Raw genomic sequence first — 57,671 nt, 5'->3', positions numbered from 1 at the left:
CGGACTTAATGAATTCGACCGCAAGACACATAAATTCAAAAGCTTCAAAAATAACCCTTCCAACCCGAATTCCATAAGCAGCAATCACGTCAGAGCAGTCTATACCGATAAAAATGACAACCTCTGGATCGGGACTTATAACGCTGGACTTAACTTTTTCAACCGTAAAACAGGAAAGTTTACTGTCTATAAGCATAACCCCAACGATTCTGCAAGTCTTAGTGAAAACCAGGTCATATCTATCCTGGAAGACCGCTCTGGCAGCCTGTGGGCCGGCACATTCGGCGGCGGACTGGACAGGATTATAAGAAATAAAGGGCAGCTTTCTTTTGTACATTACAAAAATAACCCCGCCGACCCGAAGAGCCTGGCAGACAACAGGGTATATAAAATCCTCGAAGATAGAGACGGCACACTCTGGATCGGCACCTTCGGCGGAGGCTTAAGTAAATTCGACCCCGCAACGGGAACCTTTATAAATTATAAGCACGACGGGAATAACCCCAACAGCCTCAGCGATAACAGGGTCATTTCTATCTATGAGGATTACCAGGGCACCCTCTGGCTCGGCACTTACGGCGGAGGCCTCAACCGCTTCGACCCCCATACGGGCAAGTTCTATAAATATATGCAGGACGGATCCTTAAGCGGCGTGGTCTACGGAATCCTCGAGGATAACGACCACAACCTCTGGATCAGCTCCGATAACGGGCTTTTAAGGTTTACTCCTTCAGCTTCGGCTTTCATAAATTACGACCTCCACGACGGGCTCCAGAGCATGGAGTTCAGCGGCGGGGCTTACTATAAATCTAGCTCGGGCGAAATGTTCTTCGGCGGCATAAACGGTTTTAATTTGTTCTACCCCGACAGCATTAAGGTTAATACACACGTCCCCCCGGTTGTAATAAGCGCTTTCAGAATTTTCAATAAGGTGGTCGACGGCGAAACCGACGAGATCATCCTGACAAATAAGGAAAACTTCTTCTCCTTTGAATTTGCCGCGCTCGATTATACTAACCCCGAGCAGAACCGCTACGCATATAAGCTCGAGGGCTTCGACGACGACTGGCATTACGTTGACGCTTCAAGAAGACTGGCAAACTACACGAACCTCGATCCCGGCGACTATGTCTTCCGCGTGAGAGGTTCTAATAACGACGGTGTGTGGAATGAAAAAGGCGCTGAAGTAAAAATTACCATCCTGCCCCCTTTCTACCGCACCTGGTGGTTCATTTTCCTTGCCGTGGTGCTCATCGGCGGCACACTTACATACTTTATCGCAAACAGAATCAGCAACCTGCTGGCCATAGAAAGACTTAAAACAAAACTTGCAGCCGACCTGCACGACAACATAGGCTCGGGTCTTACGGAAATTTCAATCCAAAGCCAGGTCCTCGCTGCCCAGCTTAATAAAAATAACAGCGATGAATTAAAACAGAAACTTCTTAATATAAGTGAGACTTCAGGCCAGCTCATAGACAACATGAGCGATATAGTATGGGTGGTAAACCCGAAACGCGATACGCTCTACGACCTGATACTGAGGCTCAAGGATTCATATTCGGAAATATTTTCCTCGCTTGGAGTTTCCTTTAAGATACATAACCTTGAGGCACTCAGCAATGTAAAACTTCCTATGGAGTACAGGCAGAACTTATTCCTTATCTTTAAAGAAGCAATTAATAACAGCCTTAAACACAGCTGCTGCCGAAAAATTGAATTAAACACTTCCATTGAGGGCCGGAGGCTTGAAATGGAGTTAGTTGATGACGGAAAAGGTTTCAACATAAAACAAAGTACTCCGGGTAACGGACTTAACAACATACGCCGCAGGGCAAAAACCATCGGCGGCAGCCTTGTTGTAAAATCTGCCCCGGATGAGGGGACGAGGATTAAGTTTTCCGGTAAAATTCCACGTTCCAAAACAATATTTTTGAAACATAAAGAACAGTAAAGCGTCTTAATACTTAAAGATCCTTTACAATTTTAACCGGGCCATGAAAGGAATTTAACAATTTAACCGATACGGGTAATTTTATGATATCAGTAATTATAGTTGAAGACAACAAAACGATACGCGAAGGACTCTCGGCTCTCATTAACGGTACCGAAGGTTTCTCATGCATCGCCAGCTACGGCGACTGCGAAAATTTCCTGAACAACCTCGAATGCTCAAGCGTCGACGTGGTACTCATGGATATCGGGCTTCCGGGCATGTCTGGAATTGAAGGCGTCATAAAGGCAAAAAAGATATGCCCCGACCTGAATATCCTCATTTTAACGGTTTACGAAGAAAGCCAGGTGATATTTGAAGCCCTCTGCGCGGGCGCCTGCGGATATCTGGTCAAAAGGACGCCTCCATTAAGGCTTCTCGAGGCTATAAAAGATGCGTACGAAGGGGGATCTCCCATGAGCTCGCACATTGCGAGAAAAGTTGTAACGGTGTTCCAGCAGCACACCAATCCCCTTTTCCCCGACTCCCAGTTCGACCTGACGCAAAGGGAAAAAGAGGTTTTAACGGGACTAGCCGAAGGGAGCAGCTATCTGGACATAGCGCAGTCGCTTTTTATCAGCCTTGATACAGTGCGTCATCACATAAGGAACATATACAGAAAGCTTCACGTGCACTCCCAGTCCGAAGCCGTAGCCAAAGCATTAAGAAAAGGATTAATATAGAGAAAACTTTTACAATTTTTCCAGTGAGACCGGAGCCCCATTTCCTGACTGGCATATAGAAGGAAGATATTCCCAATACATCGGGAGCCCATGAATTGCTTTAAGTAACATGGCCAACCCGCTTAGTACAGAATAGTTTTGTTCTCTATTGCCAATTTCTCAAAGCTTCCTTAGTCTTACTTCCAAAGTAGTTTGGCTTTGGGTTCCGGTTTGGTTTCTGAGTGTGACGCTGCCATCCTCGGAGTGCAGCAGACTGCTTAAAAGTAAAAGAACCGGGATAATTGGTAATACCCGGTTCTTTAGAAAATCAATTACATGTATTCTCATTTAAGGAGGGTCATTTTGATTGATTTCTCAAAGGAATTGTTTTCTGAAATGACGTGAATTCTGCAGACGTATATTCCGCTTGGAAGACTGGCGGCATTGATATTTGTTTTATGAATTCCCGCAGGCTTTTCACCGCTGAAAACATGCATTACCTCTTTTCCCAGCATATCGTAGACTTTAAGCTCCACATGGCCGGAATAAGGCATATTATAGCTAATTGCAGTAGAAGGGTTGAAAGGATTGGGATAGTTCTGAAGGAGGTTGAAATCCTCAGGACTTACATTTTTTTCTTCTACTGCGTCTGTGAGCTTCTTATAGGAATACAAAGTTGCTTTCCCCTTCGAATTACGATCATTATAGTCAGGCCAATTAGGCTCATGAACAAATACTTCGTCATATCCGTCTCCGTTTATATCTCCAATAATTGAACTGTATTCAGAGTAGCGGAACCATTTATCGTTTCCAATCATTCCGAAATCATCTGTAGTATCAATTGTACTGCTGCCAAAGTAACCATGAATCTTCCCGACCATTACTTCTTGGTTATTTAGGTAATTTGCGTCTCCTATTAAGAAGTCATCATACCCATCACCATTAATATCACCTCCTGTACCCAAACCTAAAGAGTGGAAATTACTACCATCTATAGTCACAATGCTGTCTTTCGCAAGATATATATATACATTTGGACCGCCAACAATAATAAATTCATTCTGACCGTCTTTATTCAGATCACCCGCATTTCTAATGTCCATTCCGAAGTACGAACCAGTCTTATAAATAGGGTCAGTGAGTATTTGGGCTGGTTTATCATTTAACGGATTTCCGCCATAATAAAGATACACTCTTTCTCTTTCGTTATCCGGCATACTTACAAGAAAGTCATCGAATCCATCATTATTATAATCCCCAATACCGGTCATCTGTCTCCCAAATGAATGAGGGGCTAATGAATCCTCTGGGCACGCAAACTTAAGAATAGGAGTACTTGATAAGGTTCTGCCTCCTGAAAAGGCATATATGAATCCTTCACCATTATTCCAGTTGTAAGGGGATGCGATCATAAAGTCTCCATAACCGTCGCCATTTATATCCCCTATGTTCTCACCCAAGGTGAAGAGCATATTAAAGTAATAAGGAAACTTGAAGAAAAATTTTGGGACTGTATCAAGATCTTTACCTCCGAAATAGATCCTAAAAATGTCTGATGTATATGGATAATTAGGATCTGCAGTATCATGCTCAGCTGTCATCAGGTCAGCATATCCGTCACCATTTACATCTCCAACATTCATACTGCTCCAGCATTTGAAAATATGTGCAGGCTTTAATTCCTTCAGATTTTCAGATCCATAATAGAGTTCAGTATGACTGCGGTAAGTAACAATAAAATCATCCAGACTATCTCCATTTATGTCTCCAAGACCTGAAGTCCTGGCTAATGCATCTGCAAATGAAGAGCCGTGGAATGATGTGACATAATAAAGACTGTCCTGAGGGAAGACATCTGAAGCAATTAACTGAAAAAGAATAGCGAAGAATAAAACGGTAGATTTTTTCATAAGATGCTCAACTAAGAAATATTTTAGTCTTAAACTAGAAAAAATTAATTAAATACACCGGCATATATAAGGCCCATGCCTCTATGGTATTTATGGTCCTATTAACTTTTTTCTTATATATTATATATGGTGACAAAGAGCGTTTTCGGAAATTTTTTTGAAAATTTTTCATTTTTTTTGCTTTGGTTGGCATATCATTTTACCAAAAGGATCTTTGACAAGATGGAATGTTCAATAAAAACCTTAAATACGCCTGAAATGAGCACTTTTGTCCGAATTAACTCACCAGATATTCTATCGTAGCCTTATAAGACTGAAATGCCTGACAACTGAATGAGATTGCCTGCGGCCCTGACAAATCTCTATCATCTAACTTCAATAACTTTTCCCACTTCCATACTCATCTCCTAAAACACCTCCGCCTTTACTTCATTTCATCCCCCTAAATCTGCGCTTCAGTCCGCTTATACGGCGCCTCGGTCCAATTGCTCTTTTTCTGTCTTTCAGCAAATCTTAAATTTTACCTGTCACTTTATTCCTGCACATTAAATTATGGGGCGCTATATGAAAAAGATGAAAGTAACCTTAAGCCTGACAGCTATCGTTGCAGTTATTATCGCTATACTCTTCATGAATAAGGCTTCAAGAGAATCACAGGTGGAAAAATCTGTAACCACCGATAAAATTACCGTGTCCGTCGAACCCGCTCAGGAAGAAACTGTTTCCGACGAGCTCTCAATTATCGGCACCATTCAGTCAAATAACGACGTAATGGTCGTCTCCGAAACCCAGGGAAGAACATTAAAGGTCTTCTTTAAGACGGACGACTACGTGCGCGAAGGGACCCCCCTGGCTCAGGTCGATGATGAACTTAAAAAAGCCGCCTATACGACAGCTAAGGTCAACTTCGAAAAGGCTAAAAAGGACCTCCAGAGAATGGAAGCTCTCTTTAAGGAAAAAAACATATCGGATTCCGACCTTGAAAACGCCCGCCTCGCAGCCTCTGCCGCCGAGGCACAGTTTATTGCTGCCCAAAGGACGCTTAACGACACAAAAATCAAGGCTCCTATCTCCGGCATCATTGCAGATAAATTCATCAACCCCGGCACCATGGTCGGCCCCGGCACACCGGTTGCCAATATTATAGATATATCAAAACTCAAAGTCAGGGTTAACGTGCCTGAACGCGACGTCTTCAGGCTTAAGACCGGAGAGACAGCCATCCTTACTACCGACGTTTACCCGGGCACGGAATTAAAGGGGAAAATTGAAACTATCAGCTCCAAATCCGATAACGCGCATACCTATCCGGTTGAAATCGTTCTTCCTAATAACTCACGAACTCCCCTCAAGGCGGGTATGTTCGCGCAGGTCCGATTTACAAGCATTACAAACAGACAGTCTCTTACAATTCAAAGAGGCGCTATCGTAACCAGCATAAAGAATCCTAAAATTTTTGTCGTCGAAAACGGCGTGGCAAGACTGAGGGATATTATTGCAGGCAAAGAAACTAACAGAAGAGTCGAGGTCCTTGGCGGACTCAGGCATGGCGAAAATGTCGTCGTAAGCGGGCAGAATAACCTGAGCGATAACGCCCGGGTAACTATAAATTAATCAGCCGGCTTTAGGCATATGCCTCTAAGCATACTAAGATAAGGAACTATAAAATGACGATTACAGAATTATCTATAAAAAGACCTCCGCTTGTAATAGTAATTTTTACTGTGCTGGCTGTACTGGGTTATTTCAGCTACAATCAGCTCCGCTACGAGCTGATCCCCGACGTTACTCCTCCCTATGTTACCGTAATGACTACGTATCCCGGAGGCTCCCCGAATGAAGTTGAAACTTCAATTACTAAAGTCGTGGAAGACGCGGTTTCAAGCGTGGATAAAATTAAAACCATTCAAAGCAGCTCTTTTGAGGGCGTGTCTTTCGTATTTATTGAATTCACCCAGTCGGCAGACGTCAACATCGCCCTGCAGAACGTGCAGCGTAAGGTCGGCGAAATTGTTAACCAGCTGCCCTACAGCGCTAAAACCCCTGTAGTCTCGAAGTTCTCACTTACAGAGCTCCCGATACTAAGAATGGGCGTTACGGCTGATATGGAACCGAATGAATTCTACCAGTTCATGAAGGACAAGGTTAAACCCCAGATATCCAAACTCGCAGGAGTGGGACAGGTAACTTTTGCCGGGGGCGAGGAAAGAGAAATCAGAGTAAACCTCGACCTCGAAAAGCTGAACTCATACAACATACCCGTCCTGCAGATCCTTCAGGCAATAAAAAGCTCTAATATGGATTTCCCTGTAGGTAAGATCAAGGATGCCGACGGGCAGTACATCGTAAGGGTATCAGGCAAATTCTCCTCTCTTGAAGAACTTAAAAACCTTATTGTCAGCCGCTCTGAGGCCGGAGGTAACATAAAGCTTCAGGACGTGGCCGAGGTCGAAGACGGTACAAAAGAAGCCGAGAGCTACGCCAGGCTCAATGGCAAAAGCGCCCTTGGCGTGCTGGTGCAGAAACAGACCGACGCCAATGCAGTTGAAGTAAGCCGCCTTGTTAATCAGGAGCTTAAAAAAATTGAAGCCGCAAACGCTGGCATGAAACTGAAGTTCGACGTGGCGCAGGACCTTTCTGGCTTTACTCTCGAAGCGGCACACGCCGTAAATAAGGACCTTATGATTGCCGTTGTGCTTGTGGCAATTGTAATGCTTATATTCCTCCACAACCTCAGGAACTCCCTTATCGTAATGGTTGCCATACCGGCGTCACTTGTTTCTACTTTTATAGGAATGTACGCCTTCGGTTTCTCCCTTAACCTTATGACGCTCCTGGCGCTTTCACTCGTAATCGGCATACTCGTTGATGACTCAATTGTGGTACTTGAAAATATCTACCGCCATATGGAGCTCGGGAAACCGCAGCGCCAGGCAGCACTCGAAGGAAGAAATGAAATAGGTTTTGCCGCCCTCTCAATTACGCTTGTGGACGTTGTGGTGTTCCTTCCCCTTGCACTTATTCAGGGACTCATTGGCGACATTGTGCGGCAGTTTGCACTTGTTGTGGTCGTATCCACACTCTTAAGCCTTTTTGTTTCCTTTACTATTACTCCTATGCTTGCCTCCCGCTTTACCCGGCTGCAGCGTCTTACAAAAGATACCGCAATGGGACGCTTCGGCATGTGGGTTGAAAAAGCTTTTGATAAGCTTACTGAAAAATATACCCAGGCCTTGAAACTCGGATTGAAGAACAGCTGGAAGGTTATTGCCCTTGCAGGCTTCCTCCTCGTATTCTCTATTGCACTTGTTCCTGCCGGATTCATCGGCTCGGAGTTCATGCCGCCGTCCGACCGCGGCGAGCTCTCAGTTATTATGGAACTCCCGGAAAGAATAAACCTTGAAGAAACCAATCAGATCACTCTTCAGGCCGAAAGGATGATCTCAAAGATGCCCGAGGTTAGTAAAGTATTTGCAAACGCGGGTGCCTCGTCAGAAGGCTTTATAGGATATACTTCAAACAGCGTGGCAGAACTTAACGTGTCGCTTGTTCCAAAGACCCAGAGGACAAAAAGCGATATACAGGTAAGCCGCGAAATAAAGGAAAAGCTCCTGCAGATACCGAGCGTTAAACCGAGGGTCAGCCCAATAGGCATGTTCGGCAGCTCCGATATGGCCCCCATTGCCCTGCTTATAAGCGGCCCCGATTTTAACGAGGTTGAAAACGTGGGCAAAATGCTCAAAGAGGCCGTCCGGAAAATCCCCGGCACGGCAGACGTCCGCATCAGCAGCGGCGAGGGAAAACCTGAAACCCGTGTTGAAATCAACCGCGAGAAAATGGCCGCACTCGGCATCGGATTAGACCAGGTTGCAGCCACACTCAGGGTTGCCTTTACGGGCGATGACGAATCTAAATACCGCCAGGGCAACGATGAATACGATATAAGAATCGTTTTCGATCAGTTCGACCGCAACAATACTTCCGACCTCGGAAAGATAACTTTTATGAACACCCGCGGCGAAAAAATCGAGCTCTCACAGTTTGCTAATATTTATCAGACTATCGGCCCCACACAGCTTTCAAGAAAAAACAGGACCGCCGCAATCTCACTTTTATCGCAGGCTGTAGGCCGCCCGAGCGGAGACATAGCTGAGGATATTAAAAAGGAACTCGCAAAGCTGAAGATCCCATCTAATATAGAAGTTACTTTTGAAGGCGACGTGCAGATGCAGGAAGAGTCCTTCGGAAGCCTCTTCATTGCCCTCATGGTGGGAATCCTTTTTGTTTACCTCATCATGGTGGCGCTCTATAACTCTTTTGTCTACCCCTTCATTGTCCTTTTCTCTATTCCTGTGGCAATAGTTGGAGCGCTCCTGGCAATGGGACTGTTTATAAAATCACTCAACATATTCTCCATACTCGGCATTATCATGCTCGTGGGACTCGTGGGCAAGAACGCCATTCTGCTCGTTGACCGTACGAACCAGATGCGCGCCGAAGGCATGCCCATGCGCGATGCACTTATTGATGCGGGACAGACAAGACTAAGGCCTATTTTAATGACTACATTTTCTATGGTCTTCGGTATGCTTCCTATTGCAATCTCCATGGGTGCAAGTTCCGAACTGAAATCGGGCCTTGCCACGGCTCTTATCGGAGGCCTTATCAGTTCACTCCTCTTAACGCTTATACTTGTTCCTGTAATTTATATTAAGGTTGAAAACCTTAAGACGAAGGTTATGAACTTTATCCAGAGGTTTAAGGAAAAAGGACAAAAGGAAGAAAAAACTCCCGAAGAAAAATACTCCCAGCCCGTGGAAGAAGAAGAGCCCGAAAATTTCAGCTTCAGAAAAATGCTGAAAGGCTTCAGTATTTTTGTCTTAATACTAATAGCACTTTCTTCCTCTTCTTACGCTCAGAGTGTAAGAAGGCTTTCTCTTAAGGATGCCGTTGCAATTGCGCTTGAACAGAACAGGGACCTTAAGGTTGCCTATTACGACAAAGAGAAAAACGAGCAGAGGGTAAAGGAAGCATACGGAAATGCAATGCCCACTATTACAGGATCGGGCCAGTACACAAGGAACCTTCAGCTTCCTGTTTTCTATATGCCGAGCTTTTCATTCGACCCACAGGTGGGGCTCACCATGGGCCCCAGCCAGCCGATGGAAATAGGCCTTAAGAATAATTTCTCGGGCACAATAAGCGCCGAATGGCCGCTTTACCAGGGAGCAATTTATGCCGGCATCAGGGCCGCCAGAATTATCGATGAGATCAGCTCTGAAAACATAACAAACACCCGCGCCTTAACAATTACAGAGGTTAAGAAGGCATACTATAATATTCTTATAGTAAAGGAACAGTTTAACCTGCTTGAGCAGAGCATTAAAAGAGGCAGGCAGGCACTTAAGGATGTTAAACTCTTATACCAGCAGGGACTTGCAGGCGAGCTCGATACATTAAGGGCTTTTGTTGCGGTTGAAAACCTGAAGCCTATGCTGATAAAGACTGAAAACGGTATCTCAATTGCAAAATCTTATCTCGGCAACCTCCTGGGATTGTCTGCGGGCGAAACAGTTGAACCTTTGGATTCACTTACTGCCGGGGAGCTGTTAAGGCAGTACGACTTTTCCGGAGCGTCCACAGAAGAAGCCTTGAATAAGCGTCCTGAACTCAGCCTTCTGGACCTTCAGATTAAGGCCAATGATGAACTAATTAATGCGGAAATTGCAGGGCACATGCCTACACTTGCCGCATTCGGACAGCTTCAGGCAGTGCTCCAGGCAGACAACTATAAATTCAACCAGCGCTGGCCCGCAAGCGCAGTAATCGGGCTTAATCTCTCAATTCCAATTTTTTCAGGCTTTAAGACTGAGGCCAAAATTGAGCAGGCAAGAATTGAAAAGAAAAAGCTTGAGACACAGTTTGACAACCTGAAAGATTTAATTGTAACGGATGTCAAGGTCAACACTTCAAGCGTCGAAGAAGCGCATAAAAGAATAGAAGCGCAGACACAGACGGTAAAGTCGGCCGAAAGGAGCTATGAGTTAACAAGAAGCCGCTGGCTTAAAGGTGTAAGCCGCCAGACGGAGCTTTTTGACGCCGAGCTTGCCTTAACACAGGCAAAAACAAATTACCTCCAGGCCGTTTACGATTACCTGGTAGCCGGAGCCGAACTCGAAAAATCCCTCGGTCGCGCCGGAAGATAATGAGTGCAGGTCCTCGGGTCTCTGCCCTTGGACCTCGAACCTTGAACCTTGAACTAAAAAAGTGTTAATTTGAAATGGAAAATCAGAGGAATTCCCGGGCTGATACCCGGAACGATATTAATATGCTTAAAAGCTACAGGAATTATATAAGGGAAAACAAATCCTACGTTTTCGACAGGAGCTTCCGCTTCATCGGGATGCCTGTAATCGGAGTGTTTGTTTACCTTATAATCCTTGTTTCAACCCCCATCCCTACCGGGGAATCCTTCTCCTTCTGGCCCCATGTGCTTGGCGATTTAATTGTTGCCGTTGCAATTTCCATTCTCGTATGGGAAGGCAACCTTAAGATCAACGACAGAATTGGAAAACACTACGACTGGTACACTCAGCCCAGGAAAAGACTTCTCTACCAGATACTCTTTAATACAGTTTATACTGTTTTTGTCATTCTGGGAGCCATCCTTCTTTATACTAAAATAATGGATTACCCGCTCCAGAAAGCAATGCCATTTATCAGGCTCACGATGCTCATCGGCGTAATTATTTTTCTTTTAATCGACGCTATTTATATAGGCTCACACTTTTTCCGCCAGTGGGAAAAATCGCGATTCGAATCCGAGGAGCTCAAACGCCAGAACCTGCAGTCGCAGTTCGACGCCCTTAAAAACCAGGTCAATCCCCATTTCCTCTTTAACAGCCTGAATACTCTTGCAACGCTTATCTCAGAGGATCAGAAACTGGCAGAGGAGTTTGTGCAGAGAATTGCAAGCGTCTACCGCTACGTCCTGCAGAATAAGGACAAGGAGCTCATTGAGCTTGAAGAAGAATTAAATTTCATAAAAGCTTTTCTTTTTCTTCAAAGCGTCCGCTTTGGCGAAAACCTTACCGTAGAACTTAAAGTCCCGGCAAATTTTACCAGGTACTATATTGCGCCTTTAACACTTCAGATGCTGGTTGAAAATGCAATAAAGCATAATATTATTTCTTCTGAAAAACCTCTTGAAATACATATCTGCGTCGACGATAATAATATGCTTGTTGTAAGTAACAATCTGCAGAAGAAAAAAAATTCCGGCACTTCCACCGGAATAGGACTCGTGAATATTCAGCAGAGATACGACCTTCTTGTAAAAAAGAATATAGAAATTCTTAATGATGATTCTCATTTTACAGTTAAAATCCCTTTAATCAAAGAGAAGCCCGCTCATGAAAATACTAATTATTGAAGATGAGGCTCCCGCTTCAAGAAGACTTAAGAAACTGCTTTCAGAGCTGGAACCCACGGCTGAAATTGAAGGCGGCCTGGAAAGCGTGGAGGCTTCGGTTAAGTGGCTTAAGAATAATCCTGCGCCCGATTTAATATTTATGGACATTCAGCTTTCAGACGGACTCAGCTTCGAAATATTTAACAGTGTGAGTGTCGACAGCCCCGTTATTTTCACTACCGCCTACGATGAATATGCAATTCAGGCATTTAAGGTTAACAGCATAGATTACCTCTTAAAGCCTATAGACACTGAAAGCCTTGCCGCAGGAATCGATAAATACAGGAAGATAAGAAACGTTTATTCCGTCCAGTACAGGGCCAATGAAATTGCGGAGCTCTTAAGATCCATTACCCCGGCGCGCCCTGTGTATAAGTCGAGGTTTCTTATAAAGTCAGGCACAAGCATGCTGGTCATACCGGCCGGCGAAATAGCATATTTTTATGTTGAAAATAAAATCACTTACCTCGTAGGACGCAACGGTAAAAGACATCTTACGGATCACTCGCTGGACGAACTTGAAGAGCTCCTGGATCCTCAGCACTTCTTCCGCGCCAACAGAAAATTTATCGTGCATATAGATACAATTGAAAGCGCGGCCCCGGCCTTCGGTGGAAAACTTAAGCTCAGGCTCCTGCAGAAAACTGATGAGGAAATAGTTGTAAGCCGCGAAAGGGCTTCGGCATTCCGTGAGTGGCTGGATAAATAAGATTACTTTGGAATTGTAAAATAGAAGGTCGAACCCTCTCCGGGCTCAGACTCCACCCAGATCCGGCCCCCGAAGTTTTCCACAATTTTCTTGCACAGCGCAAGCCCTATTCCCGTTCCCGGATATTCACTCCTGTCGTGCAGGCGCTGAAATATGCTGAAGATCCTCTGGCTGAACTGCGGGTCTATTCCAATGCCGTTATCTTTAACCATAAAGCGCCACTCGGTCTGCCCGGGGCTGCAGCCTATGTGGATTTCAGGAGCCTTATCACCTCTGAATTTTATTGCGTTTGAAATGAGGTTCTCAAAAAGCTGCACTATCTGACCTGTCTTTGCCTGAATTACCGGCAGGTTTTCACGCCTTATAAAAGCGCAGCTTTCATTTATTTCAGGCTCAAGACCCTTTAGGGCCTTATCGAGCGCGGTATTACAGTTTACAGCTTCAAGGTTACTGTCACTCGAAGTGCGCGAAAACTCAAGCAGGTCGCGTATAATACTCTGCATTCTTTTAGCGCCTTCAACTGCAAAGTTTATGTACTCGTCGGCAGTCTGATCCAGCTTATCGTGATATTTTTTTGATAACAGCTGCGTAAAGCTTGCAACCATTCTTAAAGGCTCCTGAAGGTCGTGCGAGGCAACGTAGGCATACTGCTCAAGCTCACGGTTTGAACGCTCCAGCTCAGTAAGCGTCTTTCTCAGCTTCTCCTCATCCTGCATCAGCTTTGTAATGTCCTGGTTTACAAGTATTACGCTTTCAACGGTTTTGTAGTCATTAAAAATCGGTATCGCGGAATTCATAATAGTCCTGCGCGTCCCGTCTGATGAGATGATGTCAATAACCTTATCCATTATCACCTCGCCGTCTTTCAATGCCTTAAGTATCATCCATTCTCCGGGCTTAATTTCCTCTCCTGAGTCTGTCCACCACCCCTTGAAAGAAGCCAGCTCGGTGGAATCCATCCTTTTAATATTGCCCCAGATCTTCTTGAATGCCTGGTTTGAAAGTATAATTTCGCCTTCTTTATCTATAAGCCCCAGTCCCACTGGAATAATATCCACAACGCTTCTAAGGAGCACCTCCTGCTGGTGAAGCATTGTTTCAGATTCCCGGCGCCTGCGCCTTATTTCGGATTCACGGATCTCCCTGTCGAGTGCGGGAACAAGCCTGGTAAGGTTTCCTTTCATCACATAATCATGAGCCCCGGCCTTCATCGCTTTGACGGCAGTCTCCTCGCCTATTGTGCCGGAAACAATTATAAAGGGAATATCGAGATTTCTTTTCTTCACAATCTCAAGCGCGGCAAGGGCGTTAAATGCCGGAAGCTGGAAATCCGAAATTATGGCATCCCAGGACTGCCTGTCCAGGGCTGCCGTCATTGCGTCTCCATCCATTACAGTTTCACTGTATACATTCAAGCCGCTTTTCTTCAGCTTTAATTTCAGAAGCTCTGCATCATCCTCATTGTCTTCAATAAGCAGAATGCGGATCTGGCTCTCCAAACTAATTCCCTCCTGTGCCATAAGGCAGTTCATTTATTATCAGCCAGTAAGGCCCCAGACAGCTTATAAGCTGTACAAACTCATTAAAATCAACCGGTTTAATTACATAGCTGTTTATGCCCAGGCTGTAGCTGCTCATTATATCGTTCCTGTCGTTTGACGTCGTCAGCACTACAACGGGAAGGAGCTTTGTCTCCGGGTTCCCTCTAAGCTGCCTTAGTACTTCAAGGCCGTTCAATCCGGGCAGATTCAGGTCCAGGAGTATTACTGCAGGCATCCTCTTATTGTCCCTTCCTGAATACTCTCCTCTTGCGAAAAGATAATCGAGAGCTTCAAAACCGTTACGGGCGACAACAACCTCATTATTAATGTTATTTTTTTTCAGAGCAAGGAGTGTCAGCTCCTCGTCATCCTGATTATCTTCCACAAGCAGTATGATCTTGTTTTCCAATTTCTTTTAGCCGCTGATATTTTTAATAATGTATGTGTTTAAACATTAAATTTCAGGAGAAAAAATTGGACGTTGCATTTATTTCTTAAGATTCCGGCTGCTGCAGATAAAAATAGAAAACTGCCCCTTCACCCACTTTCCCCTCGGCTTTTATGCTTCCGCCGTGCCGGTGTATGATCCTCTGAACTATCGCAAGGCCTATACCCGTGCCTTCAAATTCTTTCGGCGTATGCAGGCGCTGGAAGGGCATGAACATCCGGTCTTTAAATTGCTCATTAAAACCCGCACCGTTATCGCGTATAAAGAACTGAGGCCTTCCGTCAATTACCGTTTGGCCAACTTCAATTTCTGCATTTTCATGCTTTGCTGTAAACTTCCAGGCGTTCCCAATGAGATTCTGCAGCATTATCCTGATAAGGTTTTCATCGGCTTTTGCCTTCAGGCCGGGTTGAATAATAAAATTAACCTGGCGCCCGGGCTCATTCCTCTGAAACTCCTCTGCAATTTCATGTGAAATGGAAGAAATATCCACTTCCGTAATTTTCATTTCAGCCCTCGAAAGACGCGACAGGTTGAGCATGTCATCTATTAAAATACCCATGCGCTGGCTTGCATTGCGTATCCTCTGAAGATAGTTCTTCCCCTGCTCATCCAGCCTGGCGGAGTAGTCTTCCAGAAGCGAGAGGCTGAAGCCGTCGATCCCTCTTAAGGGGGCTTTTAAGTCGTGCGACACCGAATAGCTGAAAGCTTCCAGCTCCTTATTCATTTCATAAAGCTGATGCGTGCGTTCAAGTACCCTCTGCTCCAGGGTTTCATTTAACTCCCGGATTTCAAGTTCCGTCCTCTTCTTTTCAGTTATATCGGTATTCACCACCACTCCCCCTATTACAGTATCATCCATTCTTATAGGTGCCGCGGCTGTCCTTATAACAAGTTCTTTTCCTGTTTTAAGGTTCACAAGGTTTATTTCCGAAGCGGCAGTCTGCCCGTTAAGCGCCAGGGCAAATGGCATATTCAGCGGATTTACTTTCTCGCCCGTATCGGCATAGCTGGCCCTGATCTTATCATAAAAGTTCGGATCTTTATTTAGTTCATCAAGGCTGCTGATTCCAAGGAGCTCATAGGCTACAGAGTTAGCTTTTGTAAGACCCGTTTCATCTCCCACAAATACGGCGTCCGGAAGGCTTTCAAATATAGCGCTTAGCTCGGCAGCACGCCTGCGTTCAGATTCCAGGAGCCTCTCCTTTTCCTCCTCTGCTTTCTTTCTCTGCGCTACTTCGGCCCTCAGCTTCCTGTTTGCCTCCTCAAGCTGCGCGGTCCTCTGCAGGACTCTTTTTTCAAGATTTGCATTAAGGCGCGTAACCTCCTCCTGCGCCTTGTTTCTTTCCCGGATCTCAGCCTCCAGGTCATCGTTTGTATTCTGAAGCATTACCCTTCTTTCCTCAGAAAGCTTTGCATCCTGAATAATAGTAATAATGCGCGGCACAATAGGCGGCAGAGCCACGGCAGTTGCAACTGAAGCTACGGCGGTAACAAGCTTAATTCCGCCCGAAAGCCAGTAGTAAGCATCCCAGAGAGTTACAACATCCATCAGGTGCGTTGTACCGCAGGTAATGATAAAGATTCCAAATGCAATAAACATTTTGGCGAATGGGATATCTTTTCTCGTCTTATATATTAGCGCCCCCAGAGTAATAGTAATTGCCCAGTAGGAAAGCCCAATTAAAGAATCTGAAGAAGCATGAAGCCACACCAGATCCGGCGTCCAGAAGTAGCAGTTTCCGTGCGGCATATAATCCGCGCTGAAGAGGTTCTTCACGAGCTGCGGCCAGAAATATATGAGGGCCAGTGACGCAGCCAAAAGGCCGGTTTCATAACGCATTAAAAATATACGTATATACCTAAACATAGATCGTCTTTCTTAACCTGTTATATTCAATTTAAATCCGGGCCTTTAGACCGTTCAAGGTTAAAATGAGGGACGCCCCGCCTCCGGGAGCCATGTATTTTTCAGGCACTCGGCGCCAGGAACTGGGCGCCAGGAACCATTTCCTGGCGCCGCTCCGCTGATCTATTTACAATTGCATTATTATTTTCTAAATTGTTCTTCAACATGGGATTAAACACAATGAAAAATAAATGGATATTTATTGCCGCTATAATGGGTTTTCTCGGCGTGGCGCTTGGAGCCTTCGGCGCTCACGGGCTCAGAAATTACCTGGGGCCGCAGGATATTGAAACGTACAAAACGGGCGTTTTATACCACCTCATCCATAGCGCGGTGCTGCTTTCAATAGGATTCTACAACAATGAAAAATTAAACAAAGCCGCAGCCTTCATCCTTGCAGGAATAATACTTTTTTCATTCTCCCTTTACGCCTATGCCGTAACAGGCATAAAATTCCTGGCCTTCATCACCCCCTTTGGCGGCGTAAGCTTCCTCACAGGCTGGTCCCTTATCGCATACTACGGAATAAAAAAATAATCCTAAAAATAGCCACAATCCTCCTGTGAAAATCCGGGGCTAAAGCCCAAACGGGGAGAGGGGATTCCGCAATCCACGAGCTAAAAGCTCGCGGCAATTCATTCCCCTTCCTCCCGTCGGACGTCGGACGTTGGACGTCGGACCTTCCCTCCCGTCGGACGTCGGACGTTGGACGTCGGACCTTCCTCCCCGTCGGACCTTCCTCCCGTGGCTTAAAATTTGAATCATATTAATGTTAAATGGGATTTGTTGATGCAGGAAGTTGGAAAAACCGCGGAATAACCCTGTTTCCGCGCTTTTATTCGATTTCTTTTGAAGAGGCAATCACTTTTACAGGTAAATTTTACATGTACATGTTACATGTAGCCCAAAGAGGAACCAATAACCAGGAAATATTACAGATAAATTTTAACTAAATAAAACAATGCCGCCCGGATGCTGGAACCATCCGGACAGCTTAAGCGCAAACACCAAGGCGGGGTCAACTTTCACCACAAAGGGTGAAGTACGCCTTTTTGTTTGCTTGGCCTAAAATAATAAAATCCGCAACAAAAGGGGATAGTTCTATGAAGCTAAAAACTACAATTCTCATTCTGAGTCTCATAGCACTTCAGATCAGCCTCAGGGCACAGGAAAAATGCCTTACCGCGCTGAATCTTCAGGAGCTTACCACACAAAATCCGCTGCTGGCATCCGGCATAAATAACCTGGACAATTACGTACAGGAAAAGATGCCCGAAGCCTTAAATCAAATCAACTCAGGCCAGACCAGCCTTATCAGAATTCCCGTCGTCGTACACATCGTGTATAACCCGGCAGTGCCTGATGAAAATATCAGCGACCAGGATATCCAGTCGCAGATCAGAATACTGAATGAAAATTTCAGAAGAAGCCCCGGCGGCACTGATGCAATGATAGAATTCTATCTTGCCGATACAGATCCTTCAGGCAATCCCGCACTGGGCATCACCAGAACCGCCACAAGCCACGGCGCATTCTACTGGCAGGTTAAGGGCGGGAAGGATATGACCGCCGTAAAGTATTCCTCCATGGGCGGAATCGACGCATGGGATACGGGACTCTATCTTAATATATGGGTGTGCGACCTGATGTATAATATGGGTGTAACTTACGGCTACGCTCAGCTTCCTTTCTACTCCGGCAGTACACAGAGTGAACTTTATGAAAAAACGTCCGACGGCGTCGTAATCGACTATAAGGCCTTCGGCAGCGCAGGCTCTAAAAAATACCCCGGAGTAGACAGGGCCAGAACCGCTACTCATCAGACGGGGCACTGGCTGGGACTTAAAGACGCACAGACAAAAACACCGGACATGAAGCCTTCGGCAAACTATATGAACAGCAACCTCGACCAGAATACAAACTCATTTACAAAAGAACAGATTGCACTCATGAGAACTGTTCTGGCGGGTCCCAGAAATTCTCTTATCAACCGCTCACTTAATATTTCTGTAAACGTCGACCAGAGGCTTTCCGACAGCTCTTCAGTCGGCAGCATAGGGACGTGGGACGGCAGCTCTTTCGTCATGAAAAATAACCTCCCCGCGGCACTCAGCTTTAAGAAGGGCTCGTCTGTCGTTTTAAGGAGCGATAAGGAAGTTTATAATAACCAGAAATTCCACCACTGGACAGGCACCTCAGTAATGGATATTCAGCAGATAATAAATGTAGATAACTCCACGGGTAAATCCCTTACTTCACAGTTTGAACCTGTGTACGAAGGAGTTACTGTTAAAAACAGCCTGGAAGGAACTGAGGCCGCAGAAGGACAAATAGGCTTCAAGGATCCCTGGCTTATGGACTACAGGGATTCATCCTTTGCCGGTGAACTGAGAAACCAGGGAATGAATGCACCGGTGAAATACAAGACTTCTCCTTTTATGCCTTCATTTACTTTTCCTAATAACGGCGACCTGCATAAGGGAGTATTCTTAAACCTGACTCCTTCATCTTCCATCTATTATTCAGTAAAAGCTCCTGAAGCCCAGGATATTATGCTTAAGAGCGACGGGAAGCTTCATAAATTCTATTTCCAGAAATGGAACGGTAACGATGTAACTTTCGGAAATCAATTTTCAGCTGAAACTCCCCTTACGTTTACAAGCTCCAACTCCAAAGCAAACGCGCTCCTTAAAGGCACACACCTCTCAGACGACCCCAATGCCTTTACAGGTAACGGACAGAGAAAATTCATTATGACTCCTGATGGCTGCCTGCACCTCGTGTATTCAAGCATGGGAAAAGTATGGTACGAAGTAAGCAAGGATAAAGGACAGAGCTGGATTCTTATGAATGACGGAAAGCCTCTTGATGAAGGCCCGTCAAAACTTCCCTCCATCGATTACTTTGAAAACAATGTTGTAATTGCATGGCAGAGCATGAATACTTCAGGAACGTCTGATATAAAGCTCCGGGTATTCTCAAACCTTTCAGGCGAATATACCGCGCAGGCTCAAAGCATAATACCTATAGAAGGATCATATGACACTGATGCGTCACCTCTTGTTTCATGGGGATATGCAGGGAAAGCTGTCCTGCTCTGGGAGACAAAAGGAACCGGCGGATGCCTCACATATAAATATGGACAGATAAGCAGCGCCGGGATCTCATGGGGCACAGGCGGAATTATTCCGGGCACAGACAGCACTGCCGTAAACGCTGCAGTTTCATCTGCAAAGGATGCAGCCTCACAGAACATTTTCAACCTGGCATGGCAGCAGGGCGAAATGCCTTATGCAATGATATATTACATGAAGATGCAGTTTAACGATATGGGACTCCTTGATGAAAATGCGCTTCCCTTCTTCCTTTCCATCTATGCAAACTTCAACACCAACGTAAGCCCTTCCATTATATCCGTCTCCGGCGGAGGCGCAAGAATGGCGTGGAAAGGATATAATGAAATTGGTTCCGATTGGGGCGAGTATTATGTTGTACTTGCCAATCCCGACAATCCGTGGTATATGCAGTACTTTAACAAATATGCCGGACAGGTATATTCACCGCAGATAAGCATGGGAAGCGATACTTATATAGTAGGATGGAGCGAACCGAATGGAAGCCGTTATGAAGCCGTCTGCACAAACAGCAGCACCTCAATAGGACTTAAATCCATAACAGGCACCGACGGGCGCAATATTCAGATCAATAACGGCGGCATGAGCAATGAGATGTTTGTAACAGCATTGCATTCAGAAAATCTGAGTGCTCCATTCCCCTTCATGCAGTCGGAAGCAATCGGCACACCCGCAGCAAATAAAACGTCTGAACCATTGTCCGGCAGAACAGTAGGACTAGTAAAAGATAATGCCCAGTTCTATCTCACGCTTGCAAACATTCACTCGGGCGGAATGAATATTCATTTTAATGAAGTAGGAAATAAAAAAATTAATTCAGCATTTACAAAATATCTTGAGACAGAGCCTTTCATGCTCAGTGATAACTCCGGTCTTTCATTTACAGTCCGCTGCGGGCTTAAGGATTCCATTGCAGCAGTAAAAGTTTTGAAAGACGGAAACTATGCATCCTTCAAAGTTGAAATGGTTGATGATGCATCAGGCAATGTAATTGGAAAATATTTTGATGCGAAGCTCATGAAAGAAAACCTTTTCAGCATGAAAGAATCGCAATACAATGTAAACGCAGAAGGAATAGGAAACAGGCTTGTACAGTTAAGAATAATTTCAGATGAAAACATTGGTGCGGAATATTTTATTGCCGACCGTTCAACGGGTAAAGAGGCAGTATTAACTGAGTCAGTGACATCAATGAACGTAAATTACTCAGGCGCAATACAAGTAAAAGAATATTCATTATCACAGAATTATCCTAATCCCTTTAATCCTTCCACAGTAATAAACTATGAAGTGCCGAAGGCATCAAAGGTAACGCTCAAAGTTTACGACGTGTTAGGAAAAGAAATTTCAGCATTAGTTGACGGGTACAAAGAAGAAGGAAGATACCAGGTTCAGTTCAATGCAAAAGACCTTCCGAGCGGAATATACATTTACAGTTTAAGAGCCGGCGAATACACCTCAGTGCGTAAGATGATGCTTCTGAAATAATTAGTCACCTGGAAGGTCAGTTCAAAGGCAGAGGTTCTTACTCCGGAACCTCTGCCTTTTTTATACCAATCCCTCTTCAGAGTCCAGGCGAGAAAGAAACCAATCCTGCTGCCGTTGCCTTACCGTCGGACGTCGGACGTCGGACCTTTTATTACTTCACCACCCTAAGTCTGAAATATACTTCCTCCGGCGAGAAGATCCCCGCGAAAAATCTTTCGTACATCACGGGCTCTATATTCAATATCGGATCCATCCACTTTAAGGGGGCAAAATGCGAGGTTATAAACCTCTTCTCTATTATCTCAAACTGCGCCTTGCCTTCGTAATTCGTACGGTGCGTCAGCTTCCACTTCTCATAAAACTTCAGCTTACGGTTACCTATGAACTCGTAATTGTCAAACGTCCTGATGGAAAACGGAATCTTGTGATCCGGCTCCCCAAAATACTTCGTGTTCAGGAAAAATGGCGCGTAAACAATTATCGTCGCGTTCGGCTTTGCTATCCTGTAAAGCTCTGTTACCGTCTTGTGAAAACTGTCCAGATGCTCCAGTACATGCGAGGCAAATATCTCATCAAATGTATTATCCTCAAAAGGATACGGAAACGTATTTATGTCGTGGATCATATTGCCCCCGTAATCCACTATGTCCAGATTTATGTATCCCTCTTTTAAGTCCCTTCCGCAGCCGAGATTCAGTTTCATATTCTATGCTTCCATTTTTTGAAAATTTGCCCGATTTTTTCCGTAAAACATAAGGCGAAACTTCCGAAAAGTCAAAGGTTAATACCGCTTTTAATACCCGCTCAGGCATAAATGGCTTTAATTAAACTCTTTAGCTCCATACTTTGTCTAATATACAGATTAGATGAAAGATGAAGTAAGTTTAAGATGAATGAGAAAAGAGTATGGAAAAGAACAAAGTATCACGTAAGATAATCGTAATTTCAGCGGTTTCACTCCTCATAATTGCCGCGGTTTCCTACTATCTCTTTGCTTCCGGTAAAAACGATAAGGACACCTACAGATTCGTTAAAGTCCAGAAAGGAAGCATCGAAGAGCTGGTCTCAAGTACGGGAGTGCTTAACCCGGTCGTAACAGTCCAGGTGGGAAGCCAGGTTTCAGGCACAATTTCCAAGATTTTCACCGACTTTAACCATAAGGTCAAAAAAGGCGACCTGATAGCACTGATTGATACCACCTTCCTTTCGGCTTCTGTCCGCGACGCTCAGAGCAGCCTCGATAAGTCTCAGGCCCAGTTTAATCAGGCGCAGAAGGACCTCGACCGCGTTAAAGTAATGGTAGAGAAAAACCTGGCCGCACAGACGGACCTTGAAACGGCACAGTATAATTACGCCGTTGCCCGGGCCTCGGTTAAATCGGCTCAGGCCAGCCTCGACAGGGCGAAAATTAACCTGAAATACGCTAAAATTACCGCTCCCATCAGCGGGACCGTAATAGCAAGGAATGTGGACGTGGGACAGACCGTGGCCGCAAGCCTGCAGGCCCCTACACTCTTCCTTATTGCTAACGACCTCTCACGTATGCAGATCATAGCTAACGTGGACGAAAGCGATATAGGTCAGATCAAGGATGGACAGAATGTGACATTTACCGTCCAGGCCTACCCCGATAAAACCTTTGAAGGCCTGGTCCAGCAGATAAGACTCCAGCCTACAACTATTCAGAACGTCGTTAATTATTCCGTGGTCATTAACGTTAATAACGACGAGGGCTACTTAATGCCCGGCATGACGGCTACAATTAACTTCCAGATCGCCCATGCCGATGACGTCCTTAAGGTACCTAACGCGGCTCTCCGCCTGAGGCCGACAGCTGAAATGATCGCCCAGATCAGATCATCCTACAATCAGAACGGCAGGAACGACTCTTTAAGCCGCACAGGCAATAATGGCGGAAACTATGCCGGACAGAACAGCACAGCACAGAACGGTTCCCAGTACGGAAATGGACAAATGCCGCAGGGGCAGAATGGACAAAGACATAATGGCGCAATGCTCTGGTACGTAGACGCCCAGGGTAAGCTCGCTGCAGTGAGGGTCCGTACCGGACTTACCGACGGCCAGTTCACGGAAGTTAAGTCGGATAAGATCTATGACGGAATGGACGTAATCTCCGGAATCGTCTCCTCAGCTTCGGCAAGTAGCCAGACACCTCAGGGCAGCCCGTTCCAGCAGAACAGATCTATGGGCGGCGGAAGAAGAGGAGGATTCTAAAAATGAAATGGAGTGATTTTATTCAGGTCGCCGTAGGCTCGATATTAAAGAATAAGATGCGCAGCCTCTTAACAATCCTGGGCATTATTATAGGCGTTGCAGCCGTTATCGTAATGGTCGCAATCGGCCAGGGCGCACAGGCAAGAGTCGAAAGCCAGATCGCGGGCCTGGGCACTAACCTTATTATAGTCTTCCCCGGTTCCATCCGTACTGGAGGCGTAAGCATGGGCGGAGGTTCCAATACCCGCCTTACGCTTGATGACGTCGATAAGCTTAAAGCCAATACCACCCTCCTTGCCGGAGTCTCACCGATCATCAGGGCTCCGGGACAGGTAATTGGAGGCATCGGGAACTGGAATACCTCTACAATGGGCGTGTCTGCCGACTATCCCGAGATCAGGCAGTGGTCACTCTCCTCCGGCGACTTCTTTACAATTAACGACGTCAGAACAAACGCCAAGGTCGCCGTCATCGGTCAGACAGTTGCACAGAACCTATTCCCCGACCAGGACCCGGTCGGCCAGGAGATCAGAGTCCGCGAGGTCCCTTTTAAGATCATCGGCGTTATGGCCGCCAAGGGGCAGAATGCCATGGGGCAGGACCAGGATGACATCATACTCGCCCCGTACACAACTGTGCAGAACCGCCTTAGCGGGTTTAAGAATATACAGCAGATCCTCTGCAGTGCCCTCTCACCTGATGCTATGGATGAGGCACAACAGGAAATTACTACCGTCCTTAGGGAAGCGCACAAAATTCAGCCGGGAGAAGATGACGACTTTACCGTGCGCAACCAGACCGATATCGCCAGTACGGCACAGGAGACAACAAGAGTCCTTACAATCCTCCTTGCCTCAATTGCCAGCGTTTCAATGATCGTAGGCGGAATCGGCATTATGAATATTATGCTCGTTTCAGTTACAGAAAGAACCCGCGAGATCGGCATAAGACGCGCCATCGGAGCCAAAGGAAGCGATATACTTACACAGTTCCTTTTTGAAGCCGTGGTCCTTAGCCTTTCAGGCGGAATCCTCGGCGTCCTCTTCGGCTTTATTGCAACTCAGATCGTAAGCTTCTTCAGCGGGTGGACTACCGTTATATCGCCTTTTACCGTACTCATGTCCTTCGGCTTTGCCGGCATGGTAGGCATCTTCTTCGGATTCTATCCGGCACGCAAGGCATCGGGACTTGTTATTATTGACGCCCTGCGCTACGACTGAGGCGCACAGGCGCGTGGAATTTTATCCGCCCCGTGTGGCTTTTATAGTAAATTCTGACTATGTTTTAGTTCAAAATTTACTTAAGAATCACCGGGGCAGATGATGAAGAAACTTTCCTTTTTGCTTTTCCTTCCGCTGCTATTTTCCGGATGCAGCTCATCCGGCACTTCAGCCAGCGACTCAATTAACCTGATTACTCCTGACATTATGAATAAACACATTTCCTTCCTCGCTTCTGACGAGATGAAAGGACGGAAAACCCCGAGCCAGGAACTCGACAATGCGGCACACTATATTGCCGAAGAGTTCGAGAGCCTGGGACTTAAACCCGTAAACGGAAGCTACTTCCAGACGGTGCACCTGGGGAAAGTCGACCTGGGTAAGGATAACCGCCTCGTCATTAAAAAAGACGGCAAGGAACACTCCTTCAGCCTTAAAACAGAATTTACTCCTTTCGAAATGACAGGCAATAAGGAAGTTACTTCTTCCATAGTTTTTGCCGGATACGGCATTACGGCGCCTGAACTGAAATACGACGACTATAAGGATATAGACGTAAATGGAAAGATCGTCATTCTCCTGCGCCATGCCCCGGGTGAAAACGATACGGCTTCAGCCTTTTCTTCCAAACCGGCCATAACCTACTCCCTGGGAAGTACAAAAGTTAATAACGCCATTAAACACGGCGCCACGGGAGTAATTCTTGTAAACGATCCTTTGAACCATATGCTTCTTTCACCAAGGGGATTCCCATGGCCCGCTCTTTCGGCCTTTATACCCAAAGACGCTCTACCAATTACTCTCTTAAGCGAGGAGAAAGATAAGGTCCCGGTCGTCCAGGCCGGCAAAGAAGTAATAAATGAACTCTTCGGATCCGTCGAAAGTCTTAAGGACCTGCAGAAGGGAATTGACGCAAAGCTTACACCCAAATCCTTTGAAATTGAAGGTGCCTCGGTCCTCCTTAAAACCAGCACCGACGTGATGGAAACCCCGGCAAACAACGTCGTGGGATTTCTGGAAGGTTCCGACCCCGCATTAAAAAATGAGCTCGTAATTGTAGGAGCCCATTACGACCACGTCGGGTACCAGAAAGAGCACAAAGAGGGAGAAGATTATATCTATAACGGCGCCGACGACAACGCCTCCGGAACCAGCGGCGTTATGGCTTTGGCCCGCGCTTTCTCGGCAATGAACCCACGGCCTAAAAGAAGCATCCTTTTTATTACTTTTGCCGGCGAGGAACTGGGACTCCTGGGCTCAAAGGCCTATACCGAAAGCCCACTCTTCCCTCTCGAAAAAACAGTCGCAATGCTGAATATGGATATGATCGGACGCAATAACCCCGATTCCCTCTTTATTATTGGCTCTTCTGTCTGCCCGGAACTAAGCCGTTTAAATAAAGAAGAAAATGTTAAGGTTGGCTTTAAGCTCGGCTACAGCCTGGAGAAATTCCTGGACGCCAGCGACCAGGCCTCCTTTATCGGTAAGGGTGTGCCTTCAATATTCTATAATACCGGGGAGACCGAAGACTACCATCACTTCAGCGATGAAACCTCTACAATTAATATGGATAAAGCTGCCAGGGTTGCAAAACTTGTTTTCCTTACTGCCCTCCGGATTTCTGAGGACAGCAGCTATAACAGAACTTTTTATCAACCAATTTCTAATAAATAAACAGGAGACAGCATGAAAAGGGCTTTGCCTTTTATTCTTTTAACAATTTTTTCTCTTTCCCTTCTTGCGGGCAGCCTCAATGCCCAGGAAAGCTATAAACTCAAATACAGCTTCCAGAAGGGAAAAACTTATCATTTTATGAATACCATGGGAGGAAACATCACTCAGGAAGTCATGGGCACCGAAATGAAAATGACGCTTAACGGTGATTTCAGCGTAAGAGTAGTTGTAGATGATGTTAAGGGCAGTAAAGCCGAACTTATTACCTCGCTCGACTCGGGGAAAATTTCCACGACAAATCCCATGAAAGATACCACCATGTCCCTGGCTCCCTTTGCCGGCAAAAGAATCCGCATAACCATGCTCCAGGATGGAACGGTTGAAAATACAACGGCTATCGATTCCTTCAATATGGTAAACCTTCAGGGACTTACACAGAGCAACCTTCTCCGCCTTGCAAAGCTTCCGGATGGAGAGATTAAGGCAGGCGTTCCATGGTCAGCTACAACAACTGATACTATGGATATGATGGGTTCCGGAAAAATAATGAACACAATTAACTCTACCTATACTATCGCGGGTAAGGAAAAGGTTCAGGGGCATAACTGCCTGAAGATAAACTATACGGGCGACGTAAAAAATAACGGCCAGGCTAAGATGGGCGGCATGGACCTGGTTATTGAAGGCACGGGGAAAATCTCGGGCACCTTCTACTTCGATCCTAAAATGGGAATGGCAGTTAAAAACGAAGTAAATATGGATAACGATATGACCATGGCTGTCACTGGTCAGCAGAATATGATTATGCCGGTCTCACAGTCGATGAAGACTTCAACGCAATTGGTTGAGTAGTAAGGCCTCTTTAAAAGTGAAAAACCTGCCTTGTCGGGCAGGTTTTCTTTTTTGTTCAAGTTTTTAGTTCAAAGCCAGCAGAGGTTTATTTTCGTCGGCTAATGCTATTTCCTCAACCTTAAGCTTTAAGACTCCGGGCCTTATAATACCCAGGGCCAGTGCAGCACCTTTGGAAAGGTCGAGTTGTCTGCCGCCAATGTAAGGGCCCCTGTCGTTAATCCTTACAATAACCGACTTGCTGTTTTTGGGGTTTGTAAGTTTTAAGAGCGTCCCGAACTTAAAAGATTTATGGGCGGCGGTAAAAGCCATCTGGTTATATATTTCACCATTGGCTGTCAGTTTGCCATGAAACTTTGGTCCATACCATGAGGCGGTCATTCTTCCTTTGTCCAAGAACTGAATAAAAGAACTCTCTTGCTTTACTGCTGTTTGAGTTTGCGTATTGTTACTTAATTCTTTTATTCCAGCACTCTGACCGGTTTTGTTATCCCCGAGCTCCTTATGAATTATGGTAAATCCGACCAACAGTAACATGACCAACAATACTAATGCTTTAGATATCGATGTCAAATGTACCTCTCATCTCTAGTGATTAAAATATCATCTACTATAAATAAACGGTATTTGCATCCGTCTTACAATCTTTTAGTATATGTGAGAGGCAGGTGGAGCGTTTCCGGAATGTTCGACCTTTTTCGTGAACTTATTCGAATTTCCTGGGTTTTGGAAAATTTTTTAATTTTTTTTGTACATCTTTTAGGATTTATTTTTCATATTATATAATTAGGCACCTTTGACGCCCCCGCCCGGTCCCCCCGGATTCCTTCATCAAAATACATATCTATATATATGTGCTTCATTTTGACGAAACAAGAGTAATGTATCTTTGATTAATTTTCCTTAAATTATCCGGCAGCAAATATCATTTTATTAACGGAGAATTGATGGAAAGGAAAATCACAGCCTTCATCCCCTATAGCGGTAATGATTTTACCAGGAAGACCGTCGGCGAGCTTTATAATTCGGGACTGGTGGATAAGTGCTATTTAATCGTAACCTCCGACGTCGAGGAGAACATAGAGGGATGCGAAAAACTTAAGGTTGAATCTCTTTTCAGCAGTGAAACTGTTTCACAGCTCAAAGAGAAGTCAAGTGCAGACTATACCCTGTTTATTACACAGGATAACCTGATCGAATTCGGCCATTTCGGAATTGAAAGATTCCTCCACGTGGCTGAGGATACAGGTGCAGGACTGGTTTATTCAGATTACTACGAAGTTAAGGAAGGATCGAGAACCGCTCATCCGGTTATAGATTACCAGGTCGGAAGCATCAGGGACGATTTTAACTTTGGGTATGTGTATTTCTTCAACACTGCCGCCCTCAAACAGGCATTCAAAAAAACTAAATTTTTATACGCAGGCATCTACGACCTGAGACTGAAAATTTCTCAGAAAAATTCAATTGTCCGCGTACCTGAATTCCTTTATGCAACAATTGAAACCGACGTCCGCAAGACCGGTGAAAAACAGTTCGATTATGTAAACCCCAGAAACCGCAGCGTACAGATCGAAATGGAAATTGCAGCTACAGACCACCTTAAGAAAGTTAAGGCTTACCTGAAACCGGAATTTAAGCAGATCGACCTTACTGCCGGCAATTTTGAGTTTGAAGCCTCGGTTATTATCCCGGTTAAAAACAGGGCTAAGACAATCGGAGAGGCTGTTGAGTCTGTCCTTAAACAGAAAGCTGACTTCCCATTCAACCTGATCGTAATCGATAACCATTCAAACGACGGCACAACTGAAGTATTAAAGGAAGCTGCCGCCAGGGACAGCAGGCTTATTCACGTCATTCCTGACAGAGAGGACCTCGGTATCGGCGGATGCTGGAATATGGGCGTACACCACGAGAAATGCGGCCGCTTCGCAATCCAGCTCGACAGCGACGATATGTATAAGGATGAAACAACCGTACAGAAAGTTGTCGATAAGTTCAGAGAAGAAAAATGCGCCATGGTTATAGGCAGCTACCAGATGACCAACTTTAAGCTCGAAGAAATTCCTCCTGGAATCATCGATCATAAGGAATGGACTCCTGAAAACGGACGCAATAACGCCCTCAGAATTAACGGCCTCGGTGCTCCAAGAGCCTTCTATACCCCGCTTTTAAGGGAAATTAAGGTTCCTAACGTCAGCTACGGCGAAGATTATGCACTGGGACTTGCAATTTCAAGGGAATACCAGATCGGCAGGATCTATGAACCGATTTACCTCTGCCGCCGCTGGGAAGGCAACTCTGATGCTGCTCTGGATATAAACAAGGCTAACACCTATAACGTTTATAAAGACAGAGTAAGAACTATTGAACTTTTAGCACGTCAGAGAAAAAATTCGCTATGAGAGACACGACTGTAATTAAAGATTCCGAATTAGAACCATATATTTCATCAGATGACCTGGCAGGCAAAGCGAAAGCTTTGCTTGCCCAGCAGAAAGAAAGCTGGGAACTGTTAAGTAAAGGCTACAACAGCCTTAATAACGTTGAAGTCAAAACATTCGAGTTCGATCATTTCAAAATAAAGGTCCAGTTCAACCCGGGAAGAATCACTTCATCCGCAGCTAAAGTGGATGAAAAATCAATCAAGGAAAGAAAATGCTTCCTTTGCCCGGATAACCTCCCGGAGGCACAGAAAGGGATACTTTATAAAGAAGACTACATTGTACTCTGCAACCCGTTCCCGATCTTCAATGAGCATTTTACACTTCCAAGGACAAGCCACGTGCCCCAGGAAATTAAAAGCTCATTCCCGGAACTCCTCAGTTTCACGAAGGATCTGAGCCGTTACTATACCGTTTTCTATAACGGTCCCAAGTGCGGAGCCTCGGCACCGGACCACCTTCACTTCCAGGCTGGCGACAAGGCCTTCATGCCTATCGACAGCGAGTACACTGAAATTAAGGAGAACCTGGGCCGTAAGATAGTTGACTGCAATGACTTACAGGTTTATGCAGTTGACCGTTACCCCGGCAAATTTCTTTCTTTTGAATCCTCGAACCCAGAGGCCCTCACAGAGGGTTTCAACCATTTTTATGGCATTTTCAAGGAAGTCTCCAACAACGGCGCCGAAGAGCCGATGATGAATATTCTTTCTTTCTATGATAATGGCAAGTGGCACGTTATGGTATTCCCAAGGGCTAAGCACCGTCCGAGCTACTTCTTCATGGAAGGCGATGACAACATACTCTTAAGCCCGGCTTCAGTGGATATGGGAGGAGTGCTTATAACTCCGCTTGAAAAGGATTTCAAAAAGATCACAAGAGAAAATATTGTGGATATATTCCGTCAGGTAACACTGTCAGATGAAACATTTGAATACATTTCAGGCAAACTAGCCCAAATCTATTCCTGATATACTAAAGGGCGGCCGCAGGCCGCCCTTGCAATTTCTTACCGTCGAACGTCGGACGCCCAATAATTTCTTACCGTCGGACGTTGGACGTTGGACGTCGGACGTCGGACCTACTACTCCTGCTCCTCATAAGAAATATTATACTTTTCCATAAACCTGTACACCGTGGCGCGGCCGATCTCCAGCTTCCTGGCTACTTCAACTATATTGCCGTTTGTAACCTTAAGCGCGTGCCTTATGGCCTCTTCCTTCAGTTTGTCAAAAGGAATTATCTGGTCGTCCGAGAAAATGGGACCCGATAACGCAAGAGCAGTGTTACTTTCCGAAGCCCTGATGTTTGGCGGCAGGTCACTAATATCCATCGTATCGGTTTCAGAGATAATAATGCACCTTTCCATTGTATTTTCCAGCTCGCGCACATTCCCGGGCCAGTCGTAATCGTAAAGAAGCTTAAGCGCCCTCTTCGTAAAGCCCTTACTCTGGCGCCCGAGCTTGTCGTTGAATTTCTTAATAAAATAATCCACAAGCGTAATTATGTCGCTTTTTCTTTCCCTTAAAGGCGGAATTACAATCGGGAAGGAATTAAGCCTGTAGAACAGGTCCTCACGGAACTCCCTTTTTTCAACCGCGGACTTCAGGTCCACGTTTGTAGCCGAGATGATCCTGACGTCCGTCTTAATTACCTCGGTGCCCCCCACCCTTTCAAGCTCCTTCTGCTGTATGACCCTTAGTATCTTGGCCTGCAGCGACATCTGCATTTCGCCGATCTCATCCAGGAATATGGTGCCCTCGCTGGCCATTTCAAACTTTCCTATCTTCCTCTGGTAGGCGCCCGTAAAAGAGCCCTTTTCGTGCCCGAAAAGTTCGCTTTCCAGCAGCTCCCTTGGAATTGAGGCGCAGTTAACCACCACAAAAGGCTTGTCTTTTCTTATTCCGTTATAATGAATTGCCCTTGCAATAAGCTCTTTTCCCGTGCCGCTTTCGCCGTGAATTAGGACTGTGATGTCGTTATCCAGCACTTTGGAGACCATCCTGAAGACGTCCTGCATCTTTGCGTCGGACGAAATAATGTTGTCAAAACTGAACTGCTTTTTAACGTCTTCCTTCAGAATCGTGAGCTCGCGCTGAAGGTCGTAGCTCCTGATGGCATTTTTAATTGCGGGTTCCAGGCGCTGTGTGTCAATAGGCTTCGGGAAGTAGTCGAACGCCCCCAGGCGCAAAGCCTCCACTGCAACCTCAATGCTCCCCTGAGCCGAAAGCATTATAACAGGCAGACTTTCATTTAACTGCTTTACCCTTTTTAAGATCTCAATGCCGTCAATATCAGGAAGCATAATATCAAGTAAAATGAGGTCGGGACTTACCGCAGAGAGCCTTTTGAGCATATCCTGGCCGTTATCAAAGACTTCAGTCTTGTACTTCCATTTGTCTTTTACCCAGTATGTCAGGAGCTTTGAGATTGCCTTTTCATCGTCAACAATAAATACCAGCTTTTCCAATTTTTCCTCGGTTAATTACTCTTTGGTAGTTTTATGATAAATGTAGTGCCTTTATTTACTTCACTCTGGACGGAAATGAGTCCTTTGTGCATATCAATTATCTGCTTGACGAGCCCAAGCCCTATTCCGGAACCCGGTATCTGCGTGCTGCCTGCACGGGCCGCCTTGTAGAATTTCTGGAATATGTTTGGCAAGTCCCTTGAGGGAATGCCGATTCCTGTATCGCTGACAATAATTTCAAATTCCTTCATAAAGTCCTGGGCAATAAGCGTAATGCGCCCGTCTTTACCCGTAAACTTTATAGCGTTGCTCGCCAGGTGCTGAATGACCTGCATGATCCTCTCTTTGTCGGCCGTAATAAGCACCGGGTGCTCGGGAATTTCAAAGTTTAGGCTGATTCCTTTCTGCCGGACTTCTTCGCGCACGGAAGCCATAATTGCCTGAAGGACTTCCACTATGTCAAATTCGGTCTTAAATATGTCCAGCTTCCCGGCTTCCATTTTGGCAAAGTCCAGTACGTCGTTAATTAGCTTTGCCAGGCGCTTGCCCTCGCTTAAGATTATATTGCTGAATTCCATTATCATCTCCCGCGGCATGTTGGGGTCGGAGGTTATTGTCTCCGAAAATCCCACTACGGAGGCTAATGGGGTCCTGAGCTCATGCGAGATGTTTGAAATGAAATCGCTTTTTAGCTTGTTCAACTCCTCAAGAACCGATACCTGCTGTTTTGCGCGGTCGCGTTCAATTGAAATGAGCCTGTTGGCCTCAATAAATCTTGAATTCAGCTCCCTCAGCTTTTCCTCGTCCTTCCGGCGCTGCGTTATGTCGCGCCCGATGCCTAGCATGCCCGTAATCTCGCCATTATTCTGCGTAGGGCGGCACTGGACTTCAAAGAAGATCTCCTTGCCGAACTTGTCAATGAACGCGGCATCGAAGGATACCACCTTATCGGACTTCAGTATCTGCTGGAATGCAATGGCTATTTCAGCCTTGTGCTCGTCGCTTATAAACTCCAGGAAGTGGCAGCCTGACATCTCTTCGGGCTTGTAGCCTAAGGCAAGTGCCCCGTAGTTATTTACCATGAGGAAGTATCCAGAGCTGTCGAGATTAAAAATGAGGTCATTTGCCGTTTCAATCAGCAGGCGGAAGCGTTCTTCCGACTTCTCCAGCCTTAGCTGTGTTTCCTTTTCCCTTGTAACGTCGCTTACAACGCCGTCAATCCTTATGATCTCGTGGTCTTTTACCACCGGGAAACCTGAATTCCTCAGGAAATGCGTATTCCCCCGGATATCTTTTACCTGGTACTCCACCATAGCACCCGAACCCTGGCGCAGAAGCCTGACAAATTCCCTGTATTTTGCAAAGTACCTGGGATCAATTTGCCTCAGGAATTTACCCGGATTATCCATTAGCTCCCGCGGCTGGTAGCCCAATATTTTCTCAACGGCATCTGTAATAAAAAGGTACTTCTCCCCTTTTACATCCGTGGAATAAATTATTGCATCTATATTTCCTGCCGCGCCAACCAGCGACTGCTCAATGCTTTTAAGGCCTGCTACTTCAAAATACTCATTAAGAAAATCCTCCAGCAGCCCTATATTGCTGAGCCTGGAAGAATTAAAATACCTGCTTTTGTCCGACATGAGCACAAGAAAGAATGCTTCCCTGTTCTCCCCGTTCCTTTCCAGCTTTTTTACATACAAAGACCTGATGCCGGTCCGGCCGGAGACTTCCTTAAAAGAATCCCACGAGATGGCATTTTCAAGCTCACCTTCCGCAGAACGGATGATCTCCTGGTTAAGCTCACTAAAAAGGCTTTCCGTACCCGCTCCTGCAAATGCCGCAATGCGCGGCACGGCCCCGCTGCCTTCAAGCAGATAAGCAACTCTGCTGCCGCTCACATTTGCAATGAGCTGGATAATATTTGATATCTTTGTCTGCATTAAAATTGGAAAAGTTCTTCTGAAAATATCGCGTTTTTTCCAGAAATTCAATGCCGTAAAGAAAACTGGCCATTTATTTTATCTCTTCACGGCCTGAGCCTGTTTTTCCTGCCGTAGAAGAAGGAAAAATAAACCAGGAATGAAAGGCACAGAATAGCCGAGGCGATCCAGAATGCGTACTGGCGGTTAAATTCCACAAGCATGGAGCCCGCAACGGGACCTGCGAGCGTCCCGATCCCATACGACATGGCAAAGTGCCCGTTTGCCTGCGCAACGTAAGCTTTATCCACCCGTTCAACCGTGTAGGTTAAGCCCACGGTGTAAAATGCCGGCACAAATCCCCCGATTATGAAAAATATTACCGTCAGGAGCACCCTGTCGGGAAAAAATCCCGGAAGAAGGAATAAAATGCTTAAGACCCCTGAGACTATAAGAAGAAGCTTGAACTTGGATATCCTGTCCGAAGCGCGCCCGATCAGGTATAGAAGAATTATACCCCCAATGACGTAAGCCCCCAGGAAAAGAGATACCTCTTCTTCCGAAAAGCGGCTCCTTAGCCCGAATAATGGGATTACAATGGTAATGGACGACTCAAAGATCCCGTAAACGGCTGAGGAAAACAGGGCAACAACGGGCATCATCTTAAAGGGGAAGTTTGCCTCCTTTTTCTCCAGTTCCTCAACCGGCTTTAATTCCACAAGAAGGAACCATTCAAAAATATAGACAAACAATATCGTCAGTGCGCCTATTACAAAAGGAAGCCACTCATAGATCCTGACCGTCCAGATAAGCATCGTGCCTACGGCAATTCCAATGGAAAGGAACATTACATAAAGCCCGATGTTTTTCCCGCGGTTTGTCTCGTCGCTTGTTGTATTTATGAGCACTTCGGTGGCAACAAAGATGAATGTAACACCTATCCCCTGAAGAAACCTTGCGGGAAAAAGAATGTAGTAATTCCGCCAGAAAATGAGCCCTATTGAACATACAGAAACTATCAGGAGCCCCCAGGAAAGTACCTTCTTTATATTGTACTTTTCTATAAGCTTTCCCGTAAGGCTTGAAAACAGTACTATGCTTATGTAAAGCATTGTTGTTACAAGTCCCGTAACCCAGCTTGGCGTATGATTTGTCTCCAGGAGTATTACAGTTACAGGAGATACCAGTCCGAATGTAATTCCGGCTACTGCAATCCCGAAAATGGCTATAAGAAGAGGGTTTTTCATATAAAGTGGACTATTTATCTTTTGTGTCGGATTCCGTCAGATTTATCACGTAAAACTAAGAATTTTTTCTTAAATAGTCTTTCCTTATGAAAACAGCACTTTTGAAGGATATCCCGTCCATTTTTAAATGGTTTGTTTACATGTGCCAATAAATAGCCATTCTTTAATATTGACATTTCGCAAAATTTCCAGTAATATTTGTACAGTTACAAGCTCTTCATATAAGACGTAGTATCCTGTTCATATAAAATAAATCATTAACATTTCAGAGGGAAAAAATGGATAATGCGACATTAGTTCTGAACGGAAAGGAGTATCAGCTCCCTGTCACAGTAGGAACAGAGGGTGAAGTTGGAATTGACATTGCGGCTTTAAGGTCTAAAACCGGTGCAATTACGCTGGATTCTGGTTATGGCAACACGGGTTCCTGTGAAAGTTCAATTACTTTTATAGACGGTGAGAAGGGAATTCTGCAGTACCGCGGCTACCCGATTGAGGATCTGGCGGCAAAGAGCAATTTCCTTGAGGTCTCATATCTCCTGATTTTCGGCCACCTGCCAACAAAAGAAGAGCTTGACAAGTTTAATTATGACCTTACACACCACAGCCTGCTGCGCGAGGATATGAAGAAATTCTACGAAGGCTATCCTCCCACGGCGCATCCTATGGGTGTACTTTGCTCGATGGTTGTTTCCTTATCGGCTTATTATCCCGATACCCCGGAAGAACGCTACAGAAACATAATCCGCCTTCTTGCAAAACTGAAGACAATTGCGGCTTTCTCATACAAAAAATCGATCGGACAGCCTTACATCTATCCGCGCAACGATTTGAGCTTTGCCGCGGATCTTTTACACATGATGTTTGCCGTTCCCGCGGAGGATTATGAAGTGCACCAGGAAGTGGCAGATGCACTGGACCTGCTTTTAATTCTGCACGCGGACCACGAGCAGAACTGCAGCACCTCGACAGTCAGAATGGTAGGCAGCAGCGAAGCCAACATGTTTGCAACCATTGCCTCGGGCATCTGCGCACTATGGGGCAAGCTGCACGGCGGGGCAAACCAGCACGTAATTGAAATGCTGCATAAAATACAGAATGAAGGGGGCGACTATAAGAAATTTGTTGCCATGGCAAAGGATAAGAATTCAGGATTCAAGCTCATGGGCTTTGGACACAGAGTCTATAAGAATTTTGACCCCAGGGCAAAGATCTTGAAAGAAGCAGCCGAAAAGGTATTAAACAAGCTGGGCGTAAAAGACCCGCTGCTGGATATTGCAATGAACCTTGAAAGGGTTGCTTTGGAAGACAGCTACTTTGTTGAGCGCAAACTCTATCCGAACGTGGATTTCTACAGCGGCATCATTTACCGTGCAATGGGAATTCCGACGGACATGTTTACAGTAATGTTTGCTCTCGGAAGGCTTCCGGGCTGGATAGCCCAGTGGAAGGAAATGAGGGAAGATCCTTCAGTGAGGATTTACCGTCCGCGCCAGATCTACACCGGCTGCACCAAGCGCGAATACCTCCCGATCGATCAACGCAAAACCGTAGAAGCAAAATAAATTATTTAATTATTATCAGAAAGCCCGGGACCAATATTCCGGGCTTTTTATTTTTAAATCATCTGTAGCCCAATTGTGCCCCATGAATAGCCACGGACTTCAGGCCGTGGGCTAATGAATCAAACAACCCGTGGCTATTCATTAAAAAATATTCCGGTACCAATGAAGTGTGTTGACATTGTGAGCACAGGAATCTATAATTTAATATATCACGATGAGAGACTCTGCTGTCTTACCGGAATTTAATTTTGAGGGTAATTGTCTGAAGATTATAAAGATTAAGCGGCATGCAGCAAAGGAAAAAAGGATAAAAAAATAATCATTCCTTATATAATTGATCGTGATAGCGGGGATAATGTCTGTGGAAAAAAAAGTCTGCACTCCGCTTAAAGCTCGGCATTATCCCCGCTATTTATTTTAAATGATACTATTCGAACTCTATCAGGAGCTCCCCTTTTGCTACACGCTCGCCTTTGGAGATTTGAATAGATTTAATAATCCCGTCAAAAGGTGCCTTGATGGAATTTCTCATCTTCATAGCTTCCAAAACAAGCATGCTCTGATCGCGCTTTACATGCTGCCCTTTGTTAACTGTAACATCCAGGATGACCCCGGGAATTACGGCGCATATTTTTTTAGGATCTTTAGGTGCAAAAGCTTTTCTGACTGCAAACTTTGGTGTCAGCTTCGTCAGATAAACCGTATCATCCACTACTATTTTCTGCAGGTCTTTATTATTGTCGCTCATATTAAAATGGAGGTATCCCGTGTTTTTTGTTAGGTCTTGTTTCTTCTTTATTAGCTGAAGCCTTTAGCGCATAAATCAGCGCATCCCTGGTTTCATAAGGATTAATTACTGAATCAACATGCCCGTTTGATGCAGCTACATAAGGATTGGCGAACTTTTCTGTATACTCCTGAACCTTCTGCTTTCTTACTGTGTCAGGATCTTTTGCAGCGGCAATTTCACCCCTGAATATAATGTTGGCTGCGCCTTCGGGACCCATAACCGCGATTTCTGCAGTAGGCCATGCGAAAACAAAATCAGCACCCAGGTGGCGTGAGCACATTGCAATGTAACCGCCGCCATACGCCTTGCGGAGTATAACAGTCAGCTTTGGAACAGAAGCTTCGCTGTATGCATAAAGTATCTTTGCACCGTGGCGGATAACGCCTGCGTGCTCCTGGTCAACTCCAGGCAGATAACCCGGAAGGTCAACAAGTGTAACAAGAGGAATATTGAAAGCATCGCAGTAGCGGATAAAACGTGCAGCCTTGTCCGATGAATCAACATCCAGAACGCCTGCGAGCACTAAAGGCTGGTTGCCCACAATACCAACAGTTTCACCGTTAAGCCTTGCAAATCCTATTACAATGTTTGCCGCCCACTTTTCCTGAATTTCAAAGAAGTCGGAGTCATCACAGATAGATTTAATGACGTCGCGGATGTCGTAAGGCTTTGTAGCTTCGGCAGGAATAATTCTTTCAACGTCGAACTGCGATTTTGGCAGCCTTGGTGTAATTGCAGGAGCCTTTTCCCTGTTGCTCCATGGAATAAATGACATAAGGCGCTTAATCTGCTCGAAGCATTCCATTTCGCTTTCAGCGTAGAAATGCGCGTTACCCGTAATTTCAGTCTGCACGCGTGCGCCGCCCAAATCTTCCATTGAGATCTCTTCACCAAGCACGGTCTTGATTACTTCAGGACCGGTAATAAACATTTTGGAAATCTTATCCACTACAAAAACAAAGTCAGTAAGTGCCGGTGAATAAACCGCGCCGCCGGCGCAAGGGCCCAAAATAACAGAGATCTGAGGTACGATACCGGAAGCCAGTGTATTTCTGTAGAATATTTCCCCATATCCTGCAAGAGAATTAACGCCTTCCTGTATACGTGCGCCGCCTGAATCGTTGATACCGATAAGAGGGATTCCCATTCTAACCGCGTGGTCCATTACCTTTGTAATCTTTCTTGCATGCATAAGGCCAAGCGAACCTCCGGCGACAGTAAAATCCTGTGCAAAGACGCTTACAGGGCGGTTATGGATTGAGCCTATACCTGTAATAACGCCGTCAGCCGGAAGCTGTTTCTTATCCATATCAAAATCTTCGCAGTTATGCTGGACGAAGAGGTCGGTTTCATGGAAGCTGTTAGGATCCAGAAGAACCTTCAGTCTTTCGCGGGCGGGCAGTTTCCCCATAGCCACCTGTTTCTGAATGGCTTTTTCACCACCGCCGGTACTAATTTTTTCTTTTTTGCTAAAGAGTTCAATTAACTTACTTTTTAATGACACTATATTTTCCTTTAAAGATGAGAAATTCCTTCATATTAAGAATTGCGACACTACTGTCCGCAAAAAACCAACTACAAAGATAAGAAAATTATTATGAAATAATAAATATCCTTCCCGGAATTAATGAAAGTCGTGAATATTGGTTCAATAAAAAGCTTACCGCCATAGCAGGTTCAACATTCAAAAAAAACCTAAGAAGCTCATAATATATTAGAAATAAATCCCCCATCTATAGAGCCTCGGAAGAGGTCAGCCGCGGCTGATTTGTAGCAAAAGAAAGGCCCCCTCACCAGTTTTCAGAGTCCCGGAGGGACGACTTGTATGTAGAAAATAATGCGACAAAAAAATATTTAGAGCCTCGGAGAGGCGACTTGTATGTAGCAGAAAATGGAATCGATCACCCCAAAAGAGCCTCGGAGAGGTCAGCCGCGGCTGATCTGTAGAAAAAGAGGTCCCACCAACCCTCCCCAGAGCTCCGGAGGAGCGACTTGTAGGGATTTTGTGCTATAATTCACTCCATGAAACCGCAACTTCCTTTACCTTCACCTATATACATCAAAACATCCCCATGAGGAATATCATTATGGCAGACACATTCAGCCAGGTATACCTTCACATTGTATTTGCTGTCAGGCACAGAGATCACCTGATCAGGCCCTCTTTTTCCGAAGAGCTTCAAAAATACATGACAGGAATTGTAAAAAGCCATAACTGCAAGACTCTGGCCATAAAAGCCATGCCGGATCATGTGCACCTGTTCATCTCCTACGTCCCTGGATCCTCGGTTTCAGATATGGTAAGGGAAGTTAAGGCATACTCAACTGAGTTCATAAAGAAGAAGAATTGGCTGAGTGGTTTTTCATGGCAGCAGGGATATGGAGTCTTCTCATATTCCAGGAGCCAGATTAGCCAGGTAATAAGCTATATTCAGAACCAGGAGGAACACCACAGGCATAAGTCATTCAGAGAGGAGTACATGAAGATACTGAAGGATTTTGCAGTTGAAATGGGAAACAAGGAAGTATTTGATTGGATAATGGAGCAGGAGAAAAAAGATTTGGGATGAGTTTTTACAAGTCGCTCCTCCGGAGCTCTGGAGTGTGGTGGTGGGCTCCCTCTGCTACAGACAAGTCGCTTCTCCGAAGCTCTGAATTATTTTGGAATGTCGTTTTGCTACAGACAAGTCGCCTCTCCGAGGCTCTGGGAACAGGGTGGTGCTTCCTGCTACAGATCAGCTGCGGCTGACCTCTCCGAGGCTCTTCTGAGCGGGTGATTATGACGGTTTAATTTTACATTAAATTTGGGATGAGGGTGTGATTAATAGGTGCCATGAGGGAAGTCATGGCACCTTGGGAAAACAATTTAGCCTCTTTTAGGCCTGTAAAGGTGGGTGCTGGTGCCGAAGAAGACTTCGGCGGATTCCATTACGGTCTCGGATAATGTCGGATGCGGATGTATGCTTAAGGCTACGTCTCTTGCTAATGCCGCCATCTCAATGGCTAAGACGCCTTCGGCTATCATTTCTCCTGCCCCGGGACCAACAATTGCAACTCCTAAAACCCTTTCTGTCTTTGGATCTATGAGGAGCTTTGTCTGCCCGTCATTCCTGTCCAGCGTTACAGCACGCCCTGAGGCAGCCCACGGGAAACGCGCAACTTTTACCTCTATTCCCTTCTCCTTTGCCTCTGTCTCTGTCAGGCCGCACCATGCGACCTCGGGATCTGTAAATATTACCGCCGGAATTGCAGCCGGGTGGAATTCCACGTTGTGACCTGCAATTACTTCAACCGCAACTCTGCCCTCGTGCGAAGCCTTATGAGCCAGCATCGGGTTACCTACAACGTCACCAATTGCATAAATTGTGGGCTCTGCCGTCTGCATCTGCGAATTTACTTTTATGAATCCCTTTTCAACTTCAACTTTTGTATTTTCAAGCCCGAAGCCCTTTGTGTTCGGCGTACGCCCTATTGAAACTAGCACTTTTTCAAATACCTGCTCTTTTTCCTGTACGCTTTCGCCTTCAAATGTAACCTTAACGCCGTTTCCCACGTCTTCCATCTTCACTACTTTTGTGCTCAGCATGATCGATTTCATAACCGGCTGAAGCGAACGGGCAAGTATGTTAACCATGTCGCGGTCGGCCCCGGGCAATAGTCCCGGCGTCATTTCAACAACGGAAACCTCGGTGCCGAGTGAAGCATAGACTGAACCAAGCTCAAGCCCAATGTAGCCCCCGCCCACAACAAGCATATTTTTCGGGATGTCCTGAAGCGCCAGAGCTCCCGAGGAATCAATTACCCGCGGTGAGTCCAGCATTAAGGAAGGTATCTGCGCCGGGCGCGATCCCGTGCAGATGATCAGCTTTTCAAATGTCAGCTCCTCTTTTCCACCTTCCATCTTTTCTATTTCAAGCGTGGTAGGGTTCAGTATTGTTGCCCTTCCCTGCACATAATTTACTTTCCTCTGTTTGGATAAAACACCCAAGCCTCCTGTAAGTTTTCCAACAACACTTTCCTTCCAGCTTCTTAATTTATCCAGATTTATCCTGGGACTATCGTATTCAATTCCCCAGTTGGCGGAATGTTTTGTTTCATTGATCAGCTTTGAAACGTGCAGAAGCGCTTTTGAAGGAATGCACCCGCGGTAGAGGCATACTCCGCCCGGATTTTTCTCCATATCGATCAGTGTAACCTGCATACCAAGGTCGGCAGCCAGAAATGCCGCGGCATAGCCGCCCGGACCGGCGCCAAGGACTGCAAGCTGGGTCTTATTTGCCATACTAATTAAACTCCAATAAAATTAAAACTTTAATGAATTTTCACGTTAAATTTATAACATAAATTTCTAAGTGCAAAAAATATTTTTTATTTCGGCTATTTATGAGATGCTCCCAAATGGGGTATATCTAAATAGCATTTCTTCAGAACCACGCTAGTGGTTGTATATTTGTAGAAAACAGGTCAAAAACAATATCGAACCGCGTTCAGCGGTTCTATATTTTTTACGTGCTTGTAACAGATATAAAACCACTACGTGGTTTGGAAATGTGGGATGATTTTCTTTCCCAGGGTTCTGCGAACCCTGGGCTACAAATATGGAACCGCTAAACGCGGTACAAACATTTTAAATCTCACAATTAAATATACAAATGTGCCCCAACCGGGGCACATATTATTTTTCTCTTATCCTTCAAGCGCCATGAGGAATGGCTGCTCGATTGCGCCAACAACCCACCTTAAGAAACGTGCTCCGTCGGCACCGTCAATTATCCTGTGGTCGTAGGACAATGATAAAGGCAGCATCATTCTGGGCTCGAACTTCCCATCCTTATATACCTGTTCAAAGGCACCTCTGGAAACTCCTAAGATTGCAACTTCAGGCGCATTTACAATAGGCGAAAAATATGTTCCCCCTATTCCCCCCAGGTTCGTTATGGTAAAGCACCCGCCCTGCATATCCTCAAGCGAAAGCTTCCTGTTCCGGGCCTTTTCTGCCATCTGGTTCAGCTCAACGGCAAGCTGCACAATGTTCTTTTTATCCACGTCCCTTATCACAGGAACGAGAAGCCCGCGGTCTGTATCCACGGCAACACCAATGTGGTAATACTTCTTATATATAACCGCGCTGTTTGCCATGTCAACGCTTGAATTAAACTGCGGGAACGCCTTTAAGGCGGCGGCAACAACCTTAAGCAGTATTGCCGTTACGGTAAGCTTTCCGCCCTGCTTTTCAGCGTGGGATCCGTACATTTTCCTTAAACGCTCGAGCTCTGTAATGTCGGCCTTGTCGAACTGTGTAACGTGAGGCACTGTAGCCCATGCATAGCTCAGGTGCTCGGCTGTCTTGCGGCGTATATTAGTCATCTCCTGCTTTTCAACCTTGCCCCATTTGCTGAAGTCCGGAAGCGGCTCCATAGCTATGCCCGCTATTGCGCCTCCCCTTGGAGCTTCTGCTCTCTGCTCTTTCCCTGCGGTCTCACGCGCATGGGCTTTAACGTCATTTATTGATATGCGCCCTCCGGGGCCTGTACCGTGGACCTCGTTTATATTAACTCCGATCTCTCGCGCAAAGCGCCTGACCGTGGGGGCAGCAGGGGCTATCTTGCTCGGATCAATTGGAGGCCGGTCTTCCATCAGGTAAGTTTTTCTTGGAGGCTGCCCGGCTATGACAGTGCTTACAGTCTTTTCTTCCGGCTTCTCTTCAGTCTTCTTTGAAGGCTCTTCCTTCAGTGAAGGCGTCGGGGTTACCTGTTCAGGTGCAATACGCGCTCCCCCTTTTTCAGATTCCTCCACCTTCCTGTTCATTTCAATCTGCTGCTCCTGCCTCTTTTCAGCCTGCCCGCCAGGAGCCCCGGCTGTCTTTACAGTAAACACCACCTGCCCCACGCTGGCCTTCTGCCCAGCCTTTACAAAGACTTCATCTACCACGCCTTCAATATCCGAAGGGACTTCAATTGTAGCTTTGTCGGTCTCAATTTCAAGTATCACCTGGTCTTTCTTTACTGCGTCGCCCGGGGCGACCTTAACCTGCAGCACGTCTGCAGACGTAATGTTTTCACCAAGTTCAGGAAGCTTGAACTCCGCTTTCCCCCCTTTTTCTTCAACTTCAGGTTCGACCGTAGCCTGGGCCTTTACTTCCTCTTTCTTCGGCTCCTGCCTCTTTTCAGCCTGGGATGCCGGCTGAGCCTTGGGCTCTTCTTTCTTTTCTTCCTTTGGAACGGGCTTTGTTTCAGCTGCCCCGCCTTCTTCTTCAACTGTAAAAATTACCTGTCCTACTTTCGCCTTATCTCCTGATTTTACATTTACTTCTTTAACCACGCCGCTTATTGTTGAAGGCACTTCAATTGTGGCTTTGTCTGTCTCTATCTCAAGCACGGTCTGATCTGCCTTTACATGATCCCCGGCCTTAATTAGCACCTGCAGAACGTCTGCAGAGGCTATATTTTCCCCCAATTCAGGAAGTACAAATTCTTTTGCCATTTTTAAATCCGTTAGTTTTTTTCTTCAATATTTAGAGTTTATATTGGGGCAGGCCTGTGCCGCCCCATTTTTAGAATTTGAACGTTCAGTTTTTTTTATTGGTGCAAAGGATTCTTTTTATCGGGATTAATACCCATATCCTTAATTGCTTTTGTAACCACGCCCGGTTTTATCTTCTTCTCGTTAGCCAGGGCCATGAGTGTTGCAACTACAATGTATCTTGCATCCACCTCAAAGAAGTTCCTTAAGCCTTCCCTGTCCTCGCTTCTTCCGAATCCGTATGTGCCGAGTGTATTCATAGGCCTTGGCAGATACTTTGAAATTGAATCTGCCAGCATCTGCACGTAATCTGAAGCCGCCACAAAAACGCCGTCTTCGTTCTGAAGCTGTTCTGTAACATACGGCACCTTCTTCGGCTGATCCGGGTGCAGCATGTTCCACCTTGCTGCATCCATGGCATCGATGTGCAGAAGCTTATAGCTTGTAACGCTCCATGCATCGGCAGCCACGTTGTACTTGTCCTCCAGGATTTCGCGTGCCTTTAAGACCTCGTTCATAATAGCGCCGCTTCCGAAGAGGTGGGCCCTTGCTTTTTTATCCTTCTTGTCTGAAGCCTTGAAGCGGTACATCCCCTTCAGGATCCCTTCCTTAACGCCTTCGGGCATCGGAGGCTGTGCGTAGTTTTCATTCATTACCGTGATATAATAATAGATGCTTTCGTTTTCCTCATACATCCTTCTCATTCCGTCGCGTATGATGACTGCAATCTCATATGCAAAGGCGGGATCGTAAGCCATGCAGTTAGGAATAGTATATGAAAGCAGCTGGCTGTTGCCGTCCTGGTGCTGCAGGCCTTCGCCTGCAAGCGTTGTGCGCCCTGCCGTTCCGCCTATCATAAAGCCCTTTGCCCTTATGTCCCCTGCAGCCCATGTCAGGTCGCCGACCCTCTGGAAGCCGAACATTGAATAGTAGACAAAGAACGGAATCATATTAATTCCGTGCGTGGCGTAGGCAGTTGCGGCTGTAATGAACGATGCCATAGAGCCCGCCTCAGTAATTCCTTCCTCAAGGATCTGCCCGTCTACAGCTTCCTTATAATAAAGGAGGCTTGCCTTGTCAACCGGCTCATAATTCTGCCCCGCGTGCGAGTAAATGCCTATCTGACGGAAGAGTGCCTCCATACCGAACGTACGGGCTTCATCGGGCACAATGGGAACGATAAGCTTTCCAAGATCCTTGTCCTTAAGTAGCTTTGAAAGTATTCTTACAAACACCATTGTAGTTGAGGCCTCACGCCCCTCTGTACCTGCATAGAACTCCTCAAACAGTTCTTCAGGAGGAGTCTTAAGCGGTTTTGCCCTTACGACTCTTTTGGGAAGGTAGCCTCCCAATTCCTTGCGCCTTTCCTGTATGTATTTCATTTCGGGACTGTCATCCGGAGGCCTGTAGAAAGGTGCCTCAGCCACCTGGTCATCCGAGATCGGGATGCCGAAACGCGTGCGGAATATCCTTAGCTCGTCTTCGTTTAATTTTTTCTGCTGGTGCGTGATATTTTTCCCTTCACCCGCTTCCCCCAAACCGTAGCCCTTAATTGTCCTGGCCAGAATTACCGTGGGGCACCCCTTATTTTCAACTGCTGCCTTGAAAGCCGCATAGACTTTCTCCGGATCGTGCCCGCCAAGCCTCATCTTGGCAATCTGTTCGTCTGAAAGGTTCTTAACCATATCCTTCAGTTCGGGGTACTTGCCCCAGAAATGCTCTCTTATATAGTCCCCGCCTTCAACGGAGTACTTCTGGCTTTCGCCGTCAATCATTTCATTCATGCGCTTGATTAAGAGGCCGCTCTTGTCTTTTTCAAGGAACGGATCCCAGTCATCCCCCCAGATAACTTTTATAACGTTCCAGCCCACACCTCTGAAGCTTGCTTCAAGCTCCTGAACAATGTTTCCGTTTCCGCGTACGGGACCATCCAGCCTCTGTAGGTTGCAGTTGATAACAAAAATCAGGTTATCCAGCTTCTCTCTTGCGGCAAGTGAAATTGCGCCCAGTGTCTCAGGCTCATCTGTTTCCCCGTCGCCTAAGAAAGCCCACACCTTGGTGCCGTTCATTTTCTTTAATCCGCGGTCTTCTAAGTAGCGGTTAAACCTTGCCTGGTAGATTGCTATTATTGGACCTAAGCCCATAGATACGGTCGGGAATTCCCAGAAGTCCGGCATGAGCCACGGATGGGGGTATGAAGAAAGTCCTCCTCCGGGCCTCGTTTCGCGCCTGAAATTTTTCATCTTTTCTTCCGAGATCCTTCCTTCCAGAAATGCCCTGGCGTAGAAGCCGGGGGAGGCATGCCCCTGGAAGAATACCTGATCGCCGTCAGTTTCGCCGTCTTTACCCTTGAAGAAGTGGTTGAATCCTATTTCATAAAGAGTTGCAGCCGAGGCGTATGTTGATATGTGCCCCCCTATGCCGTGCGATTCCCTGTTGGCCCTTACAACCATTGCCATTGCGTTCCAGCGTATAAGGCTTTTAATTCTTCTTTCAATTTCCCTGCTGCCGGGAAATGGCGGCTGCTTGTCGTGAGGAATTGTGTTTATATAAGGGGTATTTGCTGTAAAAGGTATTTTTACATCGTGTTTTCTTGCATATAACTGCAGGTCAGTAAGCAGTTCCTGGACCCTCTCAGGTCCGCTATGATATAATACATAGTCCAAGGATTCCAGCCACTCCCTGGTTTCAATGGCGGCCAGATCCTTTTGCTGAGTATTGTTTCCGTCCATTACTCATAATCCTTATTTGTCGTTATTGTAAAGAAATATATTTAGTAACACAGATAAAGGATTTAGTTTTGCCCTCTTTATCTGATATTTCCTTATTATAAGGCATTTAACGCGGAAATGCAAAAGCTGAAGTCAAAAAACTATACTTTTTTGTCAATATTCGCGTCATTTCCTTGCTGCAGACGGTCGAAATAAGTCTCGGACGGATTAACAATCTTTTCAACCTTTCTGCAGAAATTAATAAGGAACTCAAAAACTTTCTCCGGATTTTCGAAGAGGTTCGGAATCAAAAGCCTTAAATTATCCTTCTGCTGGCTGAATTTTATTTCGTTCTGGTAGTTGTCCATTATAAAACGCATGAGCTGGGTAAACTTCGTCTTGTAGTAATCCTCGTTCTCACCCTTAGGCAGAATAAGCATGATGTTTTTCTGCTGAATGATTACCCTTTCAAAAAGAGCGTATGAAGCGTAGTACTTGAGGATGCTCATTGCAATAAGCCTTTTTACGAGAACCGGAAGTTTGCCGAAACGGTCCTCTATCTCCTCTTTAATTTCTTCAACCTCCTCCAGGCTCTTGATCGAAAAGAGCGCCGTGTAGAAGCTGAGGCGGTCCGCCTGATCGGGCATAAAGGCCTTGGGGATCCCGACTTCAAAATATGTATCAATTGTGGCATCGGTCTTCATCCTCTGCTTAGGCAGGTTCTTAAACACCTCCTGGAATTCCTGGCGCTTAAGTTCTTCAACCGCCTCGTCCAGAAGTTTAACGTACATGTCAAAACCAACCGTATCAATAAATCCTGTCTGCTCTGTTCCAAGCAGGTTGCCGGCGCCACGGATCTCAAGGTCGCGCATGGAAAGGTTGAAGCCCGCGCCAACATCCGTAAACTCCTCAATTGCCTGAAGGCGCCTGATGGCATTTTTATTAATCGATTTCATCGAGGGTACCAGGAGGTATGCGTAAGCCTGCCGGTCACTTCTTCCTACCCTTCCCCTTAACTGGTGAAGCTCAGCCAGACCGAAGCGGTCGGCACGGTTAATAATTATTGTATTAACGTTCGGAATATCTATTCCCGACTCAATAATTTTTGTAGCAAGGAGGACGTCGTACTTTTTATTTAAGAAATCATAAATAACATTTTCAAGCTGAACGGGCTTCATCTGCCCGTGCGCAATTGCAATCCTGATTTCCGGTATATACTTTCTTATATATTCAGCTATCTTTTCAATTGACTGCACCCTGTCGTGCACAAAATAGACCTGCCCGTTACGTTTGAGCTCGTTTAATATCCACTCGCGTATCTTCATAACGTCGAAGGTCTGCACGTGTGTGTATATAGGCTGCCGGTTTGGCGGCGGCGTTGAAATGATGGATAAATCCCTTGCACCAAGAAGCGAGAAGTTCAGCGTTCTTGGAATAGGCGTTGCCGTAAGCGTAAGAGTATCCACGTTCAGCTTGAAGTTCCTCAGCTTCTCCTTTGCCATAACGCCGAAGCGGTGCTCTTCATCTATAATAAGAAGCCCCAGGTCGCGGAACTTCACGTCCTGCGACAAAAGCCTGTGCGTTCCTATTACAATGTCAACTTTACCTTCCTCAACACTTTTCAGGATCTCTTTCTGTTTCTGTTTTGTCTGGAAGCGCGACAAGCCTTCAACCTTAACCGGGAACTGCGAAAGCCTGTCCTTAAACGTGTTCATGTGCTGTTCGGCAAGGATTGTTGTAGGCACAAGAAGTGCGGTCTGCTTGCCGTCGTTTGCGGCCTTGAACGCTGCGCGCACGGCAATTTCAGTTTTTCCGAATCCAACGTCGCCGCATACCAGGCGGTCCATCGGGCTTTCAGATTCCATATCACCTTTAACTTCTTCTGTTACTCTTGCCTGATCCGGCGTATCCTCATAGAAGAACGATGCTTCAAGCTCCCTCTGCCAGATGGTGTCGGCATTAAATGAGTGGCCGCGCGAGGCCTTGCGCTTTGCATAGAGGATAATGAGTTCCCTTGCAGCCTCTTTAATTCTTTTCTTAACTTTTTTCTTGGCGTTTTCCCACTCCCCGCTTCCAAGCGATGAGAGTTTGGGTTCCTCGTTATCTTTGGAGGAAAATTTCTTAACGAGGTGGAAATAGTTAAGATTAACGTAAACCTTGCCCCCTTCGGCATAAAGTATCTTAATGCTTTCCTGGCTCACGTCGCCGATTTTTATAACCTCAAGGCCGTCGTACCTTCCAATTCCGTAAGTCTCGTGCACCACATAGTCGCCCCTTTTAATTGAAGCGAACTCCTTTGCGCGCGACTTTTTTACCTTCTGACGCGAGGATATCTTTGTCCTGTAGGGCTTATTGAATATCTGGTAATCGGTAAGAATGAGGGTTTTATCGTTCCTTATAATAAAGCCCCTTCTTATGGCAAGCGTTTCAATTTTGATTTTTCCCGTATCCAGCAGATCTGCCAGCTCGGTCTTGTAATCGCTTAAAAGGTCGCGCAGCCTTTTACTCTGGAAGTCATTTTCCGAAGTAATAAAAATTTTATATTCGCGGCTGGAATAGTCCCTGAGCGTATTATAAAGGAGCTCAAAGTTGCTGTTTACGGCAGGAGCCTCAGTAAGGTCGAGCCGTACTTTCCCCGGCGAATCATCGAACGGGTCTTCAATTATCCAGCGTGCATTTTTCTTAAACAGGTCCTCGTCGGTAAGGCTGGCGTCAAGCGTAATGCCGGTTTTATTTGGCTCAGCGTTTTCAGAATACTCGCCGCTCTCCTCAAGCAGGAGTTCTTTAGCGAGCTCCTCGTCATCAATCCGGGCCGGTTTTTCGCTTTCCGTCTGTTTACCCTGCATGTCGGAAACTTTATTCAGCTCAAACTTTGAGGCAATAACAAGCGGGTTATCAAGGAAGTCGAATATATCTGAAGAAAGCCCGGTATTATTTTCAGAAAGGTTGCCTGCAACCGTAATCGAGTCCACAAGGTCGCTCGAGCGCTGGCTTTCGGGGTCGAAGTGTCTTATCGACTCCAGGAAGTCGCCGTCAAATTCAAGCCTTGCCGGGTTGCTCTCGCTGTACGACCAGAAGTCAATAATGGAGCCACGGACCGAATAGTCGCCCGCATTTTCAACAAACTTAACCTTTGTATAATTAAGGAGGTTAAGGTATTCTATGAGTTCCTCATAGCTTATTTCGCCTCCCGGGCGGAGAGTTGTGGTATTTTTTGAAAACTGGTTCTTAGCCGGGAGCTTCACCCTCAGGATATCGTATGTGGTAATAAGTATGAAATTTCCGCGGTTCTGCACCTGTGTAAGCTTTTCCTGCAGGCTTTCGAAAGAGATTTCATCTATAACTATAAGCGAATCGCCCAGGCCCAGAATATTCAGTTCCACCTTAATTTCATTAACTGTCTGCACGTCGGGCAGAAGCAGCAGTATCTGCCGGGTTTCCGGTTCAACAAGTTTAATGAAAAGGGTGCGTGCCGATCCGGAGAGCGGAGAGGTATAGACTGGCTGTTGTTTGCTTGCAATAGCAGCTTTTTTCAGCTGTTTTATAGATTCAGAACGGTTAAATAGTTCTATTAGAGACAAACTCATAGTTTTGAGGTAATATGTTAAAAAGACCTTATAAAAATAGCAATAAAACCTGCTCCCTCCCAACTTCTTTATTTAATAAATTAAAATCGAGGGAAAAATCAATGTCAAACTTTCATGTTCCAAGGTCCAAGGTCCAAAGTCCAAGGTCCAGGGTCCAAGGTCCAAGGTCCGAAGTCCAAGGTTTAAAGAGAAAGCCAGTAATAGCAGAGCATTTAGAACGACGCAGTTACTAAGCCCCGGAGGGGTGTTTTGTTTGTAGCCGGGGGTGACAAAACCCCGGAGGGGTGAGGGAACCCCCGGGCAACGTATTCCCCCCACACAAAAGAGCCCGGGAGGGGCGACATGTTCCTCCACGGCATGAAATTCATGGCTATTTATGTGGAAAATATGAAGACACCCCCTCCCAAACCCGTTTTTTTACCATGAAACAGAAAAAAAATGCATTTTTTTTTAAAAAGGGGCAAATAATTCCATAAAATAGTTGTAGGATTTAAATAATTTTATTATGATATTTGTACGTCCGGAAATAGTCCGGGGTATTATATGTTTTATTTTTAAGGTTCTATTGTGAGTACTAAATTATTTGTAGGTTCATTACCGTGGTCAGTTAACGACCAGCAATTAGAAGAAACATTTCAGGGTTACGGAAAGGTTCTTTCTGCAAAAGTTATAATGGACCGCGCTACCGGGAGATCGAGAGGATTCGGTTTCGTGGAAATGGAAGATTCTTCTGAAGCAACTTCTGCTATCAACGCTTTGAACAACTCAGAGCTTAAGGGAAGAACAATCGTTGTAAACGAAGCAAAACCCCGCAGCTAACCAGATATTTTATGTCGGTTAAGAAAAAGCGCCCTGAAATGAGGCGCTTTTTTTCTTTTAAAGCTTATTTATTTTTTGCCAAACTGCGAGGCATACTGCTCCACACTTCTGAATACCCTGAAGAAATTGCCTCCCCAGATCTTCCCTATATCTTCGTGCGAATATCCCCTTCTTAAAAGCTCAACTGTAATATTTTTCATCTGACTGACGTCGTAACAGTCCTCAAGCTCGCCGCCGCCGTCAAAATCGGTTCCAATACCCACAAAGTCAATTCCGCAGACCTTAACAATGTGATCTATATGGTCAACCGCGTCTGACACTGTAGCCAGTATCTTTGGATATTTTTTATCCAGCTCGGCCCTTTCACTCCTCACTTTAGCTCTTTCTTCCTCACTCATAGCATCGTAGCCGGCATATCTCTGGCGGAAGGCTGATAATACGGAATCACGCGTTTTATTCCTAGGGTCTGTCTTTAGGTAATCGCTTAAAATGCAGATCTGTACAACTCCCCCGTTCTTTGCAAGCGCCTTTAGCATGTCGTCATCCATGTCGCGCGGACTGTCACATAAGGCACGCGCCGATGAGTGGGATGCAATTACAGGAGTTTTGGAATATTTTAAGACATCGTAGAAAGCCTTGTCGGATATATGAGAGACGTCTATCATCATCCCCAGCCTGTTCATCTCTGCTACTGCTTTTTTGCCGAGCTCGCTTAAGCCGTCATATTTTACAGTATCGGGGTCTGTTGAAGAATCGCACAGGTCGTTATTTTTTGTGTGGCAGAGCGTTATATACCTTACACCCAGGTCGTAATATTTTTTTATCATCCAAAGGTCCTGCCCTATCGTGTAACCGTTTTCAACACCAAGGTAAACTGCAAGCCTGCCTTCACTTTTGATCCTTGCGGCGTCAGTTGAATTAACGGCAAACGAGGCCATGTCCTTATTGCGTTCAAGCACTGCGTGAACAGTATCAATTATTTTTAACGCCCTCTCTTTAGCCTTTTCATTTCCCCCGGGAGTCCTGGGTCCCTGCGCAACAAAGGCTCCGAAGAAGACGGCATCAAGCCCCCCTTCCTTCATCCTGGGGAAGTCAATTTTAGAGTGGTCCTCCATTGCATTGTGGCGCCTGCCGATATCAAAACCCTTATCCATGAGGTTAAGCGGCGCATCCGTATGCGTATCAATTGAAATAATAGTCTTATGCAGCTCGTCGGCTTCCAGTTTAAGAGCGGCTGCATCTTTTGAAGTTACATTCTTCACGCTGCTGCATCCTGCAATAAAAAGGCATGAAACTGCCATGCCCAGTTTCAAATTAATTTTCATTTTTTATATATGTTGTTAAAAAGCCGCTGTAATTTTTGGAGCATCCGCCTGTTTCAGAATGAATTAAGGCAGAACGATTTTGGGATTTTCGGGGAAGGGACGGTAGAGTACAAAATTCCTTCCGATCACCTGTACGAGTTCAGCACCTTCAATTAAACCGGCAACTTCACTGCCGGCTTCCTTGGCTGATAAAGGAGCATATTCCAGCACTTTTACTTTAAGGAGTTCTCTTGTATTAAACGCATCTAAAACAGCCTGCCTGGCACTTTGGGTTACACCTTCTTTTCCAATATTGACCACCGGTTTAAGGTGATGTGCCTCTGAGCGAAGAAACGCACGTTGTTTTGAGTTAAGGCTGTCCATCTATATTCTCACCATGTAAAATTCCTATATAATTTCTTAATTAACGTTGTTAAAATACAACATCTAAAGATAACGATAATCTCTGAAACATTAATGGATATTCGCCCGCGCTGAGGAAATGTTTTTATGATTATTGAATAGCCACGGCCTTTTAGGCCGTGGTTTAATAATTCGAAAATATTTGGGCTTTAGCCCCCGACCATCCGGAAAAAATCTGGGGCTAAAGCCCATATTTTTTTGTCGCTATCCCACGGCCTGAAGGCCGTGGCTATTCAATAATCACATTTAATTTGTTTCCCCCTCGTGCAACCTTTTCCAGGGCTTATCAGTCTAAATAACAGTACAAATAAATTCGGGAGCGAAAAATGAGAAGGAATTTCGTAAAAATCCTTTATCTTTCTTTACCTGTCCTGTTCCTGGCTTTCAGCTTTGCCTCAGCACAGGAGACAAGAAAATTTGACTATAAGGATTTTAACACGGTTGAAGCCGGCTACGGCATGCACGTTCAGATTACTCAGGCCAATAGTTATTCAATTGAAGTAAAAGCCGGCAAAAGGGATTTTGAACACCTGAAAGTTGAAAAACACGGCGGCACACTAAGCTTTACAATGAAAGGCTGGTTTAATCACAGGCAGGACGATATTACAATTACCATTACAATGCCTAAACTCACCGGAATCAGCTTGAGCGGAGGCTCAAAGGGGATAATTACAATGAGTAATCCCTCGGACAATTTTGAAGGCGAACTCTCAGGAGGCGCAAAGCTGAAAGGGACTCTTAAATGCGCTAATGCATCGTTCGAACTTTCAGGCGGAAGCTGGATAAGCCTTCAGGGAAACGGCAATAACCTGAAAGTTGACGGCTCCGGCGGAAGCTCATTCAAGCTGAAAGATTTTAAGGTTAATAATGTGAACACCGAACTCTCGGGCGGAAGCGAAGCCGAAGTTAATATGAACGGAAGGCTTAACGCGGACCAGAGCGGCGGATCAAGAGTAGTTTACTACGGCAACGCCACCATGGGTACAACCGACCTCAGCGGCGGCGCCTCGGTTTCAAAAGGAGAATAACATTATTTATTGCACGGATGGCGCCAGACAATGATTCCTGGCGCCGCAGTTAAAGATACGCACGGACCAGACTCAATATTAAACAGAAGCATATTTCCAGACACACCACAATTTTTACACAAACGGCTTTTCTTCCATCTTTCAGGCGCGATTAATATTGCATCTCAACAAATAATTTTTGATCATTGTACCTGAATTTTTATAGGATTTTTCCGGGAGCGTAATTTCCGGAAACCAGTTAATAATAACACTTTATACAGTTTATACAGGGGTCACAAATTATGTCAAAAACACAAGAAAACCTGAAAGAAGCCTTTTCTGGCGAAAGCCAGGCTTACCAGAAGTATATGGCATTTGCAAAAAAAGCAGAAAAAGACGGCCTTCCTAACATAGCCCGCCTTTTCAGAACAGCAGCCGAAGCAGAAAAAATCCACGCCGAAGGACATTTACGCTCAATGGACGGCGTAGGCTCCACGGTTGAAAACCTGAAAGCCGCAATTTCAGGCGAAACTTATGAATATACCGTCATGTATCCCCCCATGGCTGAAGAAGCCGAGAAGGAAGGACACAAGGCAAAACGCATGTTCAACTACGCACTGAAGGCTGAAGAGGTCCATGCCGAATTATATAAGATGGCACTCGACTGCGCTATTTTAGGCAAGGACCTGGATGACTGCCCGATTTACCTCTGCCCCGTATGCGGACACATTGAAATCGGCCAGATGCCCGAAAACTGCCCCATCTGCGGCGCCAAGGGCGATAAGTACGTAAAGCTTTAATTATAATGGAAGAGATTAAAAGGCTCGAAGAATCCGCACTGCGCCTGGAACCAGGCTTTGAGGAGCGCGAAAAACTGCTTAAAAAAGTAACGGATTATTCCGAAGAGTTCCTGAAAAACGTCTACAGCCTGCCCGCCTATAATTTTAACGCGGGTAAAGGCGAAGGGATATATGACTTTCCGATTCAGGACGCTCCGCTCGATTTCAGCAAGGTTCTTGACATCCTGAAAACGAATGTGGATACTCCGGGCCTTAATCCCGCTTCCCGCGGCCATTTGGGCTACATTCCCGGAGACAGCATAGACGCGGCTTACGGCGGATTCTTTAACCTCTGCCAGTCGGGCAAAAAAGCATTAAATGGAATTGAAACTTCTTGCAAGGTATTTCCATGAAAAGCTTGCAGAGATCAAAGGCATGGCAAGAGGGCCCTACCCGCAGCTTTCAGTTGATACGTTCCGCTACATTCCGGAAAAAGGCGACGCCAATGAATTTAACCGCCGCCTCGTGCATGAAATCCAGCACGATGAAAGACTATTCCTTTCTTCAACAATGCTGGATGGGAAATTCACATTGAGGCTTGCAGTTCTGTCCTTCAGAACCCATCTTGATACAATTGACGAGATGCTGGAGATTATAAAAGAAAAGATCCGTTTAATATCGGGCTCATAATCAAATCTTTCTATAGCTAATATTGCTCCGGATAGAGCGCCACAAAATTTACATCCGGGAATTCCTTTACAAAACGGCGGGGGAAACGGTCCAGACTCCTGTTCCACGAGATGCTCCTCGGCCTGGCACTAACCAGCACAAACAGGTCGTCCTGCGTCAGACCGTTATTCCAGTTAAGCGAGGCAATCTTTGTAATTGTGCTGTATTCGGCTTCCACGGCAGGCTTGCCTTCCTCCATCTCTTTACGTATTACACTTAATCCGTGGTTATTCCCGTAAAAGGAAAGTGTTGCCCCGGTCTGCTTTGCAAGCATCCTGATCTTCAAGAGCCACTTTAAGAACCCCTTTTCATACTCCGCACGCTCAGGCATGACAACGGTTATTTTATTTATTGTATTTACAGGGTTAACCATCCGGCATACATAAAACTCCGTACCGGAATCCCTCAAAAGCTGGTCAAGTATGTTGCCGAATATACGGTTGCGCGAACGGAACTCTCCACGCCAGTCGAGCACCACGTCTGTAATCAGAAGCTCCCTTACGGCCCTCATAATGCCGTTTGCAATGGATGAATCGATTCTTGATATAACGCGCAGAGCCTTTTCGGAAGCCGAGGCGTGATGGATAGCACGGTCCAGCACCTTCCTGTTCCTCATAATTTCATCCGATGCCTCGCGCGAGTCTTCTGCTACTTTCAAGGCCGTCAGAGGCTCGTCGGAGGCAGGATCCTGTATCATTGCGGCAAAATCCACCAGAGGCTCAATTGTCTCATCACGGGAGATCGGGATTAGTATCTTTTCTGTAATTTCTCCGGGACTCAAGGGCTCCTTCTCCTGCTCTACGGCCAGGCGGCAGCCTTCCTTTTCAACAACAAAAGAGCTCGTAAGGCTTGTAACAAGTATCATAAAAATTGTGCCGTTGAGTATGTCGTTATTAAACATCCCGGCCCTGAGTGCTATAAGCACAATTGCCAGTGTTGCGGCCGCCTGCGCGCTGGAGAGCCCGAACATAACGTTTCTTTCCAGAGAAGTATACTTATATACATTCTGAATTATCAATGCCGCAATAAATTTTGATGAAAGAGACATAACGGTCATAAGTATTGCAACAATCCACGTCCCGGTGCTGCTGTAAAGGCTTCTTACGTCAACCAGCATTCCCACAGAAATAAGAAAAAACGGGATAAAGATGGAATTGCCCACAAACACAATCCTGTTCATAAGAGGAGATGTGGAAGGGATATAGCTGTTGATTGCAAGCCCAGCGAAGAATGCCCCAATTATAGGCTCAAGCCCTGCCGCCTGCGCAAGTGATGCCGAAAGGAACAGCGCAGCCAGGACGTATATGAACTGCTGCTCCCCGTCTGTCTCAAGGCTGCGGAAGAACCATACCGTAAGGCGCGGAAGGGCAAGAAAAACAAGCAGTATTAAAACGGCAAAGCCCGCAATTATCCTGATCCAGAAGGCACCCGTCATCTCCCCCTGCTTAATACCGATTATTACCGCAAGCGTAAGAAGTGCAAGTATATCGGTAACAATTGTGCTTCCCACAGTAACAACAACCGACCTCGACTGCGCGAGCCCCATCTTGCTTGCCGTGGGGTATGCAAGCAGCGTATGGGAGGCAAACATTGAAGCCAGAAGTATTGAGGAAAGGATATCCAGCTTTAAGAGGTAGGCTGCCGCAATATAGCCAAGTGAAATTGGAATAATAAAAGCCGCTACTCCATAGATTACGCTTCTGTTGCGGCTTTTGCGGAATTCCTCCATATCTATTTCAAGCCCCGCGATAAACATGATGTAAAGGAGTCCCACCGTGCTGAAGAGTTCAATGCTAGCATCGCGCCCCAGGAGTCCCACGCCTTTGGGTCCCAGCACAACGCCCGAAACTATCATTCCCACAATTCCCGGAATTCCCAGGCGTTTTGAGACGAGAGGAACAATAAGGATTGTAAGAAGGATAATAACAAAAATTAAAACCGGATTTTTAACAGGCAGATCGAATAATATAACCGGATGCATCAAACCCCGCAATTGTTTTTATTAAATAAATATAAAATTCCGGGGGTGGATTTCAATGTGTTAAGGGCGTGCACCTGAATAGAAGTTATGTTTAAAAATAGGTTGTAAGAGGATATAAAAAAAGAGCA

General features: G+C 45.7%; 39 protein-coding genes (1 of these 39 running past the window's edge). 21 read left to right on the top strand and 18 right to left on the bottom strand.

From position 1 onward, the window contains the following. Together HF312_11605 and HF312_11600 are read left to right on the top strand one after the other, a co-directional pair. A protein-coding gene (locus HF312_11605) for a histidine kinase (protein ID MCU7520852.1) crosses the window boundary here: on the top strand, positions 1-1,954 show its 3' portion. 1,250 nt of this gene lie to the left of the window's left edge; 1,954 of the gene's 3,204 nt are visible here — the last part of the coding sequence; the start codon falls outside the window, past its left edge; the stop codon is at positions 1,952-1,954. An 83-nt stretch (positions 1,955-2,037) separates the two neighbouring features. Then, a complete protein-coding gene (locus HF312_11600) occupies positions 2,038-2,676 on the top strand; it encodes a response regulator transcription factor (GenBank protein MCU7520851.1) in 639 nt (212 codons plus the stop codon). Positions 2,677-2,999: 323 nt separating this feature from the next. Here the strand turns inward: HF312_11600 and HF312_11595 are convergent, their stop codons facing one another. After that, complete coding sequence (locus HF312_11595; GenBank protein MCU7520850.1) at positions 3,000-4,565, bottom strand: T9SS type A sorting domain-containing protein; 1,566 nt, start codon at positions 4,563-4,565, stop codon at positions 3,000-3,002. Between the two features lie 564 nt (positions 4,566-5,129). Here HF312_11595 and HF312_11590 point away from each other — a divergent pair. The 4 genes from HF312_11590 to HF312_11575 all read left to right on the top strand — a co-directional run bounded on the left by HF312_11590 (position 5,130) and on the right by HF312_11575 (position 12,745). After that, on the top strand, positions 5,130-6,179 hold the full coding sequence (locus tag HF312_11590) for an efflux RND transporter periplasmic adaptor subunit (GenBank protein MCU7520849.1): 1,050 nt from the start codon (positions 5,130-5,132) through the stop codon (positions 6,177-6,179). Positions 6,180-6,232: 53 nt separating this feature from the next. Beyond that, positions 6,233-10,771, top strand: coding sequence for a TolC family protein (locus tag HF312_11585; GenBank protein ID MCU7520848.1), 4,539 nt, complete (start codon positions 6,233-6,235; stop codon positions 10,769-10,771). A gap of 74 nt (positions 10,772-10,845) precedes the next feature. Continuing rightward, complete coding sequence (locus tag HF312_11580) at positions 10,846-11,997, top strand: histidine kinase (protein MCU7520847.1); 1,152 nt, start codon at positions 10,846-10,848, stop codon at positions 11,995-11,997. Further along, positions 11,978-12,745, top strand: coding sequence for a response regulator transcription factor (locus HF312_11575; GenBank protein ID MCU7520846.1), 768 nt, complete (start codon positions 11,978-11,980; stop codon positions 12,743-12,745). Before HF312_11580 ends, HF312_11575 begins: the two co-directional genes overlap by 20 nt. Before the next feature lie 2 nt (positions 12,746-12,747). On the opposite strand, the gene HF312_11570 is transcribed toward HF312_11575, so the two are convergent. From HF312_11570 to HF312_11560, 3 genes are all read right to left on the bottom strand, one after another. After that, a complete protein-coding gene (locus tag HF312_11570; protein ID MCU7520845.1) occupies positions 12,748-14,244 on the bottom strand; it encodes a response regulator in 1,497 nt (498 codons plus the stop codon). 1 nt (position 14,245) lies between these two features. Then, on the bottom strand, positions 14,246-14,695 hold the full coding sequence (locus tag HF312_11565; protein MCU7520844.1) for a response regulator: 450 nt from the start codon (positions 14,693-14,695) through the stop codon (positions 14,246-14,248). Between the two features lie 85 nt (positions 14,696-14,780). After that, a complete protein-coding gene (locus tag HF312_11560; protein MCU7520843.1) occupies positions 14,781-16,604 on the bottom strand; it encodes a PAS domain-containing protein in 1,824 nt (607 codons plus the stop codon). Between the two features lie 219 nt (positions 16,605-16,823). On the opposite strand from HF312_11560, the gene HF312_11555 reads away from it, so the two are divergent. Both HF312_11555 and HF312_11550 read left to right on the top strand, forming a co-directional pair. Beyond that, positions 16,824-17,180, top strand: a complete 357-nt coding sequence (locus HF312_11555; protein ID MCU7520842.1) for a DUF423 domain-containing protein — start codon at positions 16,824-16,826, stop codon at positions 17,178-17,180. Positions 17,181-20,422: 3,242 nt separating this feature from the next. After that, complete coding sequence (locus HF312_11550; protein ID MCU7520841.1) at positions 20,423-21,265, top strand: T9SS type A sorting domain-containing protein; 843 nt, start codon at positions 20,423-20,425, stop codon at positions 21,263-21,265. Between the two features lie 151 nt (positions 21,266-21,416). Here the strand turns inward: HF312_11550 and HF312_11545 are convergent, their stop codons facing one another. Further along, positions 21,417-21,968, bottom strand: a complete 552-nt coding sequence (locus HF312_11545) for a class I SAM-dependent methyltransferase (protein MCU7520840.1) — start codon at positions 21,966-21,968, stop codon at positions 21,417-21,419. A gap of 203 nt (positions 21,969-22,171) precedes the next feature. On the opposite strand from HF312_11545, the gene HF312_11540 reads away from it, so the two are divergent. The 4 genes from HF312_11540 to HF312_11525 all read left to right on the top strand — a co-directional run bounded on the left by HF312_11540 (position 22,172) and on the right by HF312_11525 (position 27,246). After that, the gene (locus HF312_11540) at positions 22,172-23,500 is read left to right on the top strand and encodes an efflux RND transporter periplasmic adaptor subunit (GenBank protein MCU7520839.1); all 1,329 of its coding nucleotides are present in this window, start codon (positions 22,172-22,174) and stop codon (positions 23,498-23,500) included. A gap of 2 nt (positions 23,501-23,502) precedes the next feature. Further along, positions 23,503-24,720, top strand: coding sequence for an FtsX-like permease family protein (locus tag HF312_11535; GenBank protein MCU7520838.1), 1,218 nt, complete (start codon positions 23,503-23,505; stop codon positions 24,718-24,720). A gap of 99 nt (positions 24,721-24,819) precedes the next feature. Further along, the gene (locus tag HF312_11530) at positions 24,820-26,394 is read left to right on the top strand and encodes a M20/M25/M40 family metallo-hydrolase (protein ID MCU7520837.1); all 1,575 of its coding nucleotides are present in this window, start codon (positions 24,820-24,822) and stop codon (positions 26,392-26,394) included. A 12-nt stretch (positions 26,395-26,406) separates the two neighbouring features. Beyond that, a complete protein-coding gene (locus tag HF312_11525; protein MCU7520836.1) occupies positions 26,407-27,246 on the top strand; it encodes a hypothetical protein in 840 nt (279 codons plus the stop codon). A gap of 63 nt (positions 27,247-27,309) precedes the next feature. On the opposite strand, the gene HF312_11520 is transcribed toward HF312_11525, so the two are convergent. Continuing rightward, a complete protein-coding gene (locus HF312_11520; GenBank protein ID MCU7520835.1) occupies positions 27,310-27,780 on the bottom strand; it encodes a septal ring lytic transglycosylase RlpA family protein in 471 nt (156 codons plus the stop codon). Positions 27,781-28,190: 410 nt separating this feature from the next. On the opposite strand from HF312_11520, the gene HF312_11515 reads away from it, so the two are divergent. Then, a complete protein-coding gene (locus HF312_11515) occupies positions 28,191-29,648 on the top strand; it encodes a glycosyltransferase family 2 protein (protein MCU7520834.1) in 1,458 nt (485 codons plus the stop codon). Then, positions 29,645-30,658, top strand: coding sequence for a DUF4922 domain-containing protein (locus tag HF312_11510; GenBank protein MCU7520833.1), 1,014 nt, complete (start codon positions 29,645-29,647; stop codon positions 30,656-30,658). Before HF312_11515 ends, HF312_11510 begins: the two co-directional genes overlap by 4 nt. A gap of 113 nt (positions 30,659-30,771) precedes the next feature. Here HF312_11510 and HF312_11505 read toward each other — a convergent pair whose 3' ends face one another. The 3 genes from HF312_11505 to HF312_11495 form a co-directional block, all read right to left on the bottom strand. After that, positions 30,772-32,157: a sigma-54-dependent Fis family transcriptional regulator gene (locus HF312_11505; GenBank protein MCU7520832.1), complete on the bottom strand. Its 1,386-nt coding sequence runs from the start codon at positions 32,155-32,157 to the stop codon at positions 30,772-30,774. A gap of 11 nt (positions 32,158-32,168) precedes the next feature. Continuing rightward, entirely contained in the window at positions 32,169-34,100 is a 1,932-nt protein-coding gene (locus HF312_11500) for a PAS domain S-box protein (protein ID MCU7520831.1), read from the bottom strand. Between the two features lie 86 nt (positions 34,101-34,186). After that, on the bottom strand, positions 34,187-35,326 hold the full coding sequence (locus HF312_11495) for an MFS transporter (GenBank protein ID MCU7520830.1): 1,140 nt from the start codon (positions 35,324-35,326) through the stop codon (positions 34,187-34,189). Positions 35,327-35,604: 278 nt separating this feature from the next. Here HF312_11495 and HF312_11490 point away from each other — a divergent pair, with 278 nt between their 5' ends. Beyond that, entirely contained in the window at positions 35,605-36,891 is a 1,287-nt protein-coding gene (locus HF312_11490) for a citrate synthase (protein ID MCU7520829.1), read from the top strand. A 427-nt stretch (positions 36,892-37,318) separates the two neighbouring features. On the opposite strand, the gene HF312_11485 is transcribed toward HF312_11490, so the two are convergent. Continuing rightward, positions 37,319-37,639 (bottom strand): acetyl-CoA carboxylase biotin carboxyl carrier protein subunit, encoded by a 321-nt coding sequence (locus tag HF312_11485; GenBank protein ID MCU7520828.1) that lies wholly within the window; start codon positions 37,637-37,639, stop codon positions 37,319-37,321. 1 nt (position 37,640) lies between these two features. Continuing rightward, the gene (locus tag HF312_11480; GenBank protein MCU7520827.1) at positions 37,641-39,185 is read right to left on the bottom strand and encodes an acyl-CoA carboxylase subunit beta; all 1,545 of its coding nucleotides are present in this window, start codon (positions 39,183-39,185) and stop codon (positions 37,641-37,643) included. A gap of 583 nt (positions 39,186-39,768) precedes the next feature. On the opposite strand from HF312_11480, the gene tnpA reads away from it, so the two are divergent. Next, entirely contained in the window at positions 39,769-40,251 is a 483-nt protein-coding gene (gene tnpA, locus HF312_11475; GenBank protein MCU7520826.1) for an IS200/IS605 family transposase, read from the top strand. 296 nt (positions 40,252-40,547) lie between these two features. On the opposite strand, the gene lpdA is transcribed toward tnpA, so the two are convergent. From lpdA to mfd, 4 genes are all read right to left on the bottom strand, one after another. Further along, positions 40,548-41,963 carry a dihydrolipoyl dehydrogenase gene (gene lpdA, locus HF312_11470; protein MCU7520825.1) on the bottom strand — a complete coding sequence of 472 codons (1,416 nt, stop codon included), beginning with the start codon at positions 41,961-41,963 and terminating at the stop codon, positions 40,548-40,550. Between the two features lie 404 nt (positions 41,964-42,367). Continuing rightward, complete coding sequence (locus HF312_11465; GenBank protein MCU7520824.1) at positions 42,368-44,164, bottom strand: biotin/lipoyl-binding protein; 1,797 nt, start codon at positions 44,162-44,164, stop codon at positions 42,368-42,370. A gap of 95 nt (positions 44,165-44,259) precedes the next feature. Then, positions 44,260-46,935, bottom strand: coding sequence for a pyruvate dehydrogenase (acetyl-transferring), homodimeric type (gene aceE, locus HF312_11460; protein MCU7520823.1), 2,676 nt, complete (start codon positions 46,933-46,935; stop codon positions 44,260-44,262). Positions 46,936-47,075: 140 nt separating this feature from the next. Then, positions 47,076-50,501, bottom strand: coding sequence for a transcription-repair coupling factor (mfd, locus tag HF312_11455; GenBank protein ID MCU7520822.1), 3,426 nt, complete (start codon positions 50,499-50,501; stop codon positions 47,076-47,078). A gap of 567 nt (positions 50,502-51,068) precedes the next feature. Here mfd and HF312_11450 point away from each other — a divergent pair. After that, positions 51,069-51,320, top strand: coding sequence for an RNA-binding protein (locus HF312_11450; protein MCU7520821.1), 252 nt, complete (start codon positions 51,069-51,071; stop codon positions 51,318-51,320). A 68-nt stretch (positions 51,321-51,388) separates the two neighbouring features. Here the strand turns inward: HF312_11450 and HF312_11445 are convergent, their stop codons facing one another. Then, a complete protein-coding gene (locus HF312_11445) occupies positions 51,389-52,645 on the bottom strand; it encodes a membrane dipeptidase (protein ID MCU7520820.1) in 1,257 nt (418 codons plus the stop codon). A 63-nt stretch (positions 52,646-52,708) separates the two neighbouring features. After that, a complete protein-coding gene (locus HF312_11440) occupies positions 52,709-53,008 on the bottom strand; it encodes a YhbY family RNA-binding protein (protein ID MCU7520819.1) in 300 nt (99 codons plus the stop codon). Between the two features lie 365 nt (positions 53,009-53,373). Between HF312_11440 and HF312_11435 the strand changes: the two genes are divergently transcribed. The 4 genes from HF312_11435 (at position 53,374) to HF312_11420 (ending at position 55,523) form a co-directional block, all read left to right on the top strand. Next, a complete protein-coding gene (locus tag HF312_11435) occupies positions 53,374-54,075 on the top strand; it encodes a DUF2807 domain-containing protein (protein MCU7520818.1) in 702 nt (233 codons plus the stop codon). A gap of 281 nt (positions 54,076-54,356) precedes the next feature. Next, on the top strand, positions 54,357-54,854 hold the full coding sequence (locus tag HF312_11430) for a rubrerythrin family protein (protein MCU7520817.1): 498 nt from the start codon (positions 54,357-54,359) through the stop codon (positions 54,852-54,854). A gap of 5 nt (positions 54,855-54,859) precedes the next feature. Continuing rightward, complete coding sequence (locus tag HF312_11425) at positions 54,860-55,246, top strand: hypothetical protein (protein ID MCU7520816.1); 387 nt, start codon at positions 54,860-54,862, stop codon at positions 55,244-55,246. After that, positions 55,212-55,523, top strand: a complete 312-nt coding sequence (locus HF312_11420) for a hypothetical protein (GenBank protein MCU7520815.1) — start codon at positions 55,212-55,214, stop codon at positions 55,521-55,523. The genes HF312_11425 and HF312_11420 overlap by 35 nt, the downstream gene beginning before the upstream one ends. Before the next feature lie 16 nt (positions 55,524-55,539). On the opposite strand, the gene HF312_11415 is transcribed toward HF312_11420, so the two are convergent. Further along, a complete protein-coding gene (locus tag HF312_11415; protein MCU7520814.1) occupies positions 55,540-57,543 on the bottom strand; it encodes a cation:proton antiporter in 2,004 nt (667 codons plus the stop codon). Positions 57,544-57,671: the final 128 nt, after the last annotated feature.

The organism is Ignavibacteria bacterium, assembly GCA_025612375.1.
In the GTDB taxonomy this organism is placed as follows: Bacteria; Bacteroidota; Ignavibacteria; order Ignavibacteriales; family SURF-24; genus JAAXKN01.
This window is presented reverse-complemented; position numbering and strand designations above follow the sequence as displayed.

Bases quoted from the DNA above. Each gene is read 5' to 3' on its own strand.
- HF312_11550 (MCU7520841.1), top strand. From the start codon at position 20,423: ATGCAGTCGGAAGCAATCGGCACACCCGCAGCAAATAAAACGTCTGAA.
- HF312_11520 (MCU7520835.1), bottom strand. From the start codon at position 27,780: ATGTTACTGTTGGTCGGATTTACCATAATTCATAAGGAGCTCGGGGAT.
- HF312_11585 (MCU7520848.1), top strand. From the start codon at position 6,233: ATGACGATTACAGAATTATCTATAAAAAGACCTCCGCTTGTAATAGTA.
- aceE (MCU7520823.1), bottom strand. From the start codon at position 46,935: ATGGACGGAAACAATACTCAGCAAAAGGATCTGGCCGCCATTGAAACC.
- tnpA (MCU7520826.1), top strand. From the start codon at position 39,769: ATGGCAGACACATTCAGCCAGGTATACCTTCACATTGTATTTGCTGTC.
- HF312_11600 (MCU7520851.1), top strand. From the start codon at position 2,038: ATGATATCAGTAATTATAGTTGAAGACAACAAAACGATACGCGAAGGA.
- HF312_11525 (MCU7520836.1), top strand. From the start codon at position 26,407: ATGAAAAGGGCTTTGCCTTTTATTCTTTTAACAATTTTTTCTCTTTCC.
- HF312_11440 (MCU7520819.1), bottom strand. From the start codon at position 53,008: ATGGACAGCCTTAACTCAAAACAACGTGCGTTTCTTCGCTCAGAGGCA.
- HF312_11555 (MCU7520842.1), top strand. From the start codon at position 16,824: ATGAAAAATAAATGGATATTTATTGCCGCTATAATGGGTTTTCTCGGC.
- HF312_11495 (MCU7520830.1), bottom strand. From the start codon at position 35,326: ATGAAAAACCCTCTTCTTATAGCCATTTTCGGGATTGCAGTAGCCGGA.
- HF312_11530 (MCU7520837.1), top strand. From the start codon at position 24,820: ATGATGAAGAAACTTTCCTTTTTGCTTTTCCTTCCGCTGCTATTTTCC.
- HF312_11500 (MCU7520831.1), bottom strand. From the start codon at position 34,100: ATGCAGACAAAGATATCAAATATTATCCAGCTCATTGCAAATGTGAGC.
- HF312_11535 (MCU7520838.1), top strand. From the start codon at position 23,503: ATGAAATGGAGTGATTTTATTCAGGTCGCCGTAGGCTCGATATTAAAG.
- HF312_11590 (MCU7520849.1), top strand. From the start codon at position 5,130: ATGAAAAAGATGAAAGTAACCTTAAGCCTGACAGCTATCGTTGCAGTT.
- HF312_11435 (MCU7520818.1), top strand. From the start codon at position 53,374: ATGAGAAGGAATTTCGTAAAAATCCTTTATCTTTCTTTACCTGTCCTG.
- HF312_11510 (MCU7520833.1), top strand. From the start codon at position 29,645: ATGAGAGACACGACTGTAATTAAAGATTCCGAATTAGAACCATATATT.
- HF312_11575 (MCU7520846.1), top strand. From the start codon at position 11,978: ATGAAAATACTAATTATTGAAGATGAGGCTCCCGCTTCAAGAAGACTT.
- mfd (MCU7520822.1), bottom strand. From the start codon at position 50,501: ATGAGTTTGTCTCTAATAGAACTATTTAACCGTTCTGAATCTATAAAA.
- HF312_11485 (MCU7520828.1), bottom strand. From the start codon at position 37,639: ATGAGCGACAATAATAAAGACCTGCAGAAAATAGTAGTGGATGATACG.
- HF312_11595 (MCU7520850.1), bottom strand. From the start codon at position 4,565: ATGAAAAAATCTACCGTTTTATTCTTCGCTATTCTTTTTCAGTTAATT.
- HF312_11540 (MCU7520839.1), top strand. From the start codon at position 22,172: ATGGAAAAGAACAAAGTATCACGTAAGATAATCGTAATTTCAGCGGTT.
- HF312_11420 (MCU7520815.1), top strand. From the start codon at position 55,212: ATGGAATTGAAACTTCTTGCAAGGTATTTCCATGAAAAGCTTGCAGAG.
- HF312_11560 (MCU7520843.1), bottom strand. From the start codon at position 16,604: ATGTTTAGGTATATACGTATATTTTTAATGCGTTATGAAACCGGCCTT.
- HF312_11415 (MCU7520814.1), bottom strand. From the start codon at position 57,543: ATGCATCCGGTTATATTATTCGATCTGCCTGTTAAAAATCCGGTTTTA.
- lpdA (MCU7520825.1), bottom strand. From the start codon at position 41,963: ATGGCAAATAAGACCCAGCTTGCAGTCCTTGGCGCCGGTCCGGGCGGC.
- HF312_11580 (MCU7520847.1), top strand. From the start codon at position 10,846: ATGGAAAATCAGAGGAATTCCCGGGCTGATACCCGGAACGATATTAAT.
- HF312_11515 (MCU7520834.1), top strand. From the start codon at position 28,191: ATGGAAAGGAAAATCACAGCCTTCATCCCCTATAGCGGTAATGATTTT.
- HF312_11425 (MCU7520816.1), top strand. From the start codon at position 54,860: ATGGAAGAGATTAAAAGGCTCGAAGAATCCGCACTGCGCCTGGAACCA.
- HF312_11430 (MCU7520817.1), top strand. From the start codon at position 54,357: ATGTCAAAAACACAAGAAAACCTGAAAGAAGCCTTTTCTGGCGAAAGC.
- HF312_11445 (MCU7520820.1), bottom strand. From the start codon at position 52,645: ATGAAAATTAATTTGAAACTGGGCATGGCAGTTTCATGCCTTTTTATT.
- HF312_11490 (MCU7520829.1), top strand. From the start codon at position 35,605: ATGGATAATGCGACATTAGTTCTGAACGGAAAGGAGTATCAGCTCCCT.
- HF312_11465 (MCU7520824.1), bottom strand. From the start codon at position 44,164: ATGGCAAAAGAATTTGTACTTCCTGAATTGGGGGAAAATATAGCCTCT.
- HF312_11545 (MCU7520840.1), bottom strand. From the start codon at position 21,968: ATGAAACTGAATCTCGGCTGCGGAAGGGACTTAAAAGAGGGATACATA.